Annotated in this window: 52 protein-coding genes and 1 riboswitch (1 of these 53 cut by a window edge); of the genes, 25 read left to right on the forward strand and 27 right to left on the reverse strand. The window is 72.7% G+C overall.

The features are described 5' to 3' along the window. Positions 1–119: 119 nt before the first annotated feature. The 5 genes from ACFY29_RS12210 to ACFY29_RS12230 are packed head-to-tail and all read right to left on the reverse strand — an operon-like array spanning position 120 to position 7506. On the reverse strand, positions 120–2339 hold the full coding sequence (locus ACFY29_RS12210; RefSeq protein ID WP_386985432.1) for a glycoside hydrolase family 27 protein: 2220 nt from the start codon (positions 2337–2339) through the stop codon (positions 120–122). A gap of 47 nt (positions 2340–2386) precedes the next feature. Continuing rightward, positions 2387–4474: an alpha-galactosidase gene (locus ACFY29_RS12215; protein WP_386985434.1), complete on the reverse strand. Its 2088-nt coding sequence runs from the start codon at positions 4472–4474 to the stop codon at positions 2387–2389. Further along, entirely contained in the window at positions 4471–5292 is an 822-nt protein-coding gene (locus ACFY29_RS12220) for a carbohydrate ABC transporter permease (RefSeq protein WP_328423044.1), read from the reverse strand. The genes ACFY29_RS12215 and ACFY29_RS12220 overlap by 4 nt, the downstream gene beginning before the upstream one ends. After that, entirely contained in the window at positions 5292–6209 is a 918-nt protein-coding gene (locus ACFY29_RS12225) for a sugar ABC transporter permease (protein ID WP_328423042.1), read from the reverse strand. The genes ACFY29_RS12220 and ACFY29_RS12225 overlap by 1 nt, the downstream gene beginning before the upstream one ends. A gap of 1 nt (position 6210) precedes the next feature. After that, on the reverse strand, positions 6211–7506 hold the full coding sequence (locus ACFY29_RS12230) for an ABC transporter substrate-binding protein (protein WP_386985436.1): 1296 nt from the start codon (positions 7504–7506) through the stop codon (positions 6211–6213). A gap of 159 nt (positions 7507–7665) precedes the next feature. Here ACFY29_RS12230 and ACFY29_RS12235 point away from each other — a divergent pair, with 159 nt between their 5' ends. The 8 genes from ACFY29_RS12235 (at position 7666) to ACFY29_RS12270 (ending at position 14843) form a co-directional block, all read left to right on the forward strand. Then, positions 7666–8412: an SDR family NAD(P)-dependent oxidoreductase gene (locus ACFY29_RS12235; RefSeq protein ID WP_386985438.1), complete on the forward strand. Its 747-nt coding sequence runs from the start codon at positions 7666–7668 to the stop codon at positions 8410–8412. A 37-nt stretch (positions 8413–8449) separates the two neighbouring features. After that, positions 8450–9160 (forward strand): FadR/GntR family transcriptional regulator, encoded by a 711-nt coding sequence (locus tag ACFY29_RS12240; RefSeq protein WP_328423036.1) that lies wholly within the window; start codon positions 8450–8452, stop codon positions 9158–9160. Beyond that, positions 9157–10302: a galactonate dehydratase gene (gene dgoD, locus ACFY29_RS12245; RefSeq protein WP_355602151.1), complete on the forward strand. Its 1146-nt coding sequence runs from the start codon at positions 9157–9159 to the stop codon at positions 10300–10302. Before ACFY29_RS12240 ends, dgoD begins: the two co-directional genes overlap by 4 nt. Further along, complete coding sequence (locus ACFY29_RS12250; RefSeq protein WP_386985441.1) at positions 10296–11135, forward strand: hypothetical protein; 840 nt, start codon at positions 10296–10298, stop codon at positions 11133–11135. Before dgoD ends, ACFY29_RS12250 begins: the two co-directional genes overlap by 7 nt. An 11-nt stretch (positions 11136–11146) precedes the next feature. Next, positions 11147–11767: a bifunctional 4-hydroxy-2-oxoglutarate aldolase/2-dehydro-3-deoxy-phosphogluconate aldolase gene (locus ACFY29_RS12255; protein ID WP_328423030.1), complete on the forward strand. Its 621-nt coding sequence runs from the start codon at positions 11147–11149 to the stop codon at positions 11765–11767. Then, complete coding sequence (locus ACFY29_RS12260) at positions 11764–12705, forward strand: sugar kinase (protein WP_355602147.1); 942 nt, start codon at positions 11764–11766, stop codon at positions 12703–12705. The genes ACFY29_RS12255 and ACFY29_RS12260 overlap by 4 nt, the downstream gene beginning before the upstream one ends. A gap of 45 nt (positions 12706–12750) precedes the next feature. Next, positions 12751–13635 carry an SMP-30/gluconolactonase/LRE family protein gene (locus ACFY29_RS12265; protein ID WP_386985443.1) on the forward strand — a complete coding sequence of 295 codons (885 nt, stop codon included), beginning with the start codon at positions 12751–12753 and terminating at the stop codon, positions 13633–13635. Between the two features lie 104 nt (positions 13636–13739). Further along, entirely contained in the window at positions 13740–14843 is a 1104-nt protein-coding gene (locus tag ACFY29_RS12270; RefSeq protein WP_386985445.1) for an L-dopachrome tautomerase-related protein, read from the forward strand. A 97-nt stretch (positions 14844–14940) separates the two neighbouring features. Here ACFY29_RS12270 and ACFY29_RS12275 read toward each other — a convergent pair whose 3' ends face one another. Further along, the gene (locus tag ACFY29_RS12275; protein WP_386985447.1) at positions 14941–15696 is read right to left on the reverse strand and encodes a dienelactone hydrolase family protein; all 756 of its coding nucleotides are present in this window, start codon (positions 15694–15696) and stop codon (positions 14941–14943) included. A 165-nt stretch (positions 15697–15861) separates the two neighbouring features. Between ACFY29_RS12275 and ACFY29_RS12280 the strand changes: the two genes are divergently transcribed. From ACFY29_RS12280 to ACFY29_RS12290, 3 genes are read left to right on the forward strand one after another with little or no spacing between them, the layout of a single operon-like run. Next, positions 15862–16317, forward strand: coding sequence for a hypothetical protein (locus ACFY29_RS12280; RefSeq protein WP_328423020.1), 456 nt, complete (start codon positions 15862–15864; stop codon positions 16315–16317). Then, positions 16314–16817 carry a universal stress protein gene (locus ACFY29_RS12285; RefSeq protein WP_328423018.1) on the forward strand — a complete coding sequence of 168 codons (504 nt, stop codon included), beginning with the start codon at positions 16314–16316 and terminating at the stop codon, positions 16815–16817. Before ACFY29_RS12280 ends, ACFY29_RS12285 begins: the two co-directional genes overlap by 4 nt. Positions 16818–16861: 44 nt before the next feature. Continuing rightward, a complete protein-coding gene (locus ACFY29_RS12290) occupies positions 16862–17335 on the forward strand; it encodes an SAV_915 family protein (RefSeq protein ID WP_386985450.1) in 474 nt (157 codons plus the stop codon). A 111-nt stretch (positions 17336–17446) separates the two neighbouring features. Here ACFY29_RS12290 and ACFY29_RS12295 read toward each other — a convergent pair whose 3' ends face one another. From ACFY29_RS12295 to ACFY29_RS12325, 7 genes are all read right to left on the reverse strand, one after another. After that, positions 17447–18127 (reverse strand): response regulator, encoded by a 681-nt coding sequence (locus tag ACFY29_RS12295; RefSeq protein ID WP_328423012.1) that lies wholly within the window; start codon positions 18125–18127, stop codon positions 17447–17449. After that, a complete protein-coding gene (locus ACFY29_RS12300) occupies positions 18124–20676 on the reverse strand; it encodes a DUF4118 domain-containing protein (protein WP_386985452.1) in 2553 nt (850 codons plus the stop codon). The genes ACFY29_RS12295 and ACFY29_RS12300 overlap by 4 nt, the downstream gene beginning before the upstream one ends. A gap of 94 nt (positions 20677–20770) precedes the next feature. Further along, entirely contained in the window at positions 20771–21652 is an 882-nt protein-coding gene (locus ACFY29_RS12305) for a potassium-transporting ATPase subunit C (protein WP_386985454.1), read from the reverse strand. Further along, positions 21652–23859 (reverse strand): potassium-transporting ATPase subunit KdpB, encoded by a 2208-nt coding sequence (kdpB, locus tag ACFY29_RS12310; protein ID WP_386985456.1) that lies wholly within the window; start codon positions 23857–23859, stop codon positions 21652–21654. The genes ACFY29_RS12305 and kdpB overlap by 1 nt, the downstream gene beginning before the upstream one ends. Before the next feature lie 20 nt (positions 23860–23879). Further along, a complete protein-coding gene (kdpA, locus tag ACFY29_RS12315) occupies positions 23880–25535 on the reverse strand; it encodes a potassium-transporting ATPase subunit KdpA (RefSeq protein WP_386985458.1) in 1656 nt (551 codons plus the stop codon). Further along, positions 25535–25624: a K(+)-transporting ATPase subunit F gene (gene kdpF, locus ACFY29_RS12320; RefSeq protein ID WP_036390805.1), complete on the reverse strand. Its 90-nt coding sequence runs from the start codon at positions 25622–25624 to the stop codon at positions 25535–25537. Before kdpF ends, kdpA begins: the two co-directional genes overlap by 1 nt. Before the next feature lie 549 nt (positions 25625–26173). Further along, positions 26174–27214, reverse strand: a complete 1041-nt coding sequence (locus ACFY29_RS12325) for a TRM11 family SAM-dependent methyltransferase (protein WP_386985461.1) — start codon at positions 27212–27214, stop codon at positions 26174–26176. Positions 27215–27286: 72 nt separating this feature from the next. On the opposite strand from ACFY29_RS12325, the gene ACFY29_RS12330 reads away from it, so the two are divergent. Further along, entirely contained in the window at positions 27287–28078 is a 792-nt protein-coding gene (locus ACFY29_RS12330; protein ID WP_386985463.1) for a zf-HC2 domain-containing protein, read from the forward strand. Positions 28079–28135: 57 nt separating this feature from the next. On the opposite strand, the gene ACFY29_RS12335 is transcribed toward ACFY29_RS12330, so the two are convergent. Together ACFY29_RS12335 and ACFY29_RS12340 are read right to left on the reverse strand one after the other, a co-directional pair. After that, on the reverse strand, positions 28136–28810 hold the full coding sequence (locus ACFY29_RS12335; RefSeq protein ID WP_386985465.1) for a TetR/AcrR family transcriptional regulator: 675 nt from the start codon (positions 28808–28810) through the stop codon (positions 28136–28138). Between the two features lie 88 nt (positions 28811–28898). Next, positions 28899–30149, reverse strand: coding sequence for a DUF222 domain-containing protein (locus ACFY29_RS12340; protein ID WP_386985467.1), 1251 nt, complete (start codon positions 30147–30149; stop codon positions 28899–28901). A gap of 248 nt (positions 30150–30397) precedes the next feature. On the opposite strand from ACFY29_RS12340, the gene ACFY29_RS12345 reads away from it, so the two are divergent. The 8 genes from ACFY29_RS12345 to ACFY29_RS12380 all read left to right on the forward strand — a co-directional run bounded on the left by ACFY29_RS12345 (position 30398) and on the right by ACFY29_RS12380 (position 40166). Next, positions 30398–31564, forward strand: a complete 1167-nt coding sequence (locus ACFY29_RS12345; RefSeq protein WP_386985469.1) for an acyl-CoA dehydrogenase family protein — start codon at positions 30398–30400, stop codon at positions 31562–31564. Then, positions 31554–32768, forward strand: a complete 1215-nt coding sequence (locus ACFY29_RS12350) for an acetyl-CoA C-acetyltransferase (RefSeq protein WP_386985471.1) — start codon at positions 31554–31556, stop codon at positions 32766–32768. The genes ACFY29_RS12345 and ACFY29_RS12350 overlap by 11 nt, the downstream gene beginning before the upstream one ends. 14 nt (positions 32769–32782) lie before the next feature. Next, on the forward strand, positions 32783–34951 hold the full coding sequence (locus ACFY29_RS12355; protein ID WP_386985473.1) for a 3-hydroxyacyl-CoA dehydrogenase NAD-binding domain-containing protein: 2169 nt from the start codon (positions 32783–32785) through the stop codon (positions 34949–34951). Continuing rightward, positions 34948–36093 (forward strand): CaiB/BaiF CoA transferase family protein, encoded by a 1146-nt coding sequence (locus ACFY29_RS12360; protein WP_386985475.1) that lies wholly within the window; start codon positions 34948–34950, stop codon positions 36091–36093. The genes ACFY29_RS12355 and ACFY29_RS12360 overlap by 4 nt, the downstream gene beginning before the upstream one ends. Before the next feature lie 277 nt (positions 36094–36370). Further along, the gene (locus ACFY29_RS12365) at positions 36371–36700 is read left to right on the forward strand and encodes a hypothetical protein (RefSeq protein ID WP_386985477.1); all 330 of its coding nucleotides are present in this window, start codon (positions 36371–36373) and stop codon (positions 36698–36700) included. A 451-nt stretch (positions 36701–37151) separates the two neighbouring features. Then, positions 37152–38411: a DUF2786 domain-containing protein gene (locus ACFY29_RS12370; protein ID WP_355602106.1), complete on the forward strand. Its 1260-nt coding sequence runs from the start codon at positions 37152–37154 to the stop codon at positions 38409–38411. Positions 38412–38559: 148 nt separating this feature from the next. Next, positions 38560–38916 carry a YciI family protein gene (locus ACFY29_RS12375; protein ID WP_328426259.1) on the forward strand — a complete coding sequence of 119 codons (357 nt, stop codon included), beginning with the start codon at positions 38560–38562 and terminating at the stop codon, positions 38914–38916. Further along, entirely contained in the window at positions 38913–40166 is a 1254-nt protein-coding gene (locus ACFY29_RS12380) for an RNA polymerase sigma factor (protein ID WP_386985479.1), read from the forward strand. The genes ACFY29_RS12375 and ACFY29_RS12380 overlap by 4 nt, the downstream gene beginning before the upstream one ends. 128 nt (positions 40167–40294) lie before the next feature. On the opposite strand, the gene ACFY29_RS12385 is transcribed toward ACFY29_RS12380, so the two are convergent. The 7 genes from ACFY29_RS12385 to ACFY29_RS12415 all read right to left on the reverse strand — a co-directional run bounded on the left by ACFY29_RS12385 (position 40295) and on the right by ACFY29_RS12415 (position 46418). Next, positions 40295–41770, reverse strand: coding sequence for an alpha/beta hydrolase (locus tag ACFY29_RS12385; protein WP_386985481.1), 1476 nt, complete (start codon positions 41768–41770; stop codon positions 40295–40297). A gap of 125 nt (positions 41771–41895) precedes the next feature. Further along, positions 41896–42174, reverse strand: coding sequence for a hypothetical protein (locus ACFY29_RS12390; protein WP_386985483.1), 279 nt, complete (start codon positions 42172–42174; stop codon positions 41896–41898). Further along, positions 42171–42518 (reverse strand): ArsR family transcriptional regulator, encoded by a 348-nt coding sequence (locus tag ACFY29_RS12395; RefSeq protein WP_355602098.1) that lies wholly within the window; start codon positions 42516–42518, stop codon positions 42171–42173. Before ACFY29_RS12395 ends, ACFY29_RS12390 begins: the two co-directional genes overlap by 4 nt. Before the next feature lie 165 nt (positions 42519–42683). Continuing rightward, positions 42684–42857, reverse strand: a complete 174-nt coding sequence (locus tag ACFY29_RS12400; protein WP_252416040.1) for a CsbD family protein — start codon at positions 42855–42857, stop codon at positions 42684–42686. Between the two features lie 84 nt (positions 42858–42941). After that, positions 42942–45209, reverse strand: a complete 2268-nt coding sequence (locus tag ACFY29_RS12405; protein ID WP_386985486.1) for a heavy metal translocating P-type ATPase — start codon at positions 45207–45209, stop codon at positions 42942–42944. An 11-nt stretch (positions 45210–45220) separates the two neighbouring features. Beyond that, on the reverse strand, positions 45221–46192 hold the full coding sequence (locus tag ACFY29_RS12410; protein ID WP_386985488.1) for a hypothetical protein: 972 nt from the start codon (positions 46190–46192) through the stop codon (positions 45221–45223). A 16-nt stretch (positions 46193–46208) separates the two neighbouring features. After that, positions 46209–46418 (reverse strand): heavy-metal-associated domain-containing protein, encoded by a 210-nt coding sequence (locus ACFY29_RS12415; RefSeq protein WP_386985490.1) that lies wholly within the window; start codon positions 46416–46418, stop codon positions 46209–46211. A 154-nt stretch (positions 46419–46572) separates the two neighbouring features. On the opposite strand from ACFY29_RS12415, the gene ACFY29_RS12420 reads away from it, so the two are divergent. Then, complete coding sequence (locus ACFY29_RS12420) at positions 46573–46869, forward strand: metal-sensitive transcriptional regulator (protein ID WP_355602089.1); 297 nt, start codon at positions 46573–46575, stop codon at positions 46867–46869. 6 nt (positions 46870–46875) lie between these two features. On the opposite strand, the gene ACFY29_RS12425 is transcribed toward ACFY29_RS12420, so the two are convergent. Continuing rightward, positions 46876–48963, reverse strand: coding sequence for a copper-translocating P-type ATPase (locus tag ACFY29_RS12425; protein ID WP_386985492.1), 2088 nt, complete (start codon positions 48961–48963; stop codon positions 46876–46878). Positions 48964–49274: 311 nt separating this feature from the next. On the opposite strand from ACFY29_RS12425, the gene ACFY29_RS12430 reads away from it, so the two are divergent. Beyond that, entirely contained in the window at positions 49275–50663 is a 1389-nt protein-coding gene (locus ACFY29_RS12430) for a YibE/F family protein (RefSeq protein WP_386985494.1), read from the forward strand. Positions 50664–50829: 166 nt separating this feature from the next. After that, positions 50830–50961, forward strand: a riboswitch (cyclic di-AMP (ydaO/yuaA leader). 3 nt (positions 50962–50964) lie between these two features. Beyond that, positions 50965–51984, forward strand: coding sequence for a coiled-coil domain-containing protein (locus tag ACFY29_RS12435; protein WP_386985496.1), 1020 nt, complete (start codon positions 50965–50967; stop codon positions 51982–51984). A gap of 55 nt (positions 51985–52039) precedes the next feature. Here ACFY29_RS12435 and ACFY29_RS12440 read toward each other — a convergent pair whose 3' ends face one another. Further along, a complete protein-coding gene (locus ACFY29_RS12440) occupies positions 52040–52777 on the reverse strand; it encodes a carbonic anhydrase (RefSeq protein WP_355602084.1) in 738 nt (245 codons plus the stop codon). A 202-nt stretch (positions 52778–52979) separates the two neighbouring features. Between ACFY29_RS12440 and ACFY29_RS12445 the strand changes: the two genes are divergently transcribed. Both ACFY29_RS12445 and mycP read left to right on the forward strand, forming a co-directional pair. Continuing rightward, on the forward strand, positions 52980–53315 hold the full coding sequence (locus tag ACFY29_RS12445; protein WP_355602082.1) for a MarR family winged helix-turn-helix transcriptional regulator: 336 nt from the start codon (positions 52980–52982) through the stop codon (positions 53313–53315). A gap of 51 nt (positions 53316–53366) precedes the next feature. Beyond that, positions 53367–54608: a type VII secretion-associated serine protease mycosin gene (gene mycP / locus ACFY29_RS12450; protein ID WP_386985498.1), complete on the forward strand. Its 1242-nt coding sequence runs from the start codon at positions 53367–53369 to the stop codon at positions 54606–54608. A 72-nt stretch (positions 54609–54680) separates the two neighbouring features. Here mycP and ACFY29_RS12455 read toward each other — a convergent pair whose 3' ends face one another. The 3 genes from ACFY29_RS12455 to eccCa form a co-directional block, all read right to left on the reverse strand. Then, the gene (locus tag ACFY29_RS12455) at positions 54681–54959 is read right to left on the reverse strand and encodes a WXG100 family type VII secretion target (protein ID WP_328422947.1); all 279 of its coding nucleotides are present in this window, start codon (positions 54957–54959) and stop codon (positions 54681–54683) included. A gap of 26 nt (positions 54960–54985) precedes the next feature. Then, positions 54986–55294, reverse strand: coding sequence for a WXG100 family type VII secretion target (locus ACFY29_RS12460; protein ID WP_234590029.1), 309 nt, complete (start codon positions 55292–55294; stop codon positions 54986–54988). A 271-nt stretch (positions 55295–55565) separates the two neighbouring features. After that, a protein-coding gene (gene eccCa / locus ACFY29_RS12465) for a type VII secretion protein EccCa (RefSeq protein ID WP_386985501.1) crosses the window boundary here: on the reverse strand, positions 55566–57671 show its 3' portion. Its footprint extends 1860 nt past the window's final position; the window shows 2106 of its 3966 coding nt (coding positions 1861–3966); its start codon lies off the right edge, out of view; the stop codon is at positions 55566–55568.

Raw genomic sequence — 57671 nt, forward strand, 5'->3', positions numbered from 1 at the left:
CCGGGGGGGGCCGCCCCCCCCGGGGGGGGGGCCCCCCCCCCCCGGGGGGGGTCACCCCCCCCCCCCCCCGGGGGGGGGGGGGGGGGGGGGCCGCCGGGCGGGCCCCCCGCCACCGTGGATCAGAGGACGAGCTGGTGCACCCGGTCGTCCACGCCGCGTACCGCCAGCCAGGCGCTGCCATTGGCACCGGCGGCGGCACCCGGTGCGCCCCGGAAGGCGTCGGTGGCGAACTCGCCACGGCGGAACCAGCCGCCCCACGCCCCGTCGACCAGGTTGCGCTGCCAGAGCCGGTTGTCGGCTGCCAACGCGAACAGGTAGACCCGGCCGGCGGTGGCGAGCAGGGTCGGGCTGCCGCTGGTGGTGCCGCCCACGCTGGTCCAGGCCGACCAGGTGGTGCCGGTCCGGCTGCGCCACCACACCTCGTCGGTCCGGCTGCGGACCGCCACGTGCAGCACGCCGGCGTCATCGACGACCGCACTCGGCCGCCCGTAGAACGGCCGGTCCTCGGGCGCGCCGATCCCGGTCCAGCCGGTGCTCGGGGTCCGCGACCAGAGCTTGCCGTCGGCGCCGCGGACGACGAGCGTCCACTCGGTCGGGCTGGTCCAGGCCACCGTGGGTCCGTCGGTCAGCGTGCCACCGAGGCTGCGCCACGGCCCCCACTTCCCGGCGACGTAACTCCGCTGCCAGGCAGCGTTGTCGGTGCCCCGGACGAAGACGTCGAGCCGGCCACCCGGTGAGGCGTACGCCGCCGGCTGGCCGAGGATCCGGCCACCGACCGGGCCGCCGAGTGACGTCCAGCCGGTGCCCCACGTCGCGCCGGAGCGGGTGTTCACCGCCAGCGCGCCCTGCCCGTTGCGAACGAAGGCGGTGGCGTGCGTGTCGTCCACCCGGACCAGCGCCGGGCTGGCGCTGGCGGTGCCGCCGAGGCTGGCGCCGGCGACCTGGTCGGTGCCGGTCAGGCCGAGCATGGCCACCCCGTGCGCCGGGACCTCGACGGTGTACGAGCCGGTGAACGGCTGAACGCCGGCGGTGCCCGGCGCGGCATCGACGGTGGCACGGGACCACAGGTCGCGGATCGTGACCGACCCGCCGAGTGCGACATCGGCGAAGTTCACCGTGATCGTCTGCGCGGTGTCGTGCCGGTTGAGCAGGGCGACCGCCCGCCGGCCCGAGCCGGTGAGCACCTTGCTCCAGACCTGCGCGTCGACCCCGGTGTCGGCGACCTTGATGCCCTGCCGGACCAACGGGTCCTGGTTCACCGCGATGATCTCCGGGTTGGTCAGCGCCGAAATCATCTCGGTGGGCAGGCCGCGCGGGTCGGAGCCGATCACCAGCGGGGCGGCCATGATGGACCACATGCCGAGCTGCGTCTTGGACTCCTCCAGGCTCAGCTCGTACCCGCCGCCGGGCAGCGGGCGCATCGGCAGCAGGTAGTCCGGGTCGTTGTAGTGCCCCGGCCCGGTGGCCGCCGGGTGGTACGCGTTGACGTCCATGTTGCGCAGCACCCAGGGGAAGGCCCACTGCGGGGTCGGATCGGTGAGCCCCACGTCGGTGTAGGTCCGCCAGGAGTCGGCGATGGTGGGCGCGTAGGTGTAGCTCCAGGTGGAGAGCTGTTCCGGGGTGTACGGCCCGCCGCCCCAGTCGGAGCTGACCGGGTTGCAGATGTTGAGCAGCATCGGCCGGGGCGACTGGCGTACCGCCTCGGCGAGCTCGCGGAAGGTGGTCTCCGGGTCCAGGCCCGCGGCCCGGCCGCAGAGCCAGTCGGCCTTGAGAGCGTCGAAGCCCCAGCCGGCGAACTGGGCCACGTCGGCCCGGTAGTGGCCGTTGCTGCCCAGCCCACACTGCCCCGGCAGGTACGGCCCGGCGTCGGTGTAGATGCCGGCCTTCATCCCCTTGCTGTGGATGTACGCGGCCAGCCCGGCCATCCCGCCGGGGAACCGGGCCGGGTCGGCGACCAGCCGGCCGGCCTCGTCACGCGGGGTGGGCGCGGCCCAGTTGCCGTCGATCCAGACGTACGTGTAGCCGGCGTCCCGCAGGCCGCTGCTGACCATGAAATCAGTGACCGACCGGACCTCGGCCTCGGTGGGATCGCCACCGAGACCGAAGTAGGTGTTCCAGCCCTGGTACGGCGTCGGCGCGAGCCCACTGTTGAAGAAGGCCGGCGCACCCTGGTCCTCAGCGCCGGTGGCGGCCGGGGCGTGACCGGGTCGGCCCGGCCCGCCGTGGCCGCCGGCCGGTGGTGGAGCGGTGTGCGGTGGGCCGGCCATGGCCGGCAGCGGGCCGACCAGGCCCAGGCCGAACACGGCCAGGGCGGCGGTCAGCGGTCGGATCAGGCGCATGGGGGTACTCCTGTCCCTCGGGGGTGGGGTGCGGTGGTGCTCCGGCCTCAGTCGCGGTGCAGCACGATGAGGTCGGCGTCGTGGGTCGGGCCCCAGTGCACCGGCAAGCCGACCGCGCTGAGATGGCTGCCGGAGTAGTGCCGATCGCCGTGCCGGTAACGGGCGGCCGGATCCAGGCCGTGCAGCGGCAACCGGACCGGGCGGGACGGGAGCAGGCCTGCACCGTCCAGCCGGCCGGTGTGCCAGGCCAGCACGACCACCCGGCGCTCGTCCGGCGCGGTGTACTGCACCGCGCAGCGGGCCTGGTGGGGGCCTCCGATCAGGTGCACCTCGCCGTACGTGACGACGTCCCGGATCTCCTTGTACCGGGCGATCCAGCCGGCCGCCTCGGCCCGCTGTGCCGGCGTCCAGGCCCGGATGTCCGCGCCGATGCCGAGCACGCCGGCCATCGCGAGCACGAACCGGAACGCCAGTGAGCGCGGGCGCGGGTCGAACAGGCCGGGCGCGTCGGTGACCCAGGAACTGAGCAGGTGCGGGGCGTTGGCGTGCAGGAAGCCGTACTGGATGGCCAGTCGGTCGAGCGGGCCGGTGTTGTCGCTGGGCCAGAAGACGTCGGCCCGGGCGGCCATCGCCAGGTCGGTCCGCGCGCCCCCGCCGGCGCACGCCTCGATCAGCACGCCGGGGTGGTCCCGGCGCAGCCGCTCGTAGATCCGGTGCAGGTTGGCCACGTGCGCGCCGTCCAGGTCGAGCGCGCCGACCCCGTCCGGCCGCCCCGGCTCGGTACGCGGGCGGTTGAAGTCCCACTTCAGGTAGTCGATGTCGTACCGGCGGAGCAGACCGTCCACGGTGGAGTGCACGAACTCGGCGACCTCCGGCCGGCCCAGGTCGAGCAGGTACTGGTTGCGTACCGGGGTGAGCGGCCGGCCGTCGACGGCGTAGACCCACTCCGGGTGCTCGGCGTAGAGCGTGGATCGTGGGTTGACGCACTCCGGCTCGACCCAGAGCCCGAAGTTCAGCCCGAGCGCGCGGACGTCGGCGATGAACGCGTCGAACCCGGCCGGGAACTTCGCCAGGTCGGGCGTCCAGTCACCCAGGCCGGCGGTGTCGTCGTCGCGGCCGACGAACCAGCCGTCGTCCACCACGAACGTCTCCACGCCCAACTCGGCGGCGATCCTGGCGAGCGCCAACTGGCTCTCCGCCTCGACCGCGAAGTAGGTGGCCTCCCAGGAGTTGTAGAGCACCGGACGTGGGGTGAGCCGCTCCCCGGCGAGCAGCCGCTGGTGGGTGTGCCAGACCCGGGCCAGTCCATCCAGGCCGTCCGGGCTGTACGCCCCGGTGACCACCGGCAGGGTCAGCCGGTCACCAGGGGCCAACTCCAGCGGGCCGTCGACCAGCTGACGGCCGGCCCGGACGCGGGTCAGGCCGCCGGTGTCCCGATCGGCGCTGATCTCCCACGAGCCGGTCCAGGCCAGCGCCACCCCCCAGGCCGGGCCGGCCGGCTCGGCCGTGTCCCGGACGGCCAGCCAGGGCACGTGCAGGTGCCCGGGCACGCCCTGGGCACTGCCGATGGTGAACGTGCCGTGGCCCAGCTCGACGTGGGAAAGCTGGAACTCCTGCGCCCACTGCCCCCACTGGTGGCTGAGCAACGCGCCGTGCGGGGTCGGTACGCAGAACCCGGCCGATCCGGCCCGGACCACCCGCAGCGGACCCATGCCGCCGTTGGTCAGCTCGACCCACCGCTGCACCACGTCGGTGCCGGTGGGCACCCGGTAGTGCACGGTCGCGCGCAGCCCGGTGACCGGGTCGGCGAACCCGACCGCCAGCTCCCGCTGGTCGGCGTCGGCCCGTACGTCGGTGTGATCGAAGCCCACCCGGCGCTGCCCCGCGGAGGTCTCCACCACCAGGTCCGCACCGGTGAACGGCCGGTCGGCGTCGGTGGCGTACTCGATCGGGGCGGCATCTCCGGCGGTGAGGAACGGCACCGGGCCGTCGTAGGCGACCGGCGACGGCCCGTCGGAGACCCCGTGCGGGCCCCACGCGACCAGCTCCAGCCACCGGCCGTGCGCCGGCACGGTGACGGTGTACTCGGTGTGCGCGCCGCGCAGCGTCCAGCGCCGCCCGGCCGGGGTGCTCACTTGACCGCCCCGAGCGCCAGACCGGAGACGAAGTGCCGCTGGAAGCGCAGGAAGACCGCGACCGTGGGCACGGCCGCAATGACCGTGCCTGCGGCGATGACGTTCCAGGAGGACACGAACTGCCCCTGGAGGCCGAGCAGCGCGGGGGTGACCGGCATGTTGTCGTCGGTACGCAGCACGGTGATCGCCCAGAGCAGGTCGTTGAAGATCCAGGTGAAGGAGAGCGCGCCGAGGGCGGCGAGCGCGGGCCGGGTCAGCGGCAGCATCACCTTGGTGAAGATCTGCGCCGGCCCGGCGCCGTCGATCGTGGCCGCCTCCTGGATCTCGCCCGGCAGCTCACGCATGAAGCCGTGCAGGACGAAGGTGTAGAAGCCGAGGCCAAAGCCGACCTGCACCGCGATCAACGCCCAGAGCGTGTCGTACAGGCCGGTCAGCTCGCTGAACTTGGCCACCGGGATGAGCAGGATCTGTGGTGGCAGCAGGTTGCCGGCGAGCATCAGCAGCAGGATGGTCCGCCGGCCGGGGATCCGGAAGCGGCTGAGGGCGAACGCGGCCATCGCGGCCAGGGCCAGGCTCAGCGCCACCGACGGGACCGTGACCAGCATGCTGTTGATCAGAGCCCGCAGCTCACCGCCGTCGGTCCACGCCTGCCGATAGGTGTCCAGGGTGAACGAGCGCGGCAGGCTGCCGACCCCGTGCGCGGCGATGTCGTCGAACGATCGGGTCGACATCACCACGACCCAGATCACCGGTCCCAGCCACAGCAGCGAGAGCAGGATCATTCCGGTGTGGAAGGCCCCGGTGCGGAGCTTGTTCATCACGCTTCCTCCCGGAACGCGCGGACCAGGTAGCCGAGGATGACCGCCAGCGCCAGCACGAAGATCACCACGGCGATCGCGGAGGCGTAGCCGAGCCGCAGGCTCTGGAACGCGGTCGAGTACATGTAGGTGCTGAGCAGCTCCGACGAGTGGTACGGCCCGCCCTTGGTGAGTGACCAGACGATGTCGAACGAGCGCAGCGAGTCGATCACGATGACCGAGAGCACCACGGCGTTGACCCCACGGAGCTGGGGAATGGTGACGTGTCGTAGCCGCTGCCAGGAGCTGGCGCCATCCATCCGGGCGGCCTCGTGCAGCGCCGGGTCGATCGCTTTCAGCCCGGCCAGGTACAGCACCATGACGTAGCCGATCTGCCGCCACAGGGCGGGCAGGATCACCGCGTACAGCGCGGTCTGCGGATCGGCGAGCCACGGCCGGATCAGTTGCTCCAGGCCCACGGCCCGCAGCAGCGTGTCGGCCACACCGTCGGGCTGGTAGAAGACCCGCCAGACCAGCGCGGTAACCACCAGGGAGAAGACGACCGGGGTGAACAGGGCGGCCCGGTAGAAGCCGACTCCGCGCCGTTCCCGTTGCAGGACCAGCGCCATGCCGAAGCCGCCGAGCACGGAGAGGCCACCGAAGAGGACCAGCCAGATCACCGTGTTGAGCAGCGCGCCCCGGAAGGTGGCGTCGCCGGCCAACTCGACGTAGTTGTCAACGCCGACGAACGTGGGCGGCGACATGCCGTCCCAGCGGGTGAGGGAGAACCAGAAGCCCTGCAACGCTGGCCAGAAGACCCAGACGCTCTCGACCGCGAACGGCACCAGGACGAACGCCACCAGCAGCGGCGACAGTCGGGCCGACCGTCGCCGCCGCCGGGTGGGGGTGACCGGAGTCGTGGAGATCGTTGCTGTCACGTCAGCCCTTGAAGACCTTCTCGGCGCTGGTCTGCCACTCCCGCAGGATCGCGTCGATCTGGTCCGGCTTGTCCATGAACTTGGTCAGCGCGGTGTCCGCGGTCGGCTGGAGCGCGTCGCTGGAGTCGCGGTTGAAGAACTGGGTCAGCTCCTTGGCGTCGTCGAGCATCGCCTTGCCCTTGGCCACCAACGGCGAGTCGGCCGCCTTGGCCCTGGGGTTGGCCGGCAGCACGATGCCCGAGCTGGCCTTGACGTACGCCTCCTGCGCCTCGACCGAGGACAGGTAGCCGAGCAGGGCCTTGGTGCCGGTCGGGTTGGCGGTCTTCGCGCTGGCGAAGAAGCCGTCGGTCGGGGCCTCCTCGGCCACCGGCACCGCCGGGTCGATGATCGGGAACCGGAAGAAGTCCAGGTCGCCGAGGGCGTCCTTCGGCGCCGCGTCGGCGAAGAAGGTGCCGATCAGGAACATGCCGGTCTTGCCGGCCAGCAGAGCGGTCGTCGCCTCCTGGAACGGGTACGCCTTGCCCTTGGGGTCGAAGTAGGGCAGGGCCTCGCGCCAGCGGGTGAAGACCGCCTTGACCTTGGGGTCGTCGAAGCGCTGCTTGCCGGCGAGCAACTCACGGTGGAACGGCGCGCCGTTGATCCGGATGTTGAGGTAGTCGAACCAGGCCGAGGCCACCCACGGGGTGTCGCCGAGACCGATGCCGATCGGCGGGATGCCCTTGCCCTTCAGCGTCTCGCACAGCGCCAGGAACTCGGTCCAGGTCTTCGGCTCCTGCACGCCCCACTTGGCGAAGTTGGACTTGCGGTAGAAGAAACCCCACCAGTAGTTGTTCATCGGCACGAAGACCTGCTTGCCGCTGGCGTCGGTGGAGAGGGTGCGCAGCGACTGGGGGTAGTCGCCCAGCGACTTCCAGACGTCGGAGACGTCCAGCAGCAGGTTGCGGCTGGCGTAGTCGTTGGCGACCGAGCCCGCGTACCAGGTGTAGAGGTCCGGCGGGTTGGCCGAGGTCAGGTAGGTGGGCAGCTGGGTCCGGAAGGTCTCCGAGGCGATCGTGTTGAGGCTCGCCGTGCCCTTGCCCTGCGCGTTGAAGTTCGCGATCAGCTTCTCCATCGCCGCCTTGGCCTGCGGCGAGGAGAGATTGGACTGAATGGTGACCGCGCCGGATCCGTTGCCCGTCGTCGGCCCGCTGGCCGAGCTGGCGCACGCGCTGAGGAACGAGCTGGCGCCGAGTGCGCCCAGGCCGGCGAGCCCGAGGTGACCAAGGAATCGCCGGCGACCGGGGTCGAAGTCGCTCACGAGGGTGTCCTTCCTCTACGACACGTAGCGTCACGGCGCGATGTGTCGTCCATGTGAATGTGTGTGACCAGAAGGTTGCATCGGCACTCGTCGGCTGTCAAGATATCTTCGTAATTAATGATTAGATGAGATCCGAGGCGAGGTCAGGTGGATCAGCCTATGCGCCGGCTTGAAGGCAGGAACGCGCTGGTCACCGGCGCGATGGGCGGCATCGGTGCGGCCACCGCACGCCGGCTCGTCGCCGAGGGAGCGGCGGTCGCGCTGCTCGACGTGCGCGATCCGGCCCCGCTGGCCGAGGAGCTGACCGCCCAGGGCGGGCGAGCACTGTCCGTAGTGGGCGACGTCAGCGAGGAGGCCGACTGGACGGCCGCCGTGGCGGCGGTACGGGGCGGCCTCGGGCCGGTGGACATCCTGGTCAGCAACGCGTACGCGGTGCAGGTCGCGCCGGCGCACGAGACCAGCAGGCAGTCCTGGGACCACCAGATCGGGGTCAGCCTCACCGGCTCCTTCCTCGGCGTCCGGGCCTGCCTCGACGACCTGCGGTCGCGTGCGGGCGCGGTGGTGCTGGTCTCCTCGGTGCACGCTCTCGTCGGGCTGCCCGGCCGGCCCGCGTACGCCGCGGCCAAGGGCGGCCTGGTCGCGCTCGGTCGCCAGCTCGCCGTGGAGTACGGCCCACAGGTGCGGGTCAACACCGTGCTGCCCGGGCCGATCCTCACCGGCGCCTGGGCCGACGTGTCCGAAGAGGACCGCCAGCGCAGCGTCACGGAGACTGTGGCGAAGCGGTTCGGCACGCCGGACGAGGTGGCCGCGACAGTTGCCTTCCTCGCCTCACCGGACGCCGCCTACGTCACCGGCGCGAGCCTGGTGGTGGACGGCGGCTGGACCGCAGTGAAAGCCTCGGCCTGAGAGATCGACACCGACCAACAAGAAGGCCAGGAGAGCATTGGCACAGTACGCACGCCGCGGCGTCCACGGGCAGACCGTCGAAGCCATCGCCCGTCGCATCCTCACCGGTGAGATCGCCGCCGGGGCGACCCTGAACATCGTCGCGTTGCAGGAGGAGTTCGACGTCAGCCTGACGGCACTGCGCGAGGCGCTGAAGGTGCTCTCGGCCAAGGGCATCGTCGACGCCCGGCAGAAGCGCGGCACGTTCGTCCGGCCGCGAGCGGACTGGAACCTGCTCGACGGCGACGTGATCCGCTGGCAGTTCGCCGAAGGCGCCGACGAGCACCTGCTCGAAAAGCTGCACGAGGTACGCGCCATCATCGAACCGGCCGCCGCCCGGCTGGCCGCCAGTCGGGCCACCGAGGACGACGTGGCCGCTCTCGACCGGGCGCTGGACGAGATGGCCGAGGCCAACGGTGACCCCGCCGCCGCCGTCGCCGCCGACCTTTCCTTCCACCGCGCGCTGCTCGCCGCCACCCACAACGAGCTGCTGGAGCGGATGGAGGTGGTGATGGAGACCGGGCTCGCCGAGCGGGACCGGCTGGTGCACGGCGGCGCCCCGCACGACGACCCGGTGCCCAGCCACCGAGCGGTGGTCGACGCGCTGCGCGCACGGGACGAGACGGCGGCCGAGACCGCCATGCGTGAGTTGCTGGACAAGGCCGTCCGGGACGTGGAAAAGGCAAGGAAACAGAGGGGCAGTCGGTGAAGATCGAGCGGATCGAGACCTTCCTGGTCGCGCCACGGTGGTTGTTCTGCCGGGTGGAGACCGACGACGGGCTGGTCGGGTGGGGTGAACCGGTGGTCGAGGGGCGCGCCGAGGTGGTGCGCAGCGCGGTCGAGGTGCTCTCCGAATATCTGATCGGCGAGGATCCGCTGCGGATCGAGCAGCACTGGCAGGTCCTCACCAAGGGCGGCTTCTACCGTGGCGGCCCGATCCTCTCCAGCGCCGTCGCCGGCCTCGACCAGGCACTCTGGGACATCGCCGGGCAGGCGTACGGGGCACCGGTGCACGCACTGCTCGGCGGTGCCGTCCGGGACCGGGTGCGGGTCTACTCCTGGATCGGCGGGGACGAGCCCGACGAGGTCGCCGACGCCGCCGCCGCGCAGGTCGCCGCCGGTTTCACCGGGGTCAAGATGAACGCCTGCGGCCGGCTCTCCGCCATCCCCACCTCCGCCGAGGTGGACGCGGTGATCGGCCGGGTCGCCGCCGCCCGGGAGGTGCTCGGCGCCGACCGGGACATCGCGCTGGACTTCCACGGCCGCGCCGGGCTGGCCGCGGTACGCCGGATCCTGCCCGAGCTGGCACCCCTGCGCCCGTTCTTCGTGGAGGAGCCGGTCCTGCCCGACCAGGCCCACCACCTGCGCGACATCGTCGCCGGCACGCCGATCCCGGTGGCCACCGGCGAACGGCTCTACGGCCGCTCCGAGTTCCTCGGCCCGTTGCAGGCCGGGGTCGCCGTGGTCCAGCCGGACCTGTCGCACGCCGGTGGGATCTCCGAGGTCCGCCGGATCGCCGCGCTGGCCGAGACGTACGGGGCGCTGCTCGCCCCGCACTGCCCGCTCGGCCCGATCTCCCTGGCGGCCAGCCTCCAGGTAGCCTTCGCGACACCGAACTTCCTGATCCAGGAGCAGAGCATCGGCATCCACTACCACGCCGGCTCCGAGCTGTTGGACTACGTCGTCGACCCGGAGCCCTTCCGGTTCGTGGACGGGCACATCGCCCGGCTCGACCGGCCCGGGCTGGGCATCACCGTGGACGAGGCGGCGGTCCGCCAGGCCGCCCGTACCCCGCATGCCTGGCGCAACCCGGTCTGGCAGCACCGCGACGGGTCGTTCGCCGAGTGGTGACCGGAGCGACGTCGGTGCCGCTGCGGGTGGCGTACGACGCGGCGCGCGGCGGCCGATGGACCAGCCTGCGCGGCGGCGGCCGGGAGTGGCTCTGGCGCGGCCCGGAGCCCGGCCGGCACGAGGTACGCCCCGGCGACGCGTTCGTCGACGCCGGCGGGCTGGAAGAGTGCCTGCCCACCGTGCGCGGCCGGCCCGACCACGGCGACGTGTGGTCCCGGCCGTGGCGTGCCTCCGGTCCCGACACCCTGGTCATCGAACGCCCGACGTTCACCCTGACCCGCCGGATCACGGACCAGGACGGCGTGGTGGTGGCCGACTACCGACTGGCCGCCGACCCCGGCCACCGGTTCGTCTGGGCGGCGCACGCCCTGCTCGACCTCTCCCCCGAGGCCCGCCTCGACGCGCCCGCCGGCACTCTGACCCGACTGCACCCGGAGGCCGCCGCGCTGCTTCCCCCGGGCGACTGGCCCGCCGGCAGCCCCTGGCTGACCGGGCCGTGGCCGACGCCGGCCGGGTTGACGCTGGACACCCTCGGCCCGGACGACGGCACCGCGCTCGGCGCGGTGCTGCTCGACTGCCCCCGGGTCCAGGTGACCGACGGCGCCGACCGGCTGACCCTGGAGCTGGAGTGCTCCGACCAGCCCCGCAGCACCGCGCTCTGGCGCAACCTGAACGGTTGGCCAACCGCCGCCCCCTACCGCAGCATTGGAGTCGAACCGATGCTGGGCGCCGCCTTCGACCTGACCGACGCCGGCCCGGCCGACGCGGCGGTCGTCCCGCCCGCCGGTGAGGTCGCATGGCGGCTCACCATCTCCGCCCACCGCTTCCACTGAGGACGATCTCGATGAACCTGCTCGACGAGTTGCGTACCCACCGGCTGCTGGCCATCGTGCGCGGCCCCGACCCGGCCGCCGCACTGACCGCCGTGCTCACCCTGGCCGAGAGCGGCGTCGCCCTGATCGAGGTCTCGCTGACCGGCGCCGACGCGCTCGGCACCATCCGGCGGGCCCGGGCCGCCCTCGGGCCCGACTTCGCCCTGGGCGCGGGCACCGTGCTCAGCGCAGAGGACACCCGGGCGGCGGCTGACGCCGGCGCCGGCTTCCTGGTCACCCCGGCGCTGGCACCGAGCCTCGCCGAGGCCGGCCGACTCGGGCTGCCGGTGCTCGCCGGCGCGCTCACCCCCAGCGAGGTGGTGCAGGCCAGCGGCGCCGGGGCCGCCGCCATCAAGCTCTTCCCGGCTTCCCTCGGCGGGCCCGACTACCTCGGCGCGCTGCGCGACCCGTTCCCCGGTACCGCGTTCGTACCGGTGGGCGGGGTCGACGCCGACGGCGCGCGGCGCTACCTCGACCGGGGAGCGGTCGCGGTCGGCGTCGGCTCCCCGCTGCTCGGCGACGCCGTCCGCGGCGGCGACCCAGCGGCGCTGCGCGAGCGCGCCGCCGCCTTCCTCGCGGCGGTCCGGCCGTGACCGACCTGCTCACCCTCGGCGAAACGATGGCGGCCTTCCGCACCACCGGCCCGCTGCGGCTGGGCGGCACCGCCGGAATCTCCGTTGCCGGGTCCGAGTCGACGGTGGCGATCGGGCTGGCCCGGCTCGGCCACCGGGCCGCCTGGGTCGGGGTCACCGGCGCCGACGAGCCCGGTGAGCTGGTTCGCCGCACGCTACGCGCCGAAGGCGTCGACCTGACCTGGTCCCGGGTCGACCCGGCGGCCGCCACCGGGCTGATCCTCTTCGAATCCCGGGTCGCCGACATCAACCGGGTCACCTACCACCGCACCGGGTCGGCCGGCTCCCGGCTGCGACCGGCCGACGTCACCCCCGCCTTCGACCCGCCTGGGCCGCCGCCCCGGCTGCTGCACGTCACCGGCATCACCTGCGCGCTGGGCGCCGAGCCGTACCAGGCCGTGGTGGCGGCGGTACGCCTCGCCCGTGCGGCGGGCAGCACGGTCTGCCTGGACGTCAACCACCGGCACCGGCTCTGGTCGGTCGCCGCAGCCGCCGACGCGCTGCGGCCGCTGCTGCCCTCGATCGACCTGGTGGTCGCCTCCGACGACGAGTTGGCCGTGCTGACCGATGCGGCCGACCCGGTCGCGGCGCTGCGGGCGGCCGGGGTGGCCGAGGTCGTCGTGAAGCACGGTGCCGGCGGGGCGACCAGCCACAGCGCGCTCGGCACGGTGCACCGCCCCGCCCGGACGGTGCCGGTGGTGGACACCGTCGGCGCCGGCGACGCCTTCGTGGCCGGGCTGCTCTCCGGCTGGCTGGACGGCGCCGACGCGCCGGCCCGGCTGGACCGGGCGGTCACCACCGGCGCGTTCGCGGTGGCCACTCGGGGCGACTGGGAGGGCCTGCCCGACCGTGCGGAGCTGTCGCTGCTCGACCACGGGCCCGGCGGCACCGTGCGCTGACCACTGGGGGCGGCCGACCGCCGCGCCGATCGTCGAAGGAGCGAGATGGAGCTGACCGAACCGACCGTGTGGAGCGCGGACCGGTTGGAGCTGGGCGAAGGGCTGCGCTGGGTGGCCGATCGGCTGGTCCTGGTCGACCTGCTGGCCGGGCGGCTGCTGGAGACCGCCGGCGACCGACCGGGCCCACTGCGGGAGCTGCGCCGGCTGGACGTCCCGCTGGGCGCGGTCGCCCCAGTCGCGGGCAGTCCCGGCGACTGGCTGGCCGCCGCCGGGACCGGCGTCGCCCTGCTGCCCGCCACCGGCGACACCCGGACGGTCGCCGATCTGGTCAGCGACGGTCCCGAGCCGGCCCGGATGAACGACGCGGTCGCCGACCCGCACGGCCGGTTCTGGGCCGGCAGCATGACGTACGCCGGGGTGCCCGGTGCGGGCTCCCTGTTCCGGCTGGCTCCGGGCGCGGCGCCGGTGCCGGCCGTGACCGGGCTGACCGTGCCGAACGGGCCGGCGTTCGACGCCACCGGCACCACCATGTATCTGGCCGACTCGCCACGCGGGGAGGTCGACCGGTTCACCGTCGACCCACGCACCGGGGCCCTGCACGGGCGCGAGCCGTTCCTGCGGCTGACCGCCGGGGAGGGCGGCCCGGACGGGATGACCGTCGACGCGGCCGGCCACCTCTGGGTCGCGCTCTGGGGCGGCTCGGCAGTGCGCCGCTACCGGCCGGACGGCACGCTGGATCGGGAGATCCGGCTGCCGGCAACCCAGCCGGCCGGCATCTGCCTGGGCGGCCCTGACCTGCGCCGGCTCTTCGTCGGCACCGCCCGGTACGGGCTGACGTCGGCGGGACCGGTGGATGGCGCCCTGCTCGCCGTGGACGTTCCGGTCCCCGGCCTACCCGCCGCGCTCGCCGCCGCGCCGGGCACGAGCTGACCGGAGGCATGTCGGCCGCCGGGGCGGGAATAGCCACCCACGGCCGGCGTGAGGTCCGGCCAACCGGTTGGGGGCGAGACGATGAGAACCGTGGTGCGGGCATCATGAACGGACCGGTCGGCGACGAGCCGCTCGGCGAGTTGGAGCTGGTGCACACCTTCACCGGCCCGATGCCGACCGGGGCGAGCGTCTCGCACCGGGGCCGGATCTTCGTCAACTTCCCCCGGTGGGGCGACGAGGTGCCGGCCACCGTCGTCGAGCTGCGCGACGGCCGGGAGGTGCCCTACCCCGACCAGTCGTGGAACGACCCGTCGGGCGACAACGACGCCGGCGCGTTCGTCTCGGTGCAGAGCATCGTGGTGGACCCGGCCGACCGGCTCTGGGTGCTGGACACCGGCAGCCCGATGTACCAGCCGACGACGCCGGGCGGGCCGAAGCTGGTCCGGGTCGACCTGGACACCGACACGGTCGCTCAGGTGATCACCTTCCCGGCGGAGGTGGCATTGCCGACGACGTACCTCAACGACGTCCGCTTCGACCTGCGGCGGGGTGAGGCCGGGGTCGCGTACATCACCGACTCGGCGTCCGCCGGGCCGAACGGGATCATCGTGGTGGACCTGGCCAGTGGGGCGTCCTGGCGGCGGCTGCACGACCACCCGTCCACGAAGGCGGAGCCGCTGACGACGTTCCGGCCGGTGGTCGAGGGCCGGCCGTTCCTGAAGCGGCCGGCGGACGGGCCGCCGAAGCCGGTGTCGACAGGCTCCGACGGCATCGCCATCTCGGCTGACGGCACCCGGCTGCACTACTGCCCGCTGGCGTCCCGCCGTTGGTACAGCGTGGCCGCCAAGGCGTTGGCCGACCCGTCGGTCACCCAGGAGGCGGTCGCGGCGACGGTGGTCGACGAAGGGGACAAGGGCACTGCGTCGGACGGGCTGGAGTCCGACGACGCGGGGCGGCTCTACCTCACCTCCTACGAACACAACGCGGTGCTGCGCCGGCGGCCGGACGGCGAGTACGAGACGGTGGTCCACGACCCGCGACTGCTCTGGCCGGACACCATGTCGGTGGCCACCGACGGGTACCTGTACGTGACCGCCAACCAGCTGCACCGGCAGCCGCAGTACCAGCGGGGCCAGGACCTGCGGCGCCGGCCGTACGCGCTGTTCCGCACCCGGATCGACGCCGGGCCGGTGCTGCTGCGCCGCTGACCGTCCGAGCGCACACCCGGCCGGCCCCGGAACGACCGAAACGCGCCGGGCGGCTTCGGCTGACGACCGGCCCGGTGCGCAACCCCGCTGGGCTTCTTCAGCCGACCGGCAGGGCCCGGTCCAGCAGGTCGAACAGGGCGGCCCAGTGCCGCTCGGTGGCCTGCTCGTCGTACGCCGGGGTGTCGGCCATGGTGTAGCCGTGGCGCGCGCCCGCGTACACCTCGGAGCGGTACCGCACACCGGCGGCGTCGAGCGCCTTCTCCAGCGTCGCGATCTGCTCGGGCGTCATCGACTGGTCCGCGTCGGCGTGCCCGAAGTACACCTCGCCGGTGATCGAGTCGACGCCCAGGTGCGGGCTGTCCGGCGCGTCGGTGACGATCCGCCCGCCGTGGAAGCTCGCCGCTGCGGCGATCCGGTCCGGGTACGCCTCGATCGCCCGCAGCGCGTTGGTGCCCCCCATGCAGTAACCGGTGATCGCCACCGGCCCCGGCCGGACGTCGTCGCGGGCCGCCAGGAAGTCGAGGTAGGCGGCGGTGTCCCGGATGATCACGTCGGGGGTCAACGCACCGACCAGCGGCATGATCTTCTCGAAGATCGCGCCGCGCTGGTCCGCCTCACCGAGGCGGGACAGGTCGAACAGCGGCGCCCGGCCGGCCCGGTAGAACAGGTGGGGTGTCAGCACGAGGTAACCCCGGGCGGCGATCCGCTCCGCCATCTCCACCAGACGGGGCCGCGGGCCGAAGGCGTCCTGGAAGAGGAGCACCGCCGGGAACGGGCCGTCCCCGTCCGGCCTGGTGAGGCAGGCGTCGGCGACCCCGTCGCCGGTCGGAACGTCCACCGTCGTCGTCTGCACGCGATCCTCCTCGTACGCCAACCGTTGGTCCGTCCGGGACGCTACTCCCCGCGTCAGCGGGGCCGGCCGGCACCGGCGTGAACGGGGCGTCAAGAATTGGCGGTGGTCCGTCAGAACGGCGTATCGGCGCTCGATCCGCCGTCGCCGGGTGGTGACGATGGGTCCATGAGTCCTTGGCGGATGACGCGCTGGGAACGCGGAGACCTGCCACCCGGCACCGACACGACGTCGGGCCGGGACGGCGAACCGCAGGCCCCTGACGGCAACCCCGACGAGCCGGCGGAACCTCCCGCGAACGGGACGGACGGGCCCGATCGGCGGCACGAGGCGCTGGTCAGCGTCCGGCTCGGCCCGTCCGCGCCCGGCAGTCACCTGGTGGAATATCTGCGGCACGAGCCGTGCGCGGTCGCCGCGTGGTGGATCGCGGCCGACGTCGACGCCGTGGTGCGGCTCTCCGCCGACAGCATCACCGTGCTCCACCGGGCCGTGGCCGACCTGCGACGTCGCGCCGGGGTGGAGGTCGTGGTCGCACACTTCATCCTCCGCGCGCTCGACCTGACCACACCGGCCGACCCGCGTGTCATGCGGGACGCCCCAGCGTGGGCGGTGCCCGCAGCATGAGCAGCCCTTGCCCCGCCCCCCGGATCGTGGTGGGCGTCGACCGGTCGTTCGCCGGGATGCAGGCGCTGCGCCGCGCGGTGCAACTGGCCCGCCGCGATGGTGCGCAGTTGGACGCCGTACGGGCGTGGGTCTTCGCGCCGACGTGGCGGCCCGGCACGCTGACCTGGCGCTGGCAGGACGAGTGCGACCGAGCGGCCCTGACCTACCTGCGGGGCGTCTTCGACGCGGCGCTGGGTGGGCTGCCCCGCGACGTACCCGTGCGGATGGTGGTGACGCAGGGCTACGCCGGGCAGGTGCTGGTCGACCACGCACACCGGCAGTCCGACCTGCTCGTCGTCGGCAGCCCGGAACGCGGCCGATTCGGCGGGTCGCGCGGTCACGTCACCCGGTACTGCGTGACGCGGGCGGCCGTGCCGGTCGTCGCGGTGCCCGCGCCGTCCTGGGCCCGGGCCGCGACGATCCGCCGCTTCGCCCGCGACCTCGAACGTTTCAGCAGATGACCGCCGCCAGAGCGGCGGCGCGAACAGAAAGGACCACCTCGACCATGGACGAGGCCCCGATAATCTACGCCGTTCCGGTGCGGGAGCTGCCGGGACGGCTGGTGGGGACGGTACGGACCGGCCGGTCACCACAGGGTCAGCGGGTGGGCATCGCCTTCACCCGGCCCGAGCTGCTGGTCGCCGCGATGGGCGTGGATCAGGCGTGGGAAGAGCTCTGCGAGTCCGCTCTGCGCGGCATGCTGCGCCCGCTCGGGATCGACCGGATCCAGGTCGACCCGCTGCTGGTGGCGCCGCCGCTCGACCCGAGCTTCGGCGACCGGGCGGCGCCGACCGTGCCGGCCATGGTTCCGGCCGCACTCGTCAGCCCGCGGTCCGGGGCCGACCCGGTCGCGGTCACGGTCGGCACCTTCCAGCGCCCGGTCGACCCGGGCCCATCTCTGCGGAGTTCTCCAGATGCTGTCCCCGGTCACCGTTCTGCCGGTCGTGCCACGCCGGTCGTCATCCGCACCCGAACCTGATCCGCAGATCGTCACGGTCGAGATCTCCATCGTGGTCCGATCCGGTGCGGCCGGCATCGAGCGGCTACGGGTTGCCGCGGACTGACGTCACGCACGGTCGGACGCTGCCGGTCACGGCCGGTAGCGGTAGCCCATCCCGGGCTCGGTGATGAGATGCCGAGGGCGGGCCGGGTCGTCCTCCAGCTTGCGCCGTAGCTGGGCCAGGTACTGCCGCAGGTAGTTGGTCTCGTTCTGGTACTCCGGCCCCCACACGTCGTGCAGGAGCTGGCGCTGACTGACCAGCTTGCCGGGGTGGCGCAGCAGCTTCTCCAGCACGCTCCACTGGGTGGGGGTCAGCTTGACCTCGGTACCGTCGTCCCGCCGCACGGCGTGGTCGGCCAGGTCGACGGTGTGCTGGCCGATCCGCAGCGCGGGCACCGCCTCGCTGGGCGCGCCGAGCCGCCGGGTCACCGCGCGGATGCGGGCCAGCAACTCCTCCACCCCGAACGGCTTGGTGACGTAGTCGTCCGCTCCGGCGTCGAGCGCGGCGACCTTGTCCTCACTGCCGGCCCGCCCGGAGAGCACGATGATCGGCACGGCGGTCCAGCCGCGCAGGCCGCGAATCACCTCGACGCCGTCGATGTCGGGCAGGCCGAGGTCGAGCACCACCAGGTCGGGCGGGTGGCTGGCGGCGGCTTTCAGCGCGGCCGCCCCGGTCCCTGCGACGTCCACGTCGTAACGGCGGGCCCGCAGGTTGATCCGCAGGGCGCGCAGGATCTGCGGTTCGTCGTCGACGACCAGGATGCGCGTCATTCCTGCGGAGCCTCCGAGCTGGTCTGTACGGCGGCGGGCAGCCGCAGCACCATGGTGAGCCCACCACCAGGGGTGGTCTCAGGAGTGATGCTGCCACCCATCGCCTCGGCCAGGCCCCGGGACAGGGCAAGCCCGAGGCCGACTCCGGTCTGGTTGTCCCGGTCGCCGAGGCGCTGGAACGGCAGGAAGACGTGCTCCCACTGCTCCTCCGGAATTCCCGGTCCCCGGTCGATGATCCGCAGCTCCACCTGGCCGGCGTGCGCGCTCCCGGTGATGGTGGGCGGCTGCCCGGGCGGGCTGTACCGCAACGCGTTCGCGATGACGTTGACCAGCACCCGTTCCAACAGGCCGGGGTCGGCGGTGGCCGCGGGCAGGTCGGCCGGGATGTCGGTCACGACGGCGGCGGCGGGCGGGCCGAGCTCGTCCAGCGCCCGGGGTACGGCGTCCTCCAGGCCGATCACGGTCGCCGTGATGCCGAGGACGCCGGCCTGGAGCCGACTCATGTCCAGCAGGTTGCCGACCAGCCGGGCGAGCCGGTCCAGCGACTCCTCGGCGGTCTCCAGCAGCTCCTCGCGGTCCTGCTCGTCGAACTCGATGTCCTGGCTGCGCAGGCTGGTCACAGCGGCCTTCGCCGAGGCCAGCGGGGTACGCAGGTCGTGGCTCACCGCTGCGAGCAGCGCGGTCCGCATCCGGTCCGCCGCGGCGAGGGGCCGGGCGGTGGCCGCCTCCTCGGCCAGCCGTTCCTGGCGCAGCGCGACGGCGGCCTGGGCGGCGAACGCCTCGACGATCCGCCGGTCGGCGGCCTCCAGCCGACGGCCGCTGAGCACGACGGTGATCCGCTCGTCGACCGGCACCGCCGTCTCGCCCTCGTCGGGCGTGCAGGCCGGACGGTCGCCGACGCTGGCCACCACGCACCAGGCGTGCTCCTCGCGGGCTCGCTCCGGGCGACCGCTGGCCTCCTCGGCCAGCTCCAGCACGCTCACCGCGCGCAGCCCGAAGGTTTCCCGGAGCTGGTCGAGCAGCGCGGGCAGCGGACGTTCACCGCGCAGCACGCCACCGGCGACGGCCGCGAGGGTCTGCGCGTCGGCGGCGGCACGGGCGGCCTCCCGGGTCCGCCGCGCGGCCACGTCGACGATCCAGCTCACCGCCAGCGCCACGCTGACGAAGACGGCCAGGGCGAGCAGGTTGTCCGCCTCGGCGATGGTCAGCGTGCGGTACGGCGGGGTGAAGAACCAGTTGAGCAGCAGCGAGCCGCCGAGCGCGGCGACCAGGGCCGGCCACAGCCCGCCGACCAGGGCGACCACCACCACCGCCACCAGGAAGAGCAGGATGTCGTTGGTCAGCGTCAGGTCGGGCAGCACCGTCAGCAGCAGGGTGAGCAGTGGTACGCCGACCACGGCCAGGGCGAAGCCAAGCAACCGGCGACGCCGGGACAACGCCGCCGGCACGGCCGCCGCCCGGCGTCCCCTACCGGCCTCGGTGTGGGTGACCAGGTGCACGTCGATCGAGCCGGAGAGCGCGGTGGTGGTCACCCCGACGCCCCTGGCGAACAGCTGCGCGAAGCGGCCCCGCCGGCTGGCGCCGAGCACCAACTGGGTGGCGTTCACGCCACGGGCGAAGTCCAGCAGCGCGGCGGGGACGTCGGTGCCCAGCACCTGGTGGTAGGTGCCGCCGAGGCTCTCCACCAGCACCCGCTGGCGGGCCAGTTGGGCCGGGTCCGCGCCGGCCAGGCCGTCGCTGCGGGAGACGTGTACGGCGAGCAGGTCGGCGCCCTTGCTGCGGGCCGCGACCCGCGCCGCCCGGCGGATCAGTGTCTCGCCCTCCGGGCCGCCGGTAAGCGCCACCACGACCCGCTCCCGGGCCTCCCAGGTGGCGGCGATGCCCTGCTGGCTGCGGTACCGGTCGAGCTGTTCGTCGACCTTGTCGGCCAGCCAGAGCAGCGCCAGCTCGCGCAGGGCGGTGAGGTTGCCGACCCGGAAGTAGTTGCCCAGCGCGGCATCGATCTTGTCGGGTCGGTAGATGTTGCCGTGCGCCATCCGCCGGCGCAGCGCCTCGGGGGTCATGTCGACCAGCTCGACCTGCTCGGCGGCACGGACGATCTCGTCCGGCACGGTCTCCCGCTGGGTGGTGCCGGTGATCTGCGCGACCACGTCGTTGACCGACTCCAGGTGCTGCACGTTGACCGTGGACAGCACGTCGATCCCCGCGTCGAGCAGCTCCTGGACGTCCTGCCAGCGCTTGTCGTGCCGGGAGCCGGGCACGTTGGTGTGCGCCAGCTCGTCGACCACCGCGACCTCCGGCCGGCGGGCCAGCACCGCGTCCAGGTCCATCTCGGTGAACTCGGCGCCCCGGTAGTCCATCGTGCGGCGCGGGACCTGCTCCAGGTCACCGAGCATGGCCGCGGTGTGCTGGCGGCCGTGGGTCTCCACGAAGCCGATCACCACGTCGGTGCCGCGCGCGGCACGCCGCTGGGCCTCCTCCAACATGGCGTACGTCTTGCCGACGCCGGGGGCGGCCCCGAGATAGATGCGCAGTTCTCCGCGTGGCACGGGAACATCCTTCCTGGTCGGGTTCGCCGATGCGGGAACCGGGCGAGGCCGTCCCCGTGGAACGGCCTCGCCCGGTGTCGTACTCAGGGCTTGCTCAGCGCGCCGCGAACTGCTTGTCCAGCGCGATGTTGAGCTCCAGCACGTTGACTCCCGGCTCGCCCATGAAGCCGAGTCCTCGCCCGGTAGTGTGCTCGTCCACCAGCCGGCGGACCGCCTCCGGGTCCGCGCCGCGCTCCCGCGCGACCCGGTTCACCTGCAACTCGGCGTACGCCGGGCTGATCTGCGGGTCGAGGCCGCTGCCGCTCGCGGTGACCGCGTCGGCGGGCACCGCCGGGTCGGCGGGCGCGTTGCCGCGGATCGGGGTGACCACCCCGCCAGCGGCCACGTAGTCCTCGTCGGGCTGCGCCAGCTCCACCGGCACCCCCTGGTACGAGGCGACGAACGGGGTGGTCGGGGCGACCTGGTTGACGCTGACCACCCGGGTGACCGGGCCGGTCAGACCGTCCGCGCGGAAGACCGCTAGCACGGCACCCACGCCCTCGGTGGTGCAGAAGGGGCGCCCACCGTCGACGCCGTTGAGCTCGCCGACCTCCTTGCTGCGCCCGCAGACCTGGGTGAGCAGGCTCTCGCTGGACTCCTCCGGGTCGCTGGCGATGGTGTCGACCACGCTCTCCGGGCCCAGGTTGCTGGCCGAGGTGGAGGTCGGGTCGTAGCCGTCGCCGGCTGCCGACGGGCGGGACTGGAAGTAACGCGGGACGGGGTTGCCGTCGGCGTCGGTGAAGGACTGACCGATCAGTGAGCTGCCGACCGTCGTCCCGCCCTCGTCGATCAGCGAGCCGTCGGCCTTGTGGTTGAGGCCGGGCAGCTGGCCAACCGCGACCAGGGCCAGCGGGTAGACCAGCCCGAGCAGCACCGTGAAGACGAGCACGGCGCGCAGGGCGGCGAGGTGTTGGGCGAGCCAGTTGGGTAGGCGCATCACGAAATCCCCGGGATGAACTGGATGAGCAGGTCGATGAGCTTGATCCCGATGAACGGCACGATGATGCCGCCCAGTCCGTACAGCCACAGGTTGCGGCTGAGCAGCTTCGACGCGGCGGCCGGCCGGTACCGCACGCCACGGAGGGCGAGCGGGATCAGCGCGATGATCACCAGGGCGTTGAAGATGACCGCGGACAGGATCGCCGACTCCGGGCTGGACAGCCGCATGATGTTCAGCGCGTCCAGGCTCGGGTAGAGGCCGGCGAACATGGCCGGGATGATCGCGAAGTACTTCGCGATGTCGTTGGCGATGCTGAACGTGGTCAGCGCGCCCCGGGTGATCAGCAACTGCTTGCCGATCTCCACGATCTCGATGAGCTTGGTCGGGTCGGAGTCGAGGTCGACCATGTTGCCGGCCTCCTTGGCGGCCGACGTACCGGTGTTCATGGCCACCCCGACGTCGGCCTGGGCGAGCGCCGGTGCGTCGTTGGTGCCGTCGCCGGTCATGGCGACCAGCCGGCCACCCTCCTGCTCCCGCTTGATCAGCGCGAGCTTGTCCTCCGGCGTCGCCTCGGCCAGGAAGTCGTCGACCCCGGCCTCGTCGGCGATCGCCTTCGCGGTACGCGGGTTGTCGCCGGTGATCATCACGGTCCGGATGCCCATCCGGCGCATCTCGTCGAACCGCTCCCGCATGCCGGACTTGACGACGTCCTTGAGGTGGATGACGCCCAGCGCGCGAGCCGGCTCACCGTCGACGTGCTCGGCGACGACCAGCGGCGTGCCGCCGGTGCTGCTGATGCCGTCCACGATCTCGCCGACCTGCTCGGTCGGGTGCCCGCCGTTCTCGCGGACCCACTTCATGACCGCTGCGGCGGCGCCCTTGCGGACCCGGCGCCCCGTTCCGGCCGCCCCGGCGTCCACGCTGGCCTCCGGGGCCATGTCGACGCCGCTCATCCGCGTCTGCGCGGTGAACGGTACGAAGGTGGCGTGCGGCATCACGCCGGGCTCGCGCTCGCGCAGCCCGAACTCGTTCTTCGCCAGCACCACCACCGAGCGCCCCTCCGGGGTCTCGTCGGCCAGGCTGGACAGTTGCGCGGCGTCGGCCAGGGTCGCGGCCGTCACCCCTTCGACCGGTACGAACTCGGCGGCCTGCCGGTTGCCCAGCGTGATGGTGCCGGTCTTGTCCAGCAGCAGGGTGTTGACGTCGCCGGCCGCCTCGACGGCCCGGCCGCTCATGGCCAGGACGTTGCGCTGCACCAGCCGGTCCATGCCGGCGATGCCGATGGCGGAGAGCAGCGCACCGATCGTGGTCGGGATGAGGCAGACCAGCAGCGAGATCAGCACCACGCCGGTGACACCGGAGTCGGTGATCGCGCCGCTGTCCGGCGCGGCCGCCTGGTACGCCTTGGAGAAGATGGCCAGCGGCTGAAGGGTGACCACGGCCAGCAGGAAGATGATCGTGAGCGCGGCGAGCAGGATGTTCAGCGCGATCTCGTTCGGCGTCTTCTGCCGGTTGGCACCCTCGACCAGGGCGATCATCCGGTCGATGAAGCTCTCCCCCGGCTTCTGGGTGATCTTCACGACGATCCGGTCGGAGAGCACCTTGGTGCCGCCCGTGACCGCGCTGCGGTCGCCACCGGACTCCCGGATGACCGGGGCCGACTCGCCGGTGATGGCCGACTCGTCGACACTGGCGATGCCCTCGACGATGTCGCCGTCACCGGGGATGATGCCGCCCGCCTCGACCAGCACGATGTCGCCCTGGCGTAGCTGCGGCGCGGGCACCGCCTCGTCCCGGTAGGTGTTGGCTCGGGCGCCCGGCGACCAGTCGACCAACCGGGTGGCGATGGTGTCCTGCTTGGCCTGCCGCAACGCGGCAGCCTGGGCCTTGCCCCGACCCTCGGCGACCGCCTCGGCCAGGTTGGCGAAGAGCACGGTCAGCCAGAGCCAGATGGTGATCGCCCAGGCGAACACCGACGGGTCGGTCACCGCCAGGACGGTGGTGAAGGCCGCGCCGACTTCCACGATCAGCATCACCGGGTTGCGCCACAGCGTGCCCGGGTTGAGCTTGCGCGCGGCGTCCGGCAGGGACCGGATCAGCTGCTTGGGGTCGAGCAGTCCCCCGCCGACCCGGTTGCCCTGGGTGGCCGGGGTGCCGGCGGTCGGTTGCTCGCCGGTCCCGGATGTCACGGAGGTGACGGACATGTCCTCGTTCCTCATGATGGTCAGAGCCCCTCTGCCAGCGGGCCGAGCGCGAGTGCGGGCAGGAAGGTCAGCGCGACGAGGATCACCGTTACGCCGACGACCATCCCGATGAACAGCGGTCGGTGGGTCGGCAGGGTGCCCTCGGACGCGGGGGTGGGTGCCTGGCGGGCCAACGAACCGGCCAACGCAAGCACGAAGATGATCGGCAGGAACCTGCCCAGCAACATGCACAGCCCGAGCGCGGTGTCCCACCAGGTGGTGTTGACGGTGATGCCGCCGAACGCGGAGCCGTTGTTGTTGCTGGCCGAGGTGAACGCGTAGAGCACCTCGGAGAGGCCGTGCGGACCGACGTTGAGCGCGGTGGAGTTGTTACCGGTGGCGAACGCCGCCGCCGTGCCGACCAGCACCAGGATCGGCGTGATCAGGAAGTACAGCGAGGCGAACTTGATCTCCCGCGAGCCGATCTTCTTGCCCAGGTACTCCGGGGTACGGCCCACCATCAGGCCGGCCACGAAGACCGTGATCACCGCGAGGATGAGCAGGCCGTAGAGACCGGAACCGGTACCGCCCGGAGCCACCTCGCCGAGCATCATGTTGAACATGGTCATCATGCCGCCGAGCGAGGTGAACGAGTCGTGGAACGAGTTCACCGCACCGGTCGAGGTCAGCGTGGTGGCCGCGGCGAAGGTGGCCGAGTTCGACACGTCGAACCGAACCTCCTTGCCCTCCATCGCCGCGCCGACCGCCTGCGGCACCGTGCCGTGGCCGGCCAACTCGAAGACGTTGGTGATGACCACGCTGGCGAACGCGAGGATGGCCATCACCGCGGCGATGGCGTAGCCCTGGCGGTTCTGCCCCACCATCCGGCCGAAGACCCGGGGCATGCTGAACGGAATCACGAAGATCAGGAAGATCTCGATCCAGTTCGTCCACGTGGTGGGGTTCTCGAACGGGTGGGCGCTGTTGACGTTGTAGAAGCCGCCACCGTTGGTGCCCAGCTCCTTGATCACTTCCTGGCTGGCAACCGGCCCGCCGGTGATGGTCTGGGTGCCGCCGGTCAGCGTGGTCACGTCGGTGCCGGCCGAGAGGTTCTGCACCACCCCGCCGATCATCAGCGCGATGGCGCCGAGCACCGCGATCGGCAGCAGGATCCGCAGCGTGATCCGGGTCAGGTCGACCCAGAAGTTGCCGAGCTGCCCGGTACGGCTGCGGGCGAACCCCCGCAGCAACGCCACCGCCACCGCGATGCCGACCGCCGCCGAGACGAAGTTCTGCACCGCCAGACCGGCCATCTGCACCAGGTGGCCCATCGTCGACTCACCCGAGTACGACTGCCAGTTGGTGTTGGTCACGAACGACACGGCGGTGTTCCACGCGCCGTGCGGCACGACCGAGTCGAAGCCCAGCGACAGCCACAGGTGGTTCTGCACCCGCTGGAACAGGTACAGGAACAGGATCGAGATCCCGGAGAACGCCAGCACGCTGCGGGCGTACACGCCCCAGGTCTGTTCGGCGGCCGGGTTTACCCCGACCAGACGGTAGATCCCCCGCTCGACCCGGGACTGCCGGGTGCCGGAGACCGCGCGGAACATGTAGTCGCCGAACGGCTTGTAGACGGCGACCAGGGCCGCCACCAGCGCCAGCACGAAGATGACGCCCGCTGTTGTCATGGTCATCAGAAGCGCTCCGGAAACAACAGGGCGAACACCAGGAACGCGCCCAGGACGATCGCGAGCACCAGACCGACGGCATTGACCGCGTTCACAGCTTCTCCACCGCCCGGACCACCAGGGCGAGCACTGCGAACAGCGCCACCGTCAGGATCACGAACACCACGTCAGACACGCTGACTCCTCATACCGGGAAAGTTCGCCGCGACCGCCTCCCGGTCGCGCCGGGCAATCAAAGCCCCACCACCTCGCGAATGGCAGGGGTCATAACGCGACCATGACGGAGGCGAACCATTTATTGACGCGGTTTTCACATCGCCACCTGAACAGGTGAAACGCGGCACAAAGCTCTCGGCAGGGCGCAGACGGGCCAACGTTCAAGGTCCGCACAACTTCAGGGAAGTAGTCGCCTCCCACGCGCACGAGGCGACACTTTCCTTGTTCTTGTGCAGATCTGGCAATACGAGGGCAGGCGGACAGCCCGCGGGCGACACCTCGCGGGTCGGCATGTGCGGACGCGGTGGTGCGACGGAGTGCTGTGGCGGGTGTGGGCCATCACCGAGACTGGCGGTGCGGTGTCTTGTGAGCGACGCAGCCGAGATCGAGGACAGGAGCCGTTGTGGCGGGTGTGGTGCGGCGGCCGGTCAGGCCGGGCGGCGGGCCACCAGCACGTCACGCATGATCGACTGGTCGACGCGGTGGCGCAGCGCGCGGTAGGGCTCCGCGTCGACCACGGTCAGGCCGGCCGCGGCCAGTGCCGCCGCGGCGTCGTCCCGGCTGGCCACGTGGGTGTTCCAGGAGATGCCGAGCGCTCCACCGGGGCGCAACAGCCGCGCCCAGACCGGCGCGGCGTCGGCGAGCAGCGCCAGCGGGTCCCGGGTCAGCCCGTGATCGGCCGTCCGGCTGCCGTGCTGGACGCCGTACGGGGCGTCCGCGACGACCAGGTCGACGGTCTCCGGGCGGAAGAACTCGTTCGCACGGGTGGTGTCGGCGTTGACCACGTCCAGCAGTTGGAGGTCGCCGGCCTTGTGCGCCTCGCGCGTGGGGGCCAGCTCGATCCGCACCCGGCGACCGACCACCTTGCGCTCCCGGCGCACCGGCCCCGACTCCAGCACCCGGTGCTTGATCCGCTTCTGCTTCAGCCAGGTGGTGATGAACGCCCGGTACGCCTCGACATCCTTCTGGTCGCGGTCCATCCCGGCGGCGTCGAAGCCGTACATCAGCGCCTGGTTGAGGGTGGTGCCGCGACCGCAGAGCGGGTCGAGCACCCGGAACCGGCGGCTGGTCAGCTCAGCGGCCCAGTCCGAGGCGAGCAACGTGACGTTGAGCAGCAGCTTGGTGAACTGCTCGTTGGTCTTGCCCGGGTACTTCTGGATGGTGATCAGGTCATCGTCGTAGCGGTCCAGCCGGCTCCACTCGATCGGGCGCAACAGCTCGCCGACGAACTCGAACAGCGCGTACCCGGCGGAGAGATTGCCCAGCACGGCCAGGTCCCGCTCGGTCAGCCCGTCGCCGGTGAAGGTGACGTAGCTGGCACCGCCGACCGTCGCGGTGTCCAGCTCGCCGATCCGGCCGTCGAGCGCCGAACGGCCGAAGATCTCCAGCTCGGCCCGGGTGAGGTCGACGGCGGAGCGGGCGTACACCCGGTTGGTGGAGGGCAGGATCAGCAGGCCGTAGCGCGTCATGATCGGGCGAGTATTCCATAACGGGCCACAGCCGCCGGGAACCGGAGTGGCGGCCGGACCGACTACCCCTACATGGGGTGTGAGCAGTGGCGGGAGGTCCTGTCCGCGCAGTTGGACGGCGAGGAGACCGCCGAGGAACGGGCGGCGGCTCAGCGGCACCTGGACGGGTGCGCCGAGTGCCGGGCCTGGTTCACGGCGGCGGCCGGGGTGACCCGTCGGGTGCGTACCCGATTGGTCACCGAACCGCCCGACCGGACGGAGGCGATCCTCGCCGCCGCCGCTGCCGCGCCGCCGGCCCGTCGGTGGCGGTGGTGGCCCGGGGCGGCCGGGCGGGGCCGACTGGTCACCGGGCTGCGCGGGGCGCTCGGGCTGCTCGGGGCGGTGCAGTTGGTGCTCGGCCTGGCCCAGGTGGGCCGGGGCACGGCCGCCGATCACCTGCACCCGGCCGGTCAGCACCTGTGGCACGAGTCGGCCGCGTGGAACGTGGCGGTGGGCGCCGGCTTCCTCTTCGTGGCGGTGCGCCGCAGCCCGCCGGCCGGCCTGCTGCCAATGCTCAGCGCGTTCGTCGGCACGCTGCTGCTGCTCTCGGTCAACGACCTGGCCACCGGAACGGTGAGCGGGGAGCGGCTGGTCAGCCACGGTTTCCTGGTGATCGGCTACCTGATCACCGTGCTGCTGTCCCGGCCCGGGTTGCGCCCCGGAGGCCCCGCGCCGCAGCGCCAGCCCGCGCCGTCGCGCTGGCGGTTCCGGGCGGACGAGGTCGACCGGCCGCTGCGGGTGGTCCGGTCCGAGCCGTACCCGGCACAGGCCGCCGAGCGCCGCGCCGCCCCGGCCGCACGGTCCACCGACCGACGGGCCGCCTGAGCGTCGGCCGTGCGCCCGGTCAACCGGCGCGGCCATGGTCGGTCTGTGGGCCAGACGTCAGGAAGACATCGGTTGAGCGGGCCGGGTCGTCTCCGTCGCGCCAGCCTGGCCGCCGCCTGCGATGGCCGCCGGGATGACCTGTTCGACGATGGCCAGCAGCGTGGTGGTGAGCAGCAGGTGCACCTGGTCGCGGGTCAGCGCGCCGCGTTGGAGCCACTCCCGGGCGGTCGAGGTGGCCAGCCCGCCGTACGCCCGGACCATCCCGCGCAGCTCCTCGCGGTGCTCCGCCTCGTCCGCCAGGCCGACGGCGACCAGCATCCGGTCGGCGGCGACCTCCTCGGCCTCGGCGAGCACCCGCTCCACGTCGGCGTCGCCGCCCATCCCCCGGGCGGTGACAGCGGCCAGCCAGGAGGTGCCGTGCCGGGAGACCACGTCGAGGAACCAGGAGACGCTGGCGTCGACCCGGGACCGCAGGTCTCCCTTGGGCAGCCGCTCCAGGGCTACCTCCGGGATGGTCACCATGACCCGGACGACCTCCAGGTAGAGGTCCTTCTTGGTGCCGAAGTAGTGGTTGACCAGGCCGCGCGCGACACCCGCCTCCCGGGCGATGTCGGTGGTCGACACATCCGGGTACGCGCGCTCGCCGAACAGCCGGACCGCGCAGGCCAGGATCTGCCCACGCCGGGCATCCGGCTCCAACCGGCGGCGGCGCGGAGCGGTCTCGACAATCATCTGCCCGACCCTATCGGCAGCTCACGACGTCGGCCTACGAGTTCAGCCTCTGGTTGATCGATGATGCGTGCTGGTGAACGGCCGGGTGTTACGTGCGATGGTGGTAGTGGTTGCGGCGGGGTAGCTGATCCGGATCGAGCCAGGCTGGGGGCACGAACTCCGGGTGACCATCGCCGCCAAGCCGGACGGTCCAGTCGCTGTGATGGATGTGCCGGTGGTGATGGCCGCAGAGCAGCACCGCGTTCGTAAGACTGGTGGGACCGCCGTCGGCCCAGTGGCGGATGTGGTGGGCGTCGCACCAGCGTGGTGGACGGTCACAACCTGGAAAAGCGCAGCCGTGATCGCGCAGCACCAGGGCCCGCCGCAGGGGACCGGTGATGAGGCGGCGTTGCCGGCCCATGTCGAGGACCTGACCCGCGCCGCCGAGCACGGCAGGCAGGATGCTCGCGTCGCAGGCCAGGCGGCGCACCGCCTCCGACGTGAGCGCGAGACCGGTGTCGAGAGCACCCGCGTCGAGGTCCTTGAGCAAGGTGTCGTACGCGGTGGTGACCACGACCTGCGCCGGGTCGCCACCGTGCTCGGGCAACTCACCCGTGCGCAGCGCGAGTCGACACACGTCGGCGAGCGCGTCGTGACGACGCTGCCCCGGGGTGCGAGTGTCATCCGGCCCAGCGGGCCCGCTGAGCGGGTCGATGACGGCGCGCAGCACTGCGGCGGCTTCGGTGTCGAGGCTGCCGGCCAGGCGCAGCCGACCATCGGACTGCTCGCTTATGGTGACGTGCCGGTCCCGGGCAGTCCGGCGGGCCTCCGTCTCCAACCCGGCCCGGGCTGCGGCGTCGGCGACCTCAGGGGCGACATGCTCGAGAATCCGACCGCCGAGTTTGCGCAGCAGCGTCGGGTCGAACTGCCCGGCCCAGTCGACCAGCACGCCGACGGCCTTGTCGGCGGCCTCGACACCGGCCGAGGCCGACACGGTCGCGACCGTGTCGGCGATGACCCGGGCCTGTTCCACGGTGATGCTTCCGTAGGCGAGCGCACCACGCACGCCCGAGGCGCCGGCGTCCAGCGCCGCAGCGAGGTCGACCAGTCGGCGGGCAGCGGGGACGGTGAGCCGCAACCGCTCTCGCAGCCACACAGCAGTCGACGAGGCGCCCTGCGCAACCGCCGTGCCACGCCCGTCCAAATCCCGCACGGCCGCCAACTGCACCGCTGCCAACCGCTGCTGAAGGCGATGCGACGCGTCGATCACCGCGACCAGATCCGACTCCGACATGGCCCAGGTGGCCGTGTCAACGCACGCCGCTACTGCGGCTTCTGCCTGCGCCAACTCGTCGACCACCAGGCGAGACTAGAACATACGTACGACAATTTCGGCGGCGCCGGGTCCCGCCGCAGGCATGCCGCCGCGGGCTGGCCCACTCGGTCGCCGCGTTCCCGCCGATTCGGGTTCTGGAGTGCGATCGGGCGGACTGCGATCGCCCAGCGTCTTCCTTCGGCCGGCGCTGCCCAGCGTCCGGCACCCGGGGACGGACGACTGTTGATCGAGACTTATTGACATGCCGTCAACAGCGCGCGAGGGTGATGCACATGCCGACGCTCGCATCCGACGGTCCCCCCTCGCCCTGGCGCGAACCGGAGCACGACGACCTGGCCGATCTGGCCCGCACCTTCTTCACCAAGGACGTGCTGCCGCACGCCGACCGGCTGCTGGCGCAGGGCCATCCGGACCGCGATCACTACCGGCGCGCCGGTGAGCTGGGGCTGCTCGGCCTCTCCGTGCCGGAGGAGTACGGCGGCGGAGGCGGCGGGTTCACCCACGAGGCGGTCCTGCTGCACGAGCAGGCGTACACCGGGGAGGGCAGCCTCGGGCTGGCCGTCCACAGTGGCATCGTCACCGGCTATCTGGTGGCGTACGGCAGCGAGGAGCAGAAGCGGCGCTGGCTGCCTGGCCTGTGCAGCGGTGAGTTAGTCGGCGCGATCGCGATGACCGAGCCGGACGGCGGCTCCGACCTCCAGGCGATGCGTACCCGGGCGATCCGCGACGGCGATGACTATCTGGTCACCGGCGCGAAGACGTTCATCACCAACGGCGGGCTCGCGGATCTGATCATCGTGGCCGTGAAGACCGACCCCGAGCAGCGGGCGGCCGGTGTCTCGTTGCTGGTCTGCGAGGTCGGGGGCGACCCGGCGGGCTTCCGTCGGGGCCGGCTGTTGTCCAAGATCGGTCTGCACGCCAACGACACCGCCGAACTGTTCTTCGACGAGTTCCGGGTGCCGGCGGACAACCTGCTCGGCGGTGCCGAAGGGCTGGGCTTCATCCAGCTCATGCAGCAGCTTCCGCAGGAACGACTGGTGATCAGCGTCGGCGCGGTCGCCGCCATGGAACGCGCCGTCGAGCTGACCGTCGCGTACACCAGGGAGCGCACCGCCTTCGGCAAGCCGCTGATGGGCCACCAGAACACCCGGATGGTGCTCGCCGAGTGCGCCACCCGCGCCCGGGTCAGCCGGGTCTTCCTGGACGACTGCATCGTCCGGCACACCCGCGGCGACCTGGACGTGGCCACCGCCGCGATGGCGAAGTGGTGGCTCACCGACGGCCAGTGCGAGGTCATCGACCGCTGCCTGCAACTCTTCGGCGGTTACGGCTACACCACCGAGTACCCGATCGCCCGGATGTACGCCGACGCCCGTGTCCAGAAGATCTACGGCGGCACCAACGAGATCATGAAGGAGCTGATCGCCCGTGCCCTCTGAGGCGTACGTCTACGACGCGGTCCGCACCCCGCGCGGACGCGGCCGGGACACCGGCGCGCTGCACGGGGTCAAGCCGATCTCCCTGGTGGTCGGCCTGATCGACGCGCTGCGCGAGCGCAACCCCGGCCTGGACGTCGACCGGCTGGAGGACCTGCTGCTCGGCATCGTCACCCCGGTGGGTGAGCAGGGCGGCGACCTGGCCCGGGCCGCCGCGCTGCTGGCCGGGCTGCCCGACCAGGTGGGCGGGGTGCAGCTCAACCGGTTCTGCGCGTCCGGGCTGGAGGCGGTCAACGCCGCCGCCGCGCGGATCCGCTCCGGCTGGGAGCACCTGTTGCTCGCGGGCGGGGTGGAGTCGATGTCCCGGGTGCCGATGGGCTCCGACGGCGCGGCCTGGGCCACCGACCCGCAGACCGCGCTGGCCACCTCGTTCGTGCCGCAGGGCGTCAGCGCCGACCTGATCGCCACCCTGGAGGGCTTCACCCGCGACGACGTGGACGGCTACGCGCTGCGCTCGCAGGAGCGGGCCGCCAAGGCGTGGGCCGGCGGGCACTTCGCCCGCTCGGTGGTGCCGGTACGCGACGGCAACGGGCTGGACATCCTCACTGTGGACGAGCACCTCCGCCCGGAGACCACCCGGGACGCGCTGGGCCGGCTCACCCCGTCCTTCGCCACGATGGGCGAGGCGGCCGGCTTCGACGCGGTGGCGTTGCAGAAGTTCCACTGGCTGGAGGCGATCGAGCACGTCCACCACGCCGGCAACTCGTCCGGCATCGTGGACGGCGCGGCGCTGGTGCTGATCGGCTCGGCGGAGGTGGGCCGGGACCTGGGCCTCACCCCGCGCGCCCGGATCGTCGGCGCGGCGGTCACCGGCGCCGATCCGACGCTGATGCTGACCGGCCCGATCCCGGCCACCCACAAGGCGCTCGCCGCCGCCGGGCTGACCCTCGCCGACATCGACCTGTTCGAGATCAACGAGGCGTTCGCCGCGGTGGTGCTCAAGTACGTCCGCGACCTGGGCCTGGACCCGGACCGGGTGAACGTCAACGGCGGTGCGATCGCCCTCGGCCACCCGCTCGGCGCCACCGGTGCGATGTTGCTCGGCACCGCGTTGGACGAGCTGGAGCGCCGTGACCTGCGCCGCGCCGTGGTGACCCTCTGCATCGGCGGCGGCATGGGCGTCGCCACCGTCATCGAGCGCTGCTGACCCGGAGGACGACCATGACCGACACCATCCGGTACGACCGCGGCGCCGACGGCATCGTCACGCTCACCCTGGACGACCCCGACCAGTCCGCCAACACCATGAACCGGGCGTACGCCGCGTCGATGAGCGCGGTACTGGACCGGTTGGAGGCCGAGCGCGACGATCTGACCGGGGTCATCGTGACCAGCGCGAAGTCGACCTTCTTCGCCGGCGGCGATCTGCCGGAGATGGTCCGGGCGACCCGCGCCGACGCGCCCGCGCTGGCCGAGCTGCTCGGCACCATCAAGCGGGACCTGCGCCGGCTGGAGACGCTGGGCCGGCCGGTGGTCGCCGCGGTCAACGGCTCGGCGCTCGGCGGCGGCCTGGAGATCGCGCTCGCCTGCCACCACCGGGTCGCGCTGGACGCGCCCGGCAGCCGACTCGGGCTGCCCGAGGTGACCCTGGGGCTGCTGCCCGGCGCTGGCGGCGTCACCCGGACGGTACGGATGCTCGGCCTGGCCGGGGCGTTGACCACGGTGCTGCTCACCGGCCGGCGGATGCGCCCGGCCGACGCGCTGGCCGCCGGGCTGGTGGACGAGGTGGTGGCCACCCCGGAGGAGATGCTGGACCGGGCCCGCGCCTGGATCGCCGCCAACCCCCACCCGGCCCAGCCGTGGGATCGACCGGACTACCGGATGCCCGGCGGCAGCCCGGCCAGCCGGTCGCTGGCCGCCCAGCTGCCGGCCTTCCCGGCGACCCTGCGCAAGCAGCTCAAAGGTGCCCGGCTGCCCGCACCCGAGGCGATCCTGGCCACCGCCGTCGAGGGGGCGCAGGTCGACCTGGAGACCGCGTTCACCGTGGAGACCCGGCACCTGATCGGCCTGCTCACCGGGCAGGTCGCCAAGAACATGATCGGCGCGTTCTTCTTCGACCTGAAGGCGGTCAACGGCGGGGCGGCCCGACCGTCCGGAGTCACCGTCTCCCCGGTGCGCCGGGTGGCGGTGCTCGGCGCCGGCATGATGGGCGCGGGCATCGCGTACGCCTGCGCCAGCGCCGGGCTGGACGTGGTGGTCCGGGATGTCTCGCCGGAGGCCGCTGGCCGGGCCCGGGAGCACGCCGAGCGGCTGTTGGCCCGGAAGGTCCGCAAGGGCCGCGCGACGGAGGCCGACGCCCGGGCCGTGCTGGACCGGATCACCACCACCGACCAGGTGGACGCGCTGGCCGGCTGCGACGCGGTGATCGAGGCGGTCTTCGAGGACCCGGCGCTGAAGCGGACGGTCTTCGCCGAGGTGCTGCCGGTGCTGGCGCCGGACGCGCTGCTCGCCTCCAACACCTCCACCCTGCCGATCACCGGTCTGGCCGCCGGGGTGGACCGGCCGGACGACTTCATCGGCATGCACTTCTTCTCCCCGGTGGACCGGATGCCGCTGCTGGAGATCGTGGTCGGCGAGCGGACCAGCGACACCGCGCTGGCCCGGGCGTTCGACCTGGGCCGGCGGATCGGCAAGACCCCGATCGTGGTCAACGACGGCCGGGGCTTCTTCACCAGCCGGGTGATCGGCCGGTTCATCGACGAGGCGGTCGGCATGGTCGCCGAGGGGGTGCCGGCCGCCTCGGTGGAGCAGGCCGCCCTGCAGGCCGGCTACCCGACCGGGCCGCTGGCGCTGGCCGACGAGGTGAGCCTCACCCTGATCCAGCGGATCCGTCGACAGTTCGAGGCGGCCGGCGAAGGCTTCCTGCCACTGCCGGCGCACCGGCTCGTGGACGAGCTGGTCGACGCGTACGACCGGCCGGGGCGTGCCGCCGGGCGCGGCTTCTACGGGTACGACGACGGCACTCGGGGCCGGTTGTGGACCGGTCTCGCCGACCTGACCACCGACGCGGGCCGTGCCGTGCCGTTCACCGATCTCCAGGAGCGGATGCTCTTCGCCGAGGCGCTCGACGCGCTGCGCTGCCTCGACGAGGGGGTGCTGCGGACCGAGACCGACGCCAACATCGGCTCGATCTTCGGCATCGGCTTCCCTGCCTGGACCGGCGGGGTGATCCGATACGTCCGGCAGTACGCGGGCGGCCCGGCCGGCTTCGCGGCCCGCGCCACCGAGCTGGCCGCCCGCTACGGCGACCGGTTCACGCCCCCCGACAACCTGGCCGACCGGCTCGCCGCCTCGGCCACCCGCCCCGTCGAAACGGTGAGCGCCGCATGACGACGTCCAACGAGCCGGCGGGCGGGTCTGCGCGCGGCGGGCCGCTGGCCGGGGTGCGGGTGGTCGAGCTGGCCAGCCTGGCCCCGGCGCCATTCGGCTGCATGGTGCTCGCCGACCTCGGCGCGGACGTGGTGCGGGTGGACCGGCCGGGCGGCCCGGGTGCGGGGCGGCTGGCCGCGCCGACCGGCGGGCCGTTGCAGCGCGGCCGGCGGGTCACCGCGCTGGACCTGAAGTCCCCGACCGGGGTGGCGGACCTGCTGCGCCTGGTCGAGCGGGCGGACGTGCTGGTCGAGGCGTACCGGCCGGGGGTGGCCGAGCGGCTGGGCTTCGGGCCCGAGGTCTGCCAGGCCCGCAACCCCCGGCTGGTGTACGCGCGGATGACCGGCTGGGGCCAGGACGGGCCGCTGGCGCCCCGGGCCGGGCACGACATCGACTACATCGCGGTGGCCGGTGCGCTGGAGCCACTGGGTCGGGCCGGCGAGCGCCCGTACGCGCCGATGAACCTGCTCGGCGACTTCGGCGGGGGCGGCATGCTGCTCGCCGTGGGAGTGCTGGCCGCGCTGCTGGAACGGGAACGCTCCGGTGCCGGCCAGGTGGTCGACGCGGCGATGGTGGACGGCTCGGCGCTGCTCACCGCGTTCCTGCACGGGCTGCTCAGCACCGGCCTGTGGGCCGCGCCGCGCGGACACAACATGTTCGACGGCGGGGCGCCGTTCTACGACACGTACCGCACCGCCGACGGCGGCTTCATGGCCGTCGGCGCGATGGAGCCGGCCTTCTACGCCGAGCTGCTGACCGGCCTCGGCCTCGCCGACGAGGCGGACCTGCCCGCCCAGTACGACCCGAGCGGCTGGGACGAGCTGTGCCGGCGCTTCACCGAGCGTTTCGCCGAGCGGACCCGCGACGAGTGGACGGCCGTCTTCGCCGACCTGGACGCCTGCGTCGCGCCGGTGCTCGCCCCCCGCGAGGCACACCGGCATCCGCACAACGCCGCCCGGGGCACCTTCGTCGACGTGGGCGGCGAGATCCAGCCGGCCCCGGCACCCCGCTTCGACCGGACGCCGACCGGCCAGCCAACCCCAGCACCGGACCCGGAGCGGGACGTCCTGCCGGTCGACACGATCCTCACCGACTGGCAGTGAGCCCCGGCGGGCCACGGGCCCGCCCGGCGGCCGCGCACTGTCGCCGGCCGTGCCGCGCGCCGAGTACGACCGGCTGCGGGCCATCCTGCACAACGCCGCCCGCCCGGCCTGGACACCCAGAACCGGGCCGGGCACCCGGCGTTCGTCGAGCACCTGGCGGGCCGCGTCGCATGGACGGCCACGCCCATCCCACCCGCGCTGCCAAACTGGCGACGCTCATCGCCGCCGCCCAGTCTGGCGAGGACGGCAGCCAGTTCTTTCAGGGGAGTCGACAAGCATGAGTTGGAAGGGCCACGTCAACGGAATCCTCTACGGGATCCAGTTCGACCAGACGCTTGACGACACGGTGGTGACCCGGGTCGCCGACGGGTTGACCGGCAGCCTCTACCCGGGCGACCGGATTGAGACGCTCGATGCGCTCGATCAGGCGCTGCGCCACCCTGGCCCACTCAACGACGAGGCCGAGACACACCACAGCGAGGAGAACATCCGCATTCCTAACCCACCTCTCTACCGCCCTAACAGCGCGCGCCTAACCCCCGGGCCCTCGGGGTTGATCAAGAGGTTTGCGTCAAGGAAGCGCCTTTTCGTGACGCAAACCTCTTGATCAACCGAGGTGGTCGGGCCGACCGGGGGTGGGTGGGGCGGTGGTACCAGGTGGCGAAGAGGGCGATGGCCAGCAGGAGCTCCGCTACGTCGCCGCCGTAGTACATGAGCTGGGCGGCGGAGCGGAACGCCGCCGGGTCCCGATCGGTGAGGCCGAGCGGGAGGGTGCTTGTGGCGCTGCTCTCCGACGGGCTGCTGCACGCCGCCGAGCTGATCGCCCTGGTCCGCGCGGCACGGCACCGACCAAGATCGACACGAGATCGGCGACATCGGGGGGTCCGACCTGGCCGGATGCCACGACTTCCCTGACCTCGTGTTGATCACGCGGTGCTTGCCGTCCGCGGGGCGACAACATCCCCGTTTCGCGCCTCCGCCCCGGCTAACGGCATGATCATGGAGCTGGGGTCGGGCCGGAAGCCTCGCCGGCAGCGGAACCCGAGAAGGAGGTGCCCGTGCCGGACGCAGAGGAACTCGTCGCCGACGCGCTCGCAGCGGTGCGCGGCACCGACGTACGCCAGGCCGAACGGCAGCTGGACCGGCTGATGGTCGGCACCGGCGCGGCGGACGGCACGGCGGCGGTGGACGTGGCGCTGCTGCGTCGCCTGGTCCGCAGCGTGGGGCGGCTCTGGCCACGCGGCTGGCAGCCGGTGGACCTGGACCGGCTCACCACCCGGCGGCTCGGAGCACGCCAGGCCCGGCTGGTCCGGGACGCGATGGCCGCCCAGCGGCGCGACCAGGCCGGGCCGGTCCCGGACTGGTGGGACGAGCAGCTGGGCGAGCTGGCCGTCGAGGTCTGGTGGGACGACGACCGTGGCATGCTGGCCGGCTGGTCCGCCCGGGAAGGGCTGGACCGGGTCGACGCGCTACGCGTGGCGGTGGACACCCTGGTGCTGGTGGAGAGCCTGCCGCCCATCGCGGTGCTGCGCCCGCCACCCGGCACGACCGGCGCGGCGGCCGCCAGCCGACCGGCCGGCCGGGCCCGCAGTGGGTCACCGATGCTCGACCGGGTACGGGCGCTGCTGGCCAAGGCCGAGTCGACCACCTTCCCGGCCGAGGCCGAGGCGTTGACCGGCAAGGCGCAGGAGCTGATCGCCCGGCACAGCATCGACGAGGCGCTGCTGGCCGCCGGGGCCGATCGTGGCGACCTGCCCGGCGGGGTGCGGCTCGGCACCGAATCCCCGTACGCGGGGGCCAAGGCGCTCCTGGTGCAGGAGGTGGCGGCGGCGAACCGGTGCGAGGCGGTCTGGTCCGACGACCTCGGCTTCGCCACCGTGCTGGGCTGGCCGGCCGACCTGGTGGCGGTGGAGTTGCTGTACACCTCGCTGCTGGTCCAGGCCACCGCCGCGATGCTGCGCGGACGGGCCGAGCGCCGGCCCGGGGCCGGGCGGCGGACCCGCGTCTGGGACGAGTCCTTCCTCAACGCGTTCGCGCTGCGGATCGGCGAGCGGCTACGGGCGGCCACCGACGCGGCGGACCGGGCGGCGGCCGAGACGGCCGGCCCGGAGCGGCTGCTACCGGTGCTCGCGGCACGCGGCGAGGCGGTCCGGGAGCGCCTGGACACGCTCTTCCCCGGCGTCACCCGGCACCGCCTCAGCGTCCGCGACGCCGAGGGCTGGTCGTCCGGCACCTCTGCCGCCGACCGGGCGTCGCTGGACGTCGGCGGCGGGCGACCACCACCCCGACAGGTACCCGGCCGGCCCGACCCGCGCTGACCCGCCCGGTGTGGGACCGCCACCGTCGAAAAAATTCTGCGATGTTCTTCGGTAGTCGGTAGGGAACGGAGTTTCGGTTCCGACCCTCCGGTGAGCCGCGCCCCGGCCGGGGCGCGACCAGGACCTGAGGAGCATCGCCGTGAAGTACATGCTGCTGATCTGGAACCGGCCCGGCTTCACCGAGGAGCTGTCCGAGCGGGAGCGCACCGTCCTGTTCGGCGAGGTCGACGAGATCATGAAGGAGCTGACCGAGACCGGCGAGCTGGTCGACGGGCAGGCGCTCGCCAACCCGTCGCAGACGTTGACGGTCCGGCTCGCTGGCGGCCACCCGGAGGTCATCGACGGGCCGTTCATGGAGAGCAAGGAGCAGTTCGCCGGTTACCTGACCGTCGACTGCGACACCCCCGAGCGGGCCGCCGAGATCGCCGCCCGCTGGCCGGACGTGCGCTTCGGCGGCGCCATGGAGGTTCGCCCGATCATGAACCAGGCCGGGACGGAGATGTGACCGAGGACCGGACGGTCGAGGAGCTGCTGCGCACGCTCGCGCCGCAGCTCCTCGGCCTGCTGGTCCGTCGGCACGGCCAGTTCGACCGGTGCGAGGACGCGGTCCAGGAGGCGCTGCTCGCCGCCGCCACGCAGTGGCCCGGCCAGGGCGTACCGGACAATCCCCGCGCCTGGCTGCTCACCGTCGCGACCCGCCGGCTCACCGACGAGTGGCGCAGCGAAAGCGCCCGCCGGGACCGCGAGGTGGCGGTGGCGTTGCGCGAGCCGGCGTACGCCGGGGTGGCGCCGGCGGCCGACGCGGAGCCGGCGGTGGCGGACGCCGACGACACGCTCACCCTGCTGTTCCTCTGCTGCCACCCGGCGCTGACCCCCACGGCGCAGGTGACGCTCACCCTGCGCGCGGTCGGCGGTCTCAGCACCGCACAGATCGCCCGGGCGCACCTGGTGCCGGAGGCGACGATGAGCCAGCGGATCCGCCGGGCCAAACAGCGGATCGAGGTCGCCGGCGCCCGGTTCACCATGCCCGCACCGGATGAGCGGCACGAGCGGCTGCGCACGGTGCTCCGGGTGCTCTACCTGATCTTCAACGAGGGGTACACCGCGTCCAGCGGGCCGGACCTGCACCGGGCCGAACTCACCGGCGAGGCGATCCGGCTGGCCCGCATCCTGCACGGGCTGCTGCCGGACGAGGGCGAGGTGGCCGGACTGCTGGCGCTGATGCTGCTCACCGACGCGCACCGGGCGGCCCGGGTCGGCCCGGACGGGGAGTTGGTGCCGCTGGCCGAGCAGGACCGCACACTCTGGGACCGGACGGCCATCGCGGAGGGGATCGCGCTGATCACCGAGGCGTTGACCTGGTCGCCGCCCGGCCCGTACCAGCTCCAGGCGGCGATCGCCGCGGTGCACGCCGAGGCGCCGACGGCAGCGGTGACGGACTGGCCGCAGATCGTCGCGCTCTACCGGCTGCTCGCCCGGATCGCACCGAACCCGGTGGTCACCCTCAACCAGGCGGTGGCGGTGGCCATGGTGGACGGGCCATTGGCCGGGCTGGCCCTACTCACACCCCTGGATGCCGACGAGCGCACCGCCGGGCACCACCGGCTCGCCGCGGTCCGGGCCCACCTGCTGGAGCTGGCCGGCGAGCCAGGCGCGGCGCGTGACGCGTACCTGGCGGCGGCGCGGGGCACCACCAGCCTGCCCGAGCAGCGGTACCTGGAGCTGCGGGCCGCCCGACTGGCGGGGCACCGATGAGGCCGGCGGTGGCCAGCGGTGCGGTTGGTCCGGCCGTCGTCGACCCGCCCGGACTGCCGGTCTCCCGGCCGGCGGTCACGCCGCCGGCCGTCGGGCGGAGCTGACCACCCGACGGCGACGGCGCACGGTCACACCTCGGGCTCGATGGCCGGGCAGCGGGTGCCGGGGCCGGGCACCACTCCGTCGATCAGATAGGAGTCAACGGCCTGCCCCACGCACGGGCTGGTGGTGTAGCTGCCGTGCCCCCACCCCTGGTAGGTGAGCAGCACGCCGTGCCTACCCAGTTGTCGCGCCACGTTGGTGGCCCAGTTGTAGCCGCTGGCGGGGTCGTGCACGGTGGCGGCGATCAGCAGCGGCACGTCGGTGCGTACCCGCAGGCGGTGCTGCGGGTTGGCGACCGGCGTCGGGGTGCCCAGGCAGGTGACGAGGGCGAACAGGGCCGGCGGGTAGCGCAGGTCGGGAGCGAGCCGGGCCATCCGGCCCAGGTGTCCGGCGTACTCGCGATAGTCGCGGACGGGCAGGCTCCAGTCCTGGCAGAAGACCGCGAAGGGGTACGGAGCCACGGCATCGTCCGTCGGCGTGCCGGCCGGCGGGCCGACGCTCGGCGTGGTGGTGGCGGCCTCCAGTTTCACGATCCACTCGGCCAGTTCCGGCCACCACCGCGTCTCGTAGAGCTTCCGGTGGGCGAGGCGGCTCAGCTCGAACGGGGGCAACACGGCCCCACCTCGGTCCGGGTCGGTCAGCGCGCCACGCTCGGCCCGGCCGTGCAACCCTGCCCAGACCGCACGGACGTCCCGCCCGTTGAGGACGCAGCCGTCGGACCCGGCACACCAGGCCACGAACTCGTCGAACGCGCCTTCCGTGGTGACCGCCTGGGTGTCGAGAAAGGCGCGGGTGTCGACGCTGTGGTCCATCGCGGCCTCCAGCACCACGGCCCGGACCCGGTCGGGGAACAGCTCGGCGTACCGGGTGCCGAGCAGGGTGCCGTACGAGCTGCCGTGGAAGGTCAGCCGCCGCTCGCCCAGCGCGGCGCGGACCGCGTCGAGGTCGCGGGCGGCACTGGTGGTGTCCACGTGGTCGTAGAGCGGCCCGGTGCGGGCCCGGCAGTCGACCCGCAGCAGCGCGTTGTTGGCCAGCGTGGCGTCGAACTGAGCCTGGTCGGCGATCAGTTGCGGTTGCCGGGCGAGCAGGTCCCTGGAGCAGATCACCGGGTGGCTGCGGCCGGTGCCGCGTGGGTCGAAGCTGACGATGTCGAATCGGCGGCGCAGCTCGGCGCTGAACCGTGAACTGCCGGTCACCACCCGGTCGACTCCGCTGTCGCCCGGCCCACCAGGACCGAACACCAGGGTGCCGGTGCGGGCGGCCGGATCGGTGGCGACCCGGCGGGCCAGCGCCAGGTCGAACCGCTCCCCCCGGGGCTGGCGCCAGTCCACCGGCAGCGACAGAGTGCCGCACTCAGCGGTGGCGTCCTTGGGGCACGGCTGCCAGTCGATGCTCGGCGGCGGTTGGGGTCGGGCGGTGGCCGGGCTGGCCGGGGCCAGGGCGGTGGCCGTGATGGCCAGGGCGACCGCCCAGCCGACGGCGGATTTGCGTACACGCAGCATCAAGTGCTGTCCTCTCCTCGAAGGAGCGTCACCGGGAAGAACTCGCCCACTGGGCGAGGTGGTGCTACTTCCATCCGGGCCGTCGAGTAGCCGCTCGACGGCCCGGGGTCTCTGGTCCGCCGGGGTCAGTCGACCTCGCGCAGGACGCGTTCGAGTGTGGTCATCCGGGATTCCATTCCGCCCAGCCGGCCGTCCAGCGCCGCGAGTAGACGGGAGTTCTCCGCCTGCGCCTGGGCGGCCGTCTCGGCGAGCCGGCGGTAGTCGTCTGAGCGGGCCGATTCGAGCCGGGCCCGTCGGGTCTTGGAGATCTGGACGACGGTTACCGCGAACACGGTGATCAGCAGGGCGAAGATGCCGATCGCGCCGACCACTTCGGTCCAGTCGTGGTCGCTCATCCCGGTCATCGGTCCGCTCCGGGCTGCTCGGCCGAGTCGGGCACGGTCAGCGTCTCGACCGCCGCCGCGATGATCTCGGGGGTGAGTGTGAGCACGAACGGCTCCACCTCGTAGTAGTTCATGGCCTTTCCGTCCTCCGACAACTCCATGCTGGCGGTGACCAGCCCGGCCGCCGCCAGCTTCCGTAGGTGGACCTGCAACAGCGCCCGGCTGATGCCCAGTTGCCGGGCCAGCCCGCTGACGTAGGCGCGCTCCCGAGCCAGCGCCGCGACGATCCGCAGCCGGTGCGGGTTGGCCAGGGTGGCCAGCACCCGGACCAGGTCGTCGCCGGTCGGCGGCGGACCAGCACTCATAACCAGCCCTTGCACATGCGAACAGAAGTTAGCGGGTGATGGCGCACGGAGGCCAGGGGTTCCGGACGGGATCAGGGGGATCTCAGGGTCACCACACGGGGTCGGACAGACAGCACGCCGGGCCGGTGATCGATCACCGGCCCGGCGTGTGGAGTGCGTTGTACGTCAGCTCTTGAAGGCGTCCTTGATCTTCTCGCCCGCCTGCTTGAGCTTGGCCCCGGCCTGGTCATTGCGACCCTCGGCCTCGAGGCGCTCGTTGTCGGTGGCCCGGCCGGCGCCTTCCTTGATCTTGCCGGCCGCGTCCTCGCTGGCGTTGTTGATCTTGTCGTCGATACCCATTTGCGAACCTCCATTGCGAGCGTCGCTACGCCATCAGCAGTACCCCCGCCACGGACGGCCCAACCATTTACGATCCGAGGAACGTCACAACCCGTCACCGCCGGCTGCCGAACGGAACCGGCGCAGGCGCAGGCTGTTGGCCACCACGAAGACCGAGGAGAAGGCCATCGTGGCGCCCGCGATCATGGGGTTGAGCAGCCCGGCGGCAGCCAACGGCAGGGCCGCCACGTTGTACCCGAACGCCCAGAACAGGTTGCCCCGGATGATGCCGAGCGTGCGCCGGGACAGCCGGATGGCGTCCACCGCGGCGTCCAGGTCACCACGGACCAGGGTGAGGTCGGACGCCTCGATCGCCACGTCGGTGCCGGTGCCCATGGCGAGGCCCAGGTCGGCCTGGGCCAGCGCTGGGGCGTCGTTGACCCCGTCGCCGACCATCGCCACCGACCTACCCTCGGCCTGGAGCCGTTTGACGACGTCGACCTTGCCGGCCGGCAGCACCTCGGCGATCACCTCGTCCACGCCCACCTCGGCGGCGACCGCCCGGGCCACGGTGACGTTGTCCCCGGTCAACAGGACCGGGGTGAGCCCCAGGGCGCGCAGCCGGGCCACGGCCGCCCGGCTGGTCGGCCGGACCACGTCGGCGACCGCGAGCACGCCCCGAGCCCGCCCGTCCCAGCCAGCGAGGATCGCCGTCCGGCCGGCGGCCTCCGCGTCGGTGACCGCCTGCTCGATCTCCGGCGGTACGTCGAGCCCGCGCTCCCGCAGCAGCCGGAGTCGGCCGATCAGCACCGCCCGCCCGTCGACGGTGGCGGTCACGCCCAGCCCTTCGAGGTTGACGAAGCCGGTCACCGGGGGCAGCGCCCCGGCGTCGGCGGCGCCTGCGGCGACCGCCCGGGCGATCGGGTGCTCGGAGGCGGCCTCCACCGCCCCGGCGAGCCGGAGCAGCTCGGCACGGTCCTCCCCGTCCGCCGGCACCACGTCCACCAGGGTCATCCGGCCGGTCGTCACGGTGCCGGTCTTGTCCAGCACCACGGTGTCCACCCGCCGGGTCGACTCCAGCACCTCCGGCCCCTTGATCAGCACGCCGAGCTGGGCGCCCCGGCCGGTGCCGACCAGCAGCGCGGTCGGCGTGGCCAGGCCGAGCGCACACGGGCAGGCGATGATCAGCACGGCCACCGCCGCGGTGAAGGCGGCGGTCGGTCCGGCCCCGGTGCCGAGCCACCAGCCGAGGGTGCCCGCGGCGAGCGTGATGACGATCGGCACGAAGACGCCGGAGATCCGGTCCGCCAGCCGCTGCACGGCCGCCTTGCCGCTCTGCGCCTGCTCGACCAGGTCCGCCATGCGGGCGAGCTGGGTGTCCCCGCCGACCCGGGTGGCGGTGACGACCAGCCGGCCGCCCGCGTTGATCGTGGCGCCGACCACGCCATCGCCCGGGCCGACCTCGACCGGCACCGACTCGCCGGTGAGCATGCTGGCGTCGACGGCCGAGGTGCCCTCGTCGACCACCCCGTCGGTGGCGATCTTTTCGCCGGGGCGGACCACGAACCGATCGCCGACGGCGAGCTGCTCCACCGGGATCAGGGTCTCCACCCCGTCGCGCAGCACCGCCACCTCCTTGGCGCCGAGTTCGAGCAGGGCGCGCAGGGCGGCGCCGGCGGTCCGCTTGGACCTGGCCTCGAAGTAGCGGCCGGCCAGGATGAACACCGTCACCCCGGCGGCCGCCTCCAGGTAGATGTTGCCGGCGCCGTCGGTGCGGGTGATGTCGAAGCGGAACGGGTGCGTCATCCCGGGCATCCCGGCGTCGCCGAGGAAGAGCGCCCAGAGCGACCAACCGAACGCGGCGAGGGTGCCGAGCGAGACCAGGGTGTCCATGGTCGCCGCGCCGTGCCGCAGGTTGGTCCAGGCGGCCCGGTGGAAGGGCAGCCCACCCCAGACCACCACCGGGGCGGCCAGGGTCAGCGACAGCCACTGCCAGTAGTCGAACTGCCAGGCCGGGACCATGGCCAGTAGGACCACCGGCACGCTGAGCGCCACCGAAACCCAGAGCCGGGTACGCGGCCCGCGCAGCGCGTCCACCGGCTGCTCGGTCGGCCCGGCGGCGGCCGGCGGGGGCGGAAGCGCGGCGCTGTAGCCGGTCTTCCGGACCGTGTCGATCAGGTCGTCCGGCGTGACGCCGTCGTCGTACCGGACGGTGGCCTTCTCGGTGGCGTAGTTGACGGTGGCGCTGACCCCGTCCATCCGGTTCAGCTTCTTCTCGATCCGGGCGGCGCAGGCGGCGCAGGTCATCCCGGCGATCGCCAGCTCGATCCGGTTCGGCGCCTCGGGCAGCGGTCTGCTGCTGGTGGTGGTCATCGTCATTCCCGTCAGTTGTGCCCGTGGCCGGGGGTGCCGTGGTCGGTGCCACCGGTCGGTGCGGGCCCGCTCGGGGTGGGCTCGCCACCGGTCGGCGGGGTGCCGGTCGTCGGGGTGCCGGCCACGACGGTGAACTCGGCGGTGTGCACCGCTCCGCCGTGCCGGAAGTCGAGGTAGAGCCGGTACGTACCGGCCGAGGGCACCTCGGCGAGGAAGGTGACGGCCGGGCCGGGTGGGGTCCGCCCGTCGCCGGGCACCCCGTCCGGGTGCACGTGCAGGTACGCCAGGTCGCCCCGGCGCAGTGCCACCAGGTGCCCGTACGCGCCCAGGTAGGGCTCCAGGTCGGTGACCGGCTGCCCGTCCCGGCTGATGGTCAGGGTCAGCGGTGAGGTGCGGCCGGGCTGCGGCGCGCCGGTCAGGGTGACCGTGTAGCCGTCGACGGTGGTGCTGGTCGTCGGGGCGGGCAGCGGTCGCTCGGTCAGCGCTCCGGGGACGGTCACGTCCACACCGAGGGTCAGCGGCTCGCCCCCGGTCGGGGTGAAGTCGGCGAACGCCCGCCACTGCCCGGGGCCGGCCAGCGGGGTGGCGACCCGCCAGGTGCCGTCCGGGGCCAGGTCGGGGTGCACGTGGCGGAAGCCGGAGAGGTCCCGTCGGGCCACGATCAGGTGCATCTGCTTGTCGTGCGCCACGTCGTACCGGGTCACCGGCTTGCCGTCCGGGCCGCCGATCCGGAAGGCGAACTCGCCTGCCGGGGCGGCGACCGGTTCGAGGGTGTAGCCGTGGTCGGAGACGAGCAGCCCGCCGGGGAACCGGTCGACCGCCTCCCCGTGGCCCGCTGGGTCCGCCTCGTGGGCGGCTCCGCCGTCGTGCCGACTCTCGGCGACCGGGGCGGCGGGGCCGGCCACCTGGCCGATCCCGTACGCCGCGCCGAAGACCGCTGCGAGGCCGAGGGCGAACCCGCCCAGTCTGGTCACCGTGTTCATGTCGGGCTCCCCGGGATCAGGCGTCGACGAGGTTGTAGCCGGCCTCGTCGACGGCGGCCCGGACGGTCTCCACGTCCAGTGGCTGGTCGCTGTTGACGGTGACCCGGCCGGTGGCAAGGTCGACCTGGACGTCGCTCACCCCCGTGATGGCGCCCACCTCGGCGCTGACCGCGCTCACGCAGTGCCCACAGGTCATGCCCTGCACCTGGTACGTCGTGTTGACCATCGGACTGATCTCCCCTCTGCCGCCTCCGAGCCTATACCCCCCGGGGGTAATCTGGAGACGGACCTCCGCCTTTGCCTGTACCGGTACCCGGTTGGGGTATTGCGGCAGGAGACGACCGTACCATACCCCCCAGGGGTACGCTATCCTGGTCCTCATGACCGCACCCACCCCGATCCGCGGATACACCGCCAGCAAGGACCAGCTGCTCACGCGGCTTCGCCGCGTCGAGGGGCAGGTCCGTGGCATCGAGAAGATGGTCGACGAGGACCGCTACTGCATCGACGTGCTCACCCAGATCTCCGCGATCCAGGCCGCCCTGGACAAGGTGGCGTTGGGCCTGCTCGACGGGCACGCCCGGCACTGCATGCACGAGGGAGCGGCCGAGGGCAGGGCCGACGAGATGGCCTCCGAGATGATGGCGGCGGTCGGCCGGCTGATGAAGCGCGGCTGAGGTTTCTCAGCCGGGCTCCGGGGCGAGGCGTACCCGGCGCAGCAACTGGGCGTTGAGCGCCACCACGATGGTGGACGCGGACATCAGCACCGCCGCCAGCGCCGGGCTCAACGCCACCCCCGCCCAGGCCAGCACACCGGCCGCCAGCGGCAGCGTCACCACGTTGTAGCCCGCCGCCCAGGCCAGGTTCTGCCGCATCTTGCGGTACGACGCCCGGGAGAGCCGGACCACGGCACCGACCCCGCGCGGGTCCGACGACGCCAGCACCACCCCGGCGGACTCGATCGCGACATCGGTGCCCGCGCCGATCGCGATGCCCACATCGGCACGGGCCAACGCCGGGGCGTCGTTCACCCCGTCGCCGACCATCGCCACGGTCAACCCCCGCCGCTGGAGTTCGGCAACCCGGTCGTCCTTCTCCGCTGGCAGCACCTCGGCGAAGACCTCGTCGACGCCGGGCCGGAAGCCGAGGTCGGCGGCCACCGCCTCGGCCACCGGTCGGGCATCACCGGTGATCATGGCGATGGTCCGGACGCCCTCGGTGCGCAGCTCGACGATGGCCTGACGGGCCTCCGGACGCACCTCGTCGGTCAGTGCGAACGCGCCAAGCACCGTGTCCGGCAGCCGTACCAGGTGCAGCACGGCGGCACCCCGCGCCGACCATCGCCCGGTCGCCGCGTCCAACTCGGCCGGAAGCGACAGGCCCATCTCCCGCAGCAGCGCCGGCCCGCCCACCGCGTACTCCGTACCGTCGATGGTGGCCTGCACGCCGCGGCCCGGCAGCGACCGGAACCCGGCGGCCCGGGTCGGGCCGGCGCGTCCGGCAGCCGCCACGATCGCCCGGGCCAGCGGATGCTCGCTGTCGGATTCCACGCCGGCCGCGATCCGCAGCGCCTCGTCCCGCCCGACGCCGGGCACCGTCACCACGTCGGTGACCACGTGCTCGCCCCGGGTCAGGGTGCCGGTCTTGTCGAAGAGCACCACGGCCACGGTCCGCATCCGCTCCAGCGCCAACCGGTCCTTGACCAGGATCCCGGATCGCGCGGCCAGCGCGGTGGAGAGCGCGACGACCAGAGGGATGGCCAGACCGAGCGCGTGCGGGCAGGCGATCACCAGGACGGTGACCGCGCGGACCACCGCCTCGTCCGGCTCGCCGAGCGCAGTCCAGACCAGCACGGTCAGCACCGCGGTGCCGGTGGCCACGTAGAACAGCGCGGCGGCGAACCGGTCAGCCAGCAGTTGTGCCCGCCCGCCGGAGCGCTGCGCCTGCGCGACCATCCGCTGGATGCCGGCGAGCGCGGTCTGCTCACCCAGCGCCTCGACGCGGACCCGGATCGCCGAGTCGGTGGCGACGGTGCCGGCCACCACACGGTCCCCGGCCGACCGGGCGACCGGACGCGACTCGCCGGTGATCATCGATTCGTCCAGCTCGGCGCCGCCGTCCACGATCCGGCCGTCCGCCGGTACTCGGCCCCCGGGCCGGACCAGCACCACATCGCCGATCCGCAGCTCGGCCACCGACACCGCCTCGACCCGCCCGTCCGCCGTCACCCGCTCGGCCTCGTCGGGCAGCAGTGCGGCCAGCGCCGCGAGTGCGCCCCGGGCCTGCCCGATGGCCTTCATCTCCTGCCAGTGCCCGAGCAGCATGATGGTGACCAGCGCGGCCAGCTCCCACCAGAAGTCCAGGTCGAAGGCTCCCAGGCTGGTGGCCAGCGACGCGGTGTAGGCGACGGTTATCGCCATCGCGACCAGCAGCATCATGCCCGGCGCCCGGTCCCGCACCTCGCGGACCGCACCGACCAGGAACGGCCAGCCACCCCACCAGAACACAACCGAGCCGAGCACCGGCCCGACCCAGGAGCGCCCCGGTACGTCCAGCCGGAGGCCGAGCCGGTCCAGCACCAGGTCGCTCGTCAGCACCACCGGGACGGTGAGCACCAGGCAGACCCAGAACCGACGGCGGAACATCGCCGGGTCGTGCCCGGCGTGCTTGTCATGCCCGGCGTGCTCGTCATGCTGCTTCGGCCCGGCGGACCCGGCGTGCTGCTGGTGACTGCCGGGACGGTCGGGCTCGGGCTGTGACGGAGCGGACATGACTCCAACATGCCGGTCCGGTCACCGCCGTGCGGGCGGTTCGACCGCGCGACACCGCGCCACAACCTGCGTCCGCGGGTCGGGCTGGCTAGCATTTCCCACGATGGCCCTCCGGACCTCGCTACGCAGTCGGGCGCCGACGCCGCCACGATGTGGCGTCGCCTCCGGTCGACCGCGCCGAGCACTCACCGTCCGTAGTCGTCATGTCGCCACCCAGCGATTCGTCATGCCCGTCGCCGCATTCCCGCGGCGGCGGTGAACCGACCGGCCCGCCGGCACGTACCCCGCACCGGATCGTTGGGAGTCTCGCATTGGGTTCCGACCACAGCCGTTCCACTCCGTCCGCCCCGCCCCGGGTACGACGGATCCTCATCGCGACCGTGGTACCGCTCTTCGTCGCCACCGTGCTCGCCGCGGTGGTGCTCTGGCCACGCGACGGGTCGCCGCAGACCGCCGGGGGCACGGACGTGCCGCGCTACCACGGCACGGTGACCCGGGTGGTGACCGAGCCGTGCCCGCCGGCCGCACCGAGCCCCGAGGGCACGCCGGACGCCGGGGCCGGGCTGTGCGGCACCGTGGACGTCCGGGTGGCCGACGGGCCGGCTGCCGGCCAGCAGGTCCAGACGCCGGTGCCGGACGGACCCGGCGCACCCCGGGTCGAGGTCGGTGACGAGGTCATCCTGGTCGAGCTGACCGATCCGGCCGATCCCGTCGCCAGCAGCTGGAACATCGCGGAGCACCAGCGCGGCACGCCGTTGGTCTGGCTGGCGGTGGTCTTCGCCGCCGCGATCGTCGCGTTCGGCCGGTGGCGGGGCCTGGCCGCGCTGGCCGGGCTGGCCGCCAGCTTCGCCATCCTGCTCACCTTCGTGCTCCCGGGGATCGGCGCTGGCCGATCACCGCTGCTGGTGGCGGTGGTCGGCGCCGCCCTGATCATGTTCGTGGTGCTCTACCTGACGCACGGGGTCACCGCGCAAACCTCGGTCGCGGTGCTCGGCACCCTGGGCAGCCTGGTGTTGACCGGCGTGCTCGCCACCATCGCCACCGCCGCCACCCACCTCACCGGCTTCGGCAGCGAGGACGCCACCACGCTGTCGATGTTCCAGGCCAACGTGGACCTGCACGGCCTGCTGCTCGCCGGGATCATCATCGGCTCGCTCGGGGTCCTCGACGACGTGACGGTCACCCAGGCGGCCACCGTCACCGAGCTGGCGAACGCCAACCCCGGGCTGACCCGGTTGCAGCTCTACCGGGCGGCCACCCGAGTCGGCCGGGCGCACATCGCCTCCACCGTCAACACCATCGTGCTGGCGTACGCGGGTGCCTCACTGCCGCTACTGCTCCTGCTCACCGCCGACTCGCGACCGCTCGGGCAGATCCTGACCAGCGAGTTCCTCGCGCAGGAGATCGTCCGCAGCGCGGTCGCCACGCTCGGCCTCATCGCCGCCGTACCGCTGACCACCGGACTGGCCGCCGTGGTGACCGCAGCCGGCCGGTCGGGTGCCGAGCCGCCCGCCGACCCGGCCGCCGAGCCGCCCGCCGAGCGACCCAGGCCGGACCGCGCGGAGGCACTGGCCGCACTCAGCTCACCGCGCACGGGTCGACCCGACCCAACCGGACCCGATCCGACGCGGGCCACACCCCCAACCACCGCCACCGACCGGTGGCACGAGCCGGACAGGAGCACGGAGACGGCATGGTGACACTCCTCAGCGTGACGAGGTGGGGCATCCGCCCTGAGAACCGCGTCACTGGTCACTCAGCGCCATGGCGAAATGACGCTTTTAGTCGGCATCTGGACGTAGCTCAGCCGGTCGACTCTCGGGTAACCTCGCTGCCGGTTACCGCTGAAGGCGCGACGCAGCGCCTGCGGTGCCACCGCCCAATCGCCAGCTGGCGAGCCGGGGACCCAGGCACGTGGGGTGAATCCGCGTCAGCGGTAGGGGCCACTTCCGCCCCGAACCCGTCAGCTAACCCGGTCGGCGGTCGACGGAAGGGAATATTGTGACGGCACCCCTACGCCGCTGGTTGACACCCGTGGTGGCCGTGATCGCCGCACTGACCGTGCTCGCCGGCCCCCTCCCGGCGCACGCCGCCCCGACGACCCCCACACCGTCCGGGCACGAGGAGGACGGCGAGCCCGCGCTGCTCAACGACGTGATCGAGAAGGCCAACCGCGACTACTCCGCCGCCAAGTCCAAGTTGGACAAGTCCAAGAAGCGGCAGATTGAGCTGGCGGCGGAGGTCGACCGGGCCAACGCGGAGTTGAAGAAGCTGGCCCCCCAGGTCGGGCAGATCGCCGCCCAGTCGTACCGGACCGGCCGGATCGGCGCGATCGCGATGCTGTTGGAGAGCGACGCCCCCGACTCGTTCGTCCAGCGCGCCGCGGTGCTCGACGAGATGAACATGGTCAACGAGAAGAAGCTCTCCGAGGTCAACACGGTGAAGTCCCGCGCCGAGCAGGCCAAGCTGGCCCTCGACGCGGAGGTCCGCGAGCAGCAGAAGCAGACCGCCCTGATGGCGAAGGAGAAGCGCGACGCCGACAAGGCACTCGCGCTGGTCGGTGGGAAGGGCTTCACCGGCGGCCTGGTGTCGGCGACCTCACCGGTCGCCCGGATCGGGCCCAACCGGACCGCCGACGGTGACTGGAAGTCCGAGTCGTGCAGCGAGAACGACCCCACCACCTCCGGCTGCGTCACCCCGCGCACGCTGCACGCGTACAAGGAGGTCAAGCGGGCCGGCTTCAACCGGTTCGTCGGCTGCTACCGCTCCGGCGGGCCGTGGGAGCACCCGAAGGGCCGCGCCTGCGACTGGTCGTTGCAGAAGAGCGGCTTCAGCCCGTGGCACAACGAGGACACCCGGACGTACGGCAACAACGTGGCCGCGTTCCTCATCCGCAACGCCGACCGGCTCGGTATCTACTACGTGATCTGGAACCGACAGATCTGGTTCCCGGCGACCGGCTGGAAGTCGTACAGCGGGCCGTCGAACCACACCGACCACGTACACATGTCGATGCTCTGACCGCATGTCCACCCGTCGAAGGGCCGTCCCGCGTCGCGGGGCGGCCCTCGTCGCGTCAGGCGGCGGCGGGCGCGGTCGGGCCGGCCGCCGTGCTGGGCCCGGTCGGTACGTCGAGCGCCGTGGCGGTAGCCGGCACTGCGGCCACCGGGCGCACCACGCCGGCGGCGAGCCGGTACGACACCCCCACCACCGCGCAGCGCCCCTGCGCCACCTCGGCTGCCAGCACGGGCGACTGGCCGAGCAGCGCCTCGACGGTCTGCGCGATGTGGATGTCGACGATGCCGTCGATGTCGTCCACCCCCTCGGCCTCGGCGCGACGCAGGCTGGGCAGCACGGCGTCGACCACGGCACGCAGGTGCCCCCGGGGCGGGGTGCCGGTGGCGGCCGCCTCCCGGGCCGCCTGGACCGCGCCGCAGGAGTCGTGGCCGAGCACCACCACCAGCGGAGTGCCGAGCACGGTCACCGCGTACTCCACGCTGCCCAGCACCTCCGGGCCGGTCGTGTGCCCGGCTGTGCGGACCACGAAGAGGTCGCCCAGCCCCCGGTCAAAGATGATCTCGGCGGCCAGTCGGGAGTCGGAGCAGCCGACGATCACCGCGAACGGGTGCTGTCCGTCGGCGACCGCCGCCCGGTGCCCGGCGTCCTGGTTGGGGTGGCGCGGGGCGCCGCTGACGAAGCGCCGGTTGCCGGCGGCCAGCTCGGCGTACGCCCGGGCCGGCTCGGTGAGCGCTGGCGCCCGGTCGGTGGCCCGCTGCGGACCCGGCTTGCCGCCGGGTGTACCGGGACTACTCATCCCGCACCTCGTCTCACGCGTTTGACCTGCTCAAATGGCTCTTCAGCCGGGCCGGCGGCGGGCGCTGGCTCGGGCTCCACGGTCACACGCACCACAAGATGCGTCAAGATATGCGTGAGTTAGATTTCATACGTTGGCCCTGGGCCGGCCCTTCGGAGGTGCCACCGAGGCCAGGGCGGACAACCGGAGAGGCGGACCCACGATGGCGAGCACGGCGGCGGGCGACACCGGCAGCGGCCGGAACTGGACGTTCCTCACCAACCACGGACACGTCCTGCTGGCCATCGCCCGCGACCCCACCGCCCGGCTGCGCGACGTGGCGGCCGAGGTCGGCGTGACCGAGCGGGCCGCACAGGCGATCGTCGCGGACCTGGAGGCCGGCGGCTACCTGCACCGCACCCGGGTCGGCCGGCGCAACGAGTACACCCTCAACCCGGCCGGCCGGTTCCGGCACCCCGCCGAAGCAGACCGTCAGGTCGGCGATCTGCTCGCGCTCTTCGCCGAGACGCCCGCCGCAGCAGCCACCCACCCGTCCTGACCGCCGTCCCTCGGGCCGCGGCCCGAGGGAGCACAGCGGTAATCTCTGTGGGTGCGCGAATGCCTGCCGTCAAGCGCGACCGATCCGTCCCGCCACACCGGCCGTGCCATCCGAGGGGTCCTCAGTGGAACGCTGGCGGCCCTACTCGGCGCCGCCCTGGTGGCTCCCTCCCCAGCGGCCGCGGCACCGCCCACCTGCGGCCCCGCCGGCGAGGACGGCCTGGTGGAGATGCCGTGGGCACTGCGCCGACTGGAGCCGTCCTCGGCGTGGCCGCTGTCCCGGGGCGCCGGGGTGACCGTGGCGGTGATTGACTCCGGGGTCTCCGCCATCCACCCGCTGCTCAAGGACCAGGTGATGGAAGGCCGCGACTTCAACAGCCTGCCGGCCAACCAGGGCCAGTGCGACCTGGTCGGGCACGGCACGATGGTGGCCGGCATCATCGCCGGCCGGGAGGGCACCGGCGTCCCGTTCAGCGGCATCGCACCGGCCGCCCGCATCCTGCCGATCCGGGTGCTGCCGGACGCCAAGGGCACCAACGACGAGGCGCTACCCGGGCAGATCGCCGCGGCCATCGACTGGGCGGTCGACAACGGCGCCGACGTGATCAACCTGTCCCTGGTGACCCTGCCCCGCCCCGAGCTGGCGGAGGCCGTCGAGAACGCGCTCGCCAAGGGTGTCGTGCTCGTCGCCGCCGCCGGCAACCGGCAGGAGCAGCAGGAGGACAAGCCGGCCTACCCGGCCGCGTACCCCGGGGTGATCGCGGTCGCCGGTGTGGACGAGCAGGGCGGCCACGTGGGCACCTCGGTCAGCGGCACCTACGTCGACGTCGCCGCCCCGGGGCTGAACATCGTCGGCCCGGCACCGGGCGGCAGCGGCTACCGCGCCGAGCCGACCGGCGGCACCAGCTTCGCCGCCGCGTACGTCTCGGGTGTGGCCGCGCTGGTCCGGGCGGCCTACCCGGACCTCCGTCCACAGCAGATCGCCGAGCGGCTGGAACGGACGGCGGACAACCCGCCGGACGGGCACAACGCGGAGGTCGGCTACGGCGTGGTCAACCCGTACCGGGCGCTGTCGAGCCTGCTGGGCACCCGGACGGACCCGCCCGCTGGCGCGCTCCCGCCGCCCGCCCGCCCGGACGACCCGCTGGGCTGGCAGCGCACCGCCGCGATCTGGGCGGCGGCGGCCGGCGGTCTGCTCACCGTGCTACTGCTGGCCGCCCGGCCGATCATGATCCGGGGCCGCCGACGCGGCTGGCGCCCGGGCCGGCGCACCGACTCACCGGTCGCCGGCTGACGGCGCCGAACGGCACAACGCGATGCGGCTCCGGCCCGGTGGAACCGGACCGGAGCCGCATCGGCGCTTGCCTCAGCCCCACACCTTCGAGTTGCTCATCTCGGTGGTGAGGTAGTTCTCACGGGCGATGCCAACGGCACCACCGATCTCGTTCAGGATCCGGTTGATGTCCCGGACCGACGAGTCCCACTTGGCCTGGTGCTGCTCGTAGGCAGCCCGGTCCTGGCCGTCCCACTCGAGCTTGCTCAGCATCTGCCGCAGCGTGTCGAGCTTCTCTTCGAGAGTCTTCGAGATGGCCTGCATCTGCTGGTTGCTGCTCTCGAGGACCGCGTAGTCAACTTTGATAGCCATGGTTTCCTCCTCTGCTGGCTACGGGATCACGGGTTGAGAGCAGAGTGGAACTTGTCCAGCATCTGCTGCTGCTCTTCGTCGTTGACCTGGTGCGTCGTACCCGACTTGTCGAGCAGGTCAGCGATGTTGTCCATCGCCGTCAGCAGATTGACGGTGTCCTCGTTCCAGCGCGTCATCAACGACTGGAAGCCCGTGGACGCCTGACCCTTCCACGCCATGGCCAGGTCGTCGACTACGTTCCACAGCTTCTTCAGCTCGCCGTCGACCTCGCTGCGCGTGGACCGCACGTCACTCGCGGCAGTATGCAGAGTCGCAGCTTCGACCTCGAACGCCATGCTTCACACCCTTCCGTCTTGTTGTGGCGGCGGCTTTGCCGCACCCCTCCCCCGCGGCAAGGTAGCAACACCCCACCGACGGACACTCCAGTAGAGACCGTAGCGGAACCTGTCCAGCCCGCGCAGCCCTGACCGGCCGCGTTCCATGGATACTGGTGAATCGGGTCAGGTGGATCGGGAATACGACTGGAAATTCATCACCAAACTGACCACCGGAGCGACGCGCCGATCGATCCTGACGCACGGAACGACGTGGCCTGACCCGGCCTCGTCACGACGGCTCCGACCAGGCGGTCTGGATCAGCTGCTGGCCGTCGCGGCGGCGCACCAGCGTGCCCCGGCCGGGCGGCTGCGGGCTCGGCCGCAAGGCGCCGAAGACGGCGCCCTCCTCCCGGCTGCCGGACATCAACAGGCCGGGCGAATCCAGCTCACGCAGCCTCTGCAGCACAGGCTCGTAGAGCGCCCGGGACACCCCGCCGACCCGCCGCGTGATGACCAGGTGCAGGCCGATGTCGCGGGCCTGCGGCAGCAGCTCCAGCAGGGCGCTGAGCGGGTTGCTGCCACCCGAGGCCACCAGGTCGTAGTCGTCCACCAGGATGTACAGGTCCGGGCCCTTCCACCAGCTGCGGTCGCGCAACTGGGCGGTGGTCACGTCCGGGCCGGGCAACCGGTTGGTCAGGGCACTGCGGATCGAGCCCAACCCCTGGGCGAACGCCTGGTTGGACGGGGCGTAGTCCAGCAGGTGGTCGCCCTCCACCGCGCCCAGCAGCCCGCGCCGGTAGTCGGCGATCACCAGCCGGGCCTGGGCGGGCGTGTACCGGTCGGTGATGCCCCGGGCGATCAGTCGCAGCAGGTTGGTCTTGCCGCACTCGGCATCGCCGAAGACCGTCAGGTGCGGCTCGTTTGCCAGGTCCAGGTAGACCGGTGCCAGCGCCGACTCGTTCACGCCGATCGGCAGGCCGGGCGCCGACCGGTCGATGATCCGGGCCAGCTCGGCCACCGGCAGCTTGCGCGGCAGCAGCCGCACCTTCGGCGCCGGCCGGCCCGGCCAGTTGGCCGCCACGTGCCCGGCCAGGGCGATCGACGCCTCGCTCAGATCGTCGATGTCCCGGCGGCCGTCGATCCGCGAGACCGCGGTGAGGAAGTGCAGCTTGTCGCGGGTCAGGCCGCGACCGGGCGCCTTCTCCGGCACATTCATCGCCGAGCGACGGTCGATCTCGGACTCCGAGGCGTCACCCAGGCGCAGCTCCAGCTTGGTGCCGAGCAGATCCCGCATGTTGATCCGGATCTCCGCCCAGCGCACCGCCGTCAGCACCACGTGCACGCCGAAGCCGAGGCCCCGGTTGGCCAGCGTGGTGATGGTCTGCTCCAGCTCCTCGTACTCCTGGCGCAGCGTGTTCCACCCGTCCACCACCAGGAACACGTCGCCGAACGGGTCGTCGGCGAACTCGCCGGCGGCCCGACGACGGCGGTAGCTGGCCACCGAGTCGATGCCGTGCTGGGCGAAACGCGCCTCCCGCTCGTCCAGGACGGCGACCACCTCGGCCACCGTACGGCGCACCGCCTCGACGTCCCGCCGGCCGGCCACCCCGGCCATGTGCGGCAGCCGCTCCAGGCTGCGCAGCGCGCCACCGCCGAAGTCCAGGCAGAAGAACTGCACCTCGCGCGGCGTGTGGGTGAGCGACAGCGAGGCGAGCAGCGAACGCAGCATGGTGCTCTTGCCGCTGAGCGAACGGCCGACGATGACCACGTTGCCGCCGGCCCCGGCGAGCTCGACCATCATCGGGTCACGGCGCTGCTCGTACGGCCGGTCCACCACGCCGACCGGTACGGTGAGCCGCCCTCGGCCCGGCCAGGACGCGGTGCACAGCCCGTACGTCGGGTCGACGGCCAGCGGGCCGAGCAGCTCACCCAGGCCCGGCGGGTCGGCGAGCGGCGGCAGCCACACCTGGTGCGCCGGACGACCCCGGCCCCTGAGCTGGTCGATCAGCACGTCGAGCATCGCGACGGCCTTACCGTCGGCCGGCTGCTCCGGCTCCGGCGCAGTGTCCACCGGCATCTGCGGGATCTGCGCCGGTATGAAGTCGAGGCCGTACGGCACGATCCGGCGCTGCACCAGGGCCTGCGACGCTGATGCCTGCTGCCCCGGCGCCCGGTACGCCCCGGACACGTACGCCGCTCGGAACCGCAGCATCGTGCTGGTGTCGGTCTTCAGATAGCCGTGGCCCGGCGCGTTCGGCAGCTCGTACGCGTCCGGCACGCCGAGCACGATCCGGCTCTCCACGGCGGAGAAGGTACGCAGACCGATCCGGTACGACAGGTGCGTGTCCAGGCCGCGCAGCTTGCCCTCTTCCAGCCGCTGGCTGGCCAGCAGCAG

The sequence above is a fragment of the Micromonospora sp. NPDC000668 genome (genome assembly GCF_042897975.1).
Classification (GTDB): domain Bacteria; phylum Actinomycetota; class Actinomycetes; order Mycobacteriales; family Micromonosporaceae; genus Micromonospora.

Coding starts and splice junctions, on each gene's coding strand:
- kdpB (WP_386985456.1), bottom strand. CDS start 23,859: ATGTCCGTCACCTCCGTGACATCCGGGACCGGCGAGCAACCGACCGCC.
- ACFY29_RS12265 (WP_386985443.1), top strand. CDS start 12,751: ATGGAGCTGACCGAACCGACCGTGTGGAGCGCGGACCGGTTGGAGCTG.
- ACFY29_RS12285 (WP_328423018.1), top strand. CDS start 16,314: ATGAGCAGCCCTTGCCCCGCCCCCCGGATCGTGGTGGGCGTCGACCGG.
- ACFY29_RS12415 (WP_386985490.1), bottom strand. CDS start 46,418: ATGGTCAACACGACGTACCAGGTGCAGGGCATGACCTGTGGGCACTGC.
- ACFY29_RS12410 (WP_386985488.1), bottom strand. CDS start 46,192: ATGAACACGGTGACCAGACTGGGCGGGTTCGCCCTCGGCCTCGCAGCG.
- ACFY29_RS12345 (WP_386985469.1), top strand. CDS start 30,398: ATGCCGACGCTCGCATCCGACGGTCCCCCCTCGCCCTGGCGCGAACCG.
- ACFY29_RS12235 (WP_386985438.1), top strand. CDS start 7,666: ATGCGCCGGCTTGAAGGCAGGAACGCGCTGGTCACCGGCGCGATGGGC.
- ACFY29_RS12330 (WP_386985463.1), top strand. CDS start 27,287: ATGGGGTGTGAGCAGTGGCGGGAGGTCCTGTCCGCGCAGTTGGACGGC.
- ACFY29_RS12290 (WP_386985450.1), top strand. CDS start 16,862: ATGGACGAGGCCCCGATAATCTACGCCGTTCCGGTGCGGGAGCTGCCG.
- ACFY29_RS12210 (WP_386985432.1), bottom strand. CDS start 2,339: ATGCGCCTGATCCGACCGCTGACCGCCGCCCTGGCCGTGTTCGGCCTG.
- ACFY29_RS12385 (WP_386985481.1), bottom strand. CDS start 41,770: ATGCTGCGTGTACGCAAATCCGCCGTCGGCTGGGCGGTCGCCCTGGCC.
- ACFY29_RS12325 (WP_386985461.1), bottom strand. CDS start 27,214: ATGACGCGCTACGGCCTGCTGATCCTGCCCTCCACCAACCGGGTGTAC.
- ACFY29_RS12390 (WP_386985483.1), bottom strand. CDS start 42,174: ATGACCGGGATGAGCGACCACGACTGGACCGAAGTGGTCGGCGCGATC.
- ACFY29_RS12405 (WP_386985486.1), bottom strand. CDS start 45,209: ATGACCACCACCAGCAGCAGACCGCTGCCCGAGGCGCCGAACCGGATC.
- ACFY29_RS12270 (WP_386985445.1), top strand. CDS start 13,740: ATGAACGGACCGGTCGGCGACGAGCCGCTCGGCGAGTTGGAGCTGGTG.
- ACFY29_RS12355 (WP_386985473.1), top strand. CDS start 32,783: ATGACCGACACCATCCGGTACGACCGCGGCGCCGACGGCATCGTCACG.
- ACFY29_RS12365 (WP_386985477.1), top strand. CDS start 36,371: ATGAGTTGGAAGGGCCACGTCAACGGAATCCTCTACGGGATCCAGTTC.
- ACFY29_RS12255 (WP_328423030.1), top strand. CDS start 11,147: ATGAACCTGCTCGACGAGTTGCGTACCCACCGGCTGCTGGCCATCGTG.
- kdpA (WP_386985458.1), bottom strand. CDS start 25,535: ATGACCATGACAACAGCGGGCGTCATCTTCGTGCTGGCGCTGGTGGCG.
- ACFY29_RS12460 (WP_234590029.1), bottom strand. CDS start 55,294: ATGGCGTTCGAGGTCGAAGCTGCGACTCTGCATACTGCCGCGAGTGAC.
- ACFY29_RS12400 (WP_252416040.1), bottom strand. CDS start 42,857: ATGGGTATCGACGACAAGATCAACAACGCCAGCGAGGACGCGGCCGGC.
- ACFY29_RS12280 (WP_328423020.1), top strand. CDS start 15,862: ATGAGTCCTTGGCGGATGACGCGCTGGGAACGCGGAGACCTGCCACCC.
- ACFY29_RS12420 (WP_355602089.1), top strand. CDS start 46,573: ATGACCGCACCCACCCCGATCCGCGGATACACCGCCAGCAAGGACCAG.
- ACFY29_RS12305 (WP_386985454.1), bottom strand. CDS start 21,652: ATGCGCCTACCCAACTGGCTCGCCCAACACCTCGCCGCCCTGCGCGCC.
- ACFY29_RS12425 (WP_386985492.1), bottom strand. CDS start 48,963: ATGTCCGCTCCGTCACAGCCCGAGCCCGACCGTCCCGGCAGTCACCAG.
- ACFY29_RS12440 (WP_355602084.1), bottom strand. CDS start 52,777: ATGAGTAGTCCCGGTACACCCGGCGGCAAGCCGGGTCCGCAGCGGGCC.
- ACFY29_RS12335 (WP_386985465.1), bottom strand. CDS start 28,810: ATGATTGTCGAGACCGCTCCGCGCCGCCGCCGGTTGGAGCCGGATGCC.
- ACFY29_RS12455 (WP_328422947.1), bottom strand. CDS start 54,959: ATGGCTATCAAAGTTGACTACGCGGTCCTCGAGAGCAGCAACCAGCAG.
- ACFY29_RS12395 (WP_355602098.1), bottom strand. CDS start 42,518: ATGAGTGCTGGTCCGCCGCCGACCGGCGACGACCTGGTCCGGGTGCTG.
- ACFY29_RS12375 (WP_328426259.1), top strand. CDS start 38,560: ATGCTGCTGATCTGGAACCGGCCCGGCTTCACCGAGGAGCTGTCCGAG.
- ACFY29_RS12445 (WP_355602082.1), top strand. CDS start 52,980: ATGGCGAGCACGGCGGCGGGCGACACCGGCAGCGGCCGGAACTGGACG.
- ACFY29_RS12220 (WP_328423044.1), bottom strand. CDS start 5,292: ATGAACAAGCTCCGCACCGGGGCCTTCCACACCGGAATGATCCTGCTC.
- ACFY29_RS12360 (WP_386985475.1), top strand. CDS start 34,948: ATGACGACGTCCAACGAGCCGGCGGGCGGGTCTGCGCGCGGCGGGCCG.
- ACFY29_RS12295 (WP_328423012.1), bottom strand. CDS start 18,127: ATGACGCGCATCCTGGTCGTCGACGACGAACCGCAGATCCTGCGCGCC.